This window comes from Pseudomonas sp. B707 (assembly GCF_022496685.1).
Taxonomy (GTDB): Bacteria; Pseudomonadota; Gammaproteobacteria; order Pseudomonadales; family Pseudomonadaceae; genus Aquipseudomonas; species Aquipseudomonas paraglycinae.
In genome coordinates, this window is the sequence record NZ_WTVE01000027.1 from 171,017 (window position 1) to 228,687 (window position 57,671).

The window sequence follows — 57,671 nt, forward strand, 5'->3', positions numbered from 1 at the left end:
GGTGGACCTTCATCTGCATCCGGAATGGCAGCTCAACTTTATCCAGCAATTGAGCAAAACATTTCCGAACTGCCAATTCGTGCTGACGACCCAGTCTCCCTTGATCGTTAGCGAAGCAAAAGATGCTCTGGTTTACGTGCTGAATGACGACGAGCTCTACGAGCGCAATAGCCTTTGAAAACTCGATGCCAGTCAGATGCGGATCAAAACCATAGGAACCTGCATCGCAGAACAGTGTTGGATTGTCCTCCATGACCGCCTGCGGTCATCTTCAGATCAAAACACCGAGGGCAAAAAAAATGGCGAACGCTTGATAACGTTCGCCATTTTTATTCAAAGCCTGCCTCAATCATCCGGCATTTCCGGCGGCTTGGCCGGTTTGGTCGGCTTCGCCGGTTTTGTCCCTTTCGCGCCCTTGGCCGGGGCCGGTTCTGCAGCGGCCGGGGCGGTGACCACGGTGGAAGTAGTTTCTTTCTCGGCAGCTGGCAGCGCATCAATGGTGTCGAAAATCTTCTTCAGGTCGACCGCCGCCGCTTCATCCCCCGAAGCCGTCAGTTTGGTCTCTCCATCCTTGCCCACCAGAAAGACCTTCGGATACGCCCCGGCGCCCAGCTTCAGCGAGCGCAGCAGCGCCATGGTTTGCTGCTGCTCCAGGTTTTTGCCATCGACCTGACCGCTCATGCTCAGGATGGTGTAAACCTTGATCTTGCGGTCGGCGATGCCTTGTTTGTTGGCCGGGTCGTCCAGCGCTTTTTTCAGGCTGACCCAATAAGAATCGACCGTACTGGAAGCGATCACGATCACCGGGCGGTTGATGCCCTTGTCGACGTCCAGAGGGGAATCGCCGTCGGCGGCGAACAGGGGGCCGGCAATCGCCAGCAAGAGTGTCAGGGTCAGTGACCTGATGAGCATGCGCATCTCCTTTTGATATCCACGCTCTAATGATTGCGCATCGCGGCGATTGTTCCGGGGGCTGCCCGGCAAAAGTGTTTCGCCTTGCCCAAAGCTTAGGTCAGCACCGATTTTGCGCAACCGGTCGGGCGCGATCATGTCGCGCATTTGATTACCTTTTATGACCGCATTAGGGTGGCTGTTCAACCTGTGAAATGGAGTTCAACGCGCATGCACATCGACTACCTCTGCCATCACCCGCAACTGATCGAGGAACTGGCTGAACTCAACTTCAAGGAATGGGGCCAATACAAACCCGAAGACACCCTCGCCAGCCGCACCGAACGTATGCGCGCCGCCTGCGGCAAAGGTGCGATTCCCAGCGTGGTGGTGGCGATCGAAGACGGAAAACTGCTCGGCGGTGCGCTGCTGATCGACCGCGACATGGACACCCGTCCGCAACTGACGCCGTGGCTGGCCGGGGTCTACGTGAAGGCCGAACAGCGTGGTCGCGGCATCGCCTCGCAACTGGTCAACCGCATCGTCGAGGAAGCTGCCGCACTGGGCGTGCCGCAGTTGTACCTGTACACCGATGCCGCGCAGTCGCTGTATGCGCGGCTGGGTTGGGAGGTGCTGGAAGAAACGGAGTACGACGGATTGCCGGTGACGGTGATGAAGCGCGCGCTCGATCAGAACGCCAGCTTGTAACCGATCAACACCAGCATCGTCGCGAGGCACGGGCGCAGCAGTTCATCGGAGACGCGGCCGGTCAGGTGGCTGCCGAGCCAGATGCCCGGCAGCGAGCCGACCAGCAGAAAGCCCAGCACGCCCCAGTCCATGTTGCCCATGCTCGCGTGGCCGAGGCCGGCGACCAGGGTCAGCGGTACGGCGTGGGCGATTTCGGTGCCGACCAGACGACGGGTCGGCAGCAGCGGATAGAGGATGAACAGCGCGACGGTGCCGAGAGCGCCGGCGCCGATGGACGTCAGGGCGACCATGGTGCCGAGGATCAGACCGGTGATCACGGTCATGACATTCAGGCGCGCGCCGCTCGGGTTGTAGTTGCCGCCGGCACGTTTGTGGGCGAATTCCAGCAGGCGCTTCTTGAACAGAATCGCCAGCGCCGTGGCGAACAGCACGAAGCCCAGGGCCTGCTTGATGATGGCGTTCATCGCGTCCGGTGCGGTGTGCAGGGTGCTGAGGAACCACAAGGTCATCGCCACCGCCGGGACACTGCCCAGGGTCAGCCAGCCGGTGATGGCCCAGTCGATGTTCTTGTTCTTCCTGTGGACCAGCACGCCGCTGGATTTGGTGATGGCTGCGTACAGCAGATCCGTGCCCACCGCCGTGGCCGGATTGATACCGAACCACAGCAGGATCGGCGTCATCAACGAACCGCCGCCGACACCGGTCATACCGACGATGAACCCCACGACCAGCCCGGCAATCACCAGGCCGAAATTTGCCAATTCCATTAAGACGTCCAGACAAACCACAGGAAAAATCCGGCCCGCAGGATAACCAGTTTTCTTATAACGCCCTATATCGATAGGATCTATCGTTATGCCATTTCTTCAGCATCAGTGCTGTCGTCGGCCCGGTTTGAAACTGTGAGTGCTGTTCAGCCAGACCGTGGCCAGTGCGATCAGCGACAGGATCAGCAACGCCCACGGAAACGACATCGCCCCTGCCCGGTCCAGCAGCAAACCACCGAACAATCCGCCGCCGGCAATCGCCACGTTCCACGAAGTGGTGAGCATCGCTTGCACCACATCCACATGTTCTCCGGCGGAGTCCGCTGCGGCAGTCAGCAGCAACGTCGCCGAGCCACCGAACGACAGGCCCCACACCGCCATGCACGCATAAATCAGCCAAGGCGACGGCGCGACCAGTGCCAGCACCAGTGCGGTCACGGCAAACACCGCGAGGCTGATCAGCGCCAGCCCGCGCAGCCAGCGATCCACCAGCAGGCCGATAATCCAGATCCCCAGCAGCGAGCACAGACCGAAGACCAGCAGTACCAGATCGACCCGCTCGCCGAGACCGGCTTGCGTCAGGAACGGCGCGATATAGGTGTAAAGAATGTTGTGCCCAAGCATCCAGGTCAGCACCACAAACAGCACCGGACGCACGCCGGGCAAGCGCAGCGACTGCATCAACGGCAAACGCTCGGCGCGGGCCTGACCCGGACGATCCGGAACGGCGATGACAATCCACGCTGCCAGTACCAGCGCCAGTGCCGACATGATCCCGAACGAGGCGCGCCAGCCGATCACATTGCCCAGCCAGGTGCCCGCCGGCGTCCCCAGCGACAAGGCCACTGGCGTGCCAAGCATGGCAATCGCCAGCGCCCGACCCTGCTGATGCACCGGCACGATCCCCCGCGCGTAACCGGCCATGATCCCCCACGAAAGCCCCGCCGCCATCCCGGCCAGAAACCGCGAGGCCAGGGTCAAACCGTAATGGCTGGAAAACGTGGTGATGGTGTTGAACAGCAGAAACCCGCCGACCGTCATCAGCAGCACCCGTTTGCGCCCCCAGCCACGGGTGGCGACCGTCAGCGGAATCGCCGCGACAATCGAGCCCAGCGCATACAGCGTCACCAGTTGCCCGGCCAGCACTTCACTGACGTTCAGGCCGGCACCGATCTGCGGCAACAAACCGGCCGGCAGGGTTTCGGTGAGGATGGCGATGAAGCCGGTCATGGCAAACGCCAGCAACGCGGCGTAAGGCATTTTGTCGGTGCGGGTGGCACGTTCCAGGCTCGTGTAATCGGCGCTTGCGGGGTCGGTCATGACAGGTGCAGCTCCCTTTGAGTCAAATCGGACGACGGATTGTATACAAACACGATCGTCCGCCACTCTAACCGACTTGGCTCACTGCACTGGCAAAAAATTCAAAAACAGCAGGCTCTGGGCGTAATTCAGGCCAATGCGCCGGTAGCGCTCGTCGAGCATCTGGGTCAGCAGATCCAGACGCGCCACGACTTTACCGAACTCCGTGGCGAAACTCAGGTTGCTGCCCTCCTCGGAAATTTCGTTGGAAAACAGCAGCGGCTGGCCTTCCTTGTTCTGCCGCTGGGCGAGGATCCACGTGGCTTTCTCGATGTTGCGCGCGGCGTTGTTGACGAAGGTCGGGTTGATCGCATCGGTCATGTAAAACTCGGTGCGATTGCCGTGAGCGGTGACCAGCATGCTGCCGATCGCATAGATGAATGCGCCGACCCGGTCGCCGAGGAACTCCGGGCTCATGGCATAGCTCAGCGCCGCCAGGTCTTTTTTGCCGCCGAGGGTCGGCAAAGGCTGTTGCTGCTCGATGGCCAGCCGCACTTGTTTGACCGCGGTCTTGACGTCGAGGAACCCGGATTTGCGCAGCTCGTCCGGGTTGCGCAGGTACAACTTGCCCATCAAGCGATAGAGGCTGTCGAGGTTGTCGCGCATCGCCAGTGTGGCCATGCGATCGACGCTGGTCTGGAGAAATTCCTGAGGCCTGCCCTCGCGCATCTGGGTGATGAAATTGTTGCCGTCCTGATGGCTGCAACCGCCGAGCAACAGCGTCGACAGGCAGGCCAGCAGCAGGCACGGGCGATAAATGAATGCAGCGATGGGGTGCAAAACTCTCGGCATGAATTCTTTGACGGACACGTTCCTGTGCGGCGGAAGTCACCGCACCCTGGCCATGGATAGAGCCGGGGATTTCGCAAAAGTGCAGTGCCGGCGTGGATTCCCGACCTTCGGCGCTAACTGCTTAGGGCATTAAGTCCGACTTTATTTTTGCATTAATCGTTTAATCCGCTATAAATTCCCATTCACCCATTAATTAGCATGACTATTTAAAGATTTTCAAAACAACAACAAAAAGGAAGGTCAACCCATGCTTCAATCCCGACACTCACTCTGCGGCCTCGGACTGTCCCTGATGATCGCCACCCTCACCGCCCAGGCCGCCGGTCTGTCCAGCGAACACAAAGCCTTCGGCAAAACCAATGACGGCACGCCGGTCGAACAATACATCCTGCGCAACAGCCACGGCATGCAAGCCACCGTCATCACCTACGGCGCGACCTTGCAGGCGCTGGAGGTGCCGGACAAACACGGCAAGCTCGACGACATCGTCCTCGGTTTCGACGATGTGCAGGGTTACCAGAAAGGCACCGCGTACTTCGGCGCGACCATCGGCCGCTTCGGCAATCGCCTGGCCGACGGCGCCTTCGAACTCGACGGCAAGCGCTATCAAGTGCCGCAGAACGACAAGACCAACGCCTTGCATGGCGGCACTCAGGGCTTCGACAAAAAGGTCTGGAAGGCGAAGGAAACCAAGGACAAGGATTCGGTCGGCGTGACCCTGACCTATCTGTCGGCGGATGGTGAAATGGGTTTCCCCGGCAACCTCACCACCGAAGTGACCTACCGCCTCACCGACTCTAACGAGCTGCGCATCGACTACAAGGCCAGCACCGACAAACCGACGGTGCTCAACCTGACCAACCACAGCTACTTCAACCTCGCCGGCGCCGGCAACGGCGACATCCTCAAGCAAGTCGCCACCCTGCACGCCAGCCATTACACACCGGTCACCGCCAAGCTGATCCCGACCGGCGAACTGGCCCCCGTGGCCGGCACGCCGATGGACTTCACCAAACCCACCGCCATCGGCCAGCACATCAAGGCCGACCATCCGCAGTTGAAATTCGCCGAAGAAAAACAGGGCGGTTTCGATTTCAACTGGGCGCTGGACACCAAGGGTGACGTCAATAAACTCGCCGCCGAAGTCAGCGACCCACAATCCGGTCGCCACTTGCAGCTGTTCACCAGCGAACCGGGCGTGCAGTTCTACACCAGCAACTTCCTCGACGGCACGGTCAAGGGCAAAGGTGGCAAGGTCTATCCGCACTGGGGCGCGTTCACCCTGGAGACTCAGCACTATCCGGATTCGCCGAACCAGCCGAACTTCCCGAGTACCCGCCTCGATCCCGGCCAGACCTACACCCAGAGCGTGGTGTTGAAGTTCTCCGCCAAGTAAGCACCTAGCCTCCTTTCTGGAACCGGACGGAACCCGTGGGCTATCCTGCTGCCCACCCAAGGTATCGACCGTTTCAGAAAGGAGGTTTGAATGCGTACCCTCGAATTGGCTGGCGTGCAGGTTCCGGTGATTGGCCAGGGCACCTGGCGCATGGGCGAAGACCGCTCGGCGCACAAGCGTGAAGTCGCGGCCCTGCGCAGCGGCATCGAGCTGGGCATGACCCTGATCGACACCGCCGAAATGTACGCCGAGGGCGGTGCCGAAAGCGTGGTCGGCGAAGCCATCGCCGGCCTGCGCGATCAAGTGTTTCTGGTGAGCAAGGTCTACCCGCACAACGCCAGCCGCAAAGGCATTCCCCAGGCTTGCGAGCGCAGTCTGCGCCGGCTCGACACCGATTACATCGACCTCTATTTGCTGCATTGGCGCGGCCAGTATCCGCTGGAAGAAACCGTCGAAGCCTTCGAGCGTCTGCGCGAGGACGGCAAGATCGGTCGCTGGGGCGTGTCGAACTTCGATGTCGATGATCTTGAGGAACTGTCGAGTTCGGTCTGCGCGACCAATCAGGTGCTGTACAACCTGGAAGAACGCGGCATCGAATTCGACCTGCTGCCGTGGTGCCAGCAACAGCGCATGCCGCTAATGGCGTACTGCCCGATCGGCCAGGGCGGCGCCATGCTTGCCGAGCCGGTGCTGAAACAGATTGCCGCTCGTCACGGCGTGACCCCGGCACAGGTTTCGCTGGCGTGGATTCTGCGTCAGGATGGGGTGATTGCGATTCCCAAGGCCGTGCGCCCGGAACACGTGCAGCTCAATGCACAAGCCGCGCAGCTGCAACTCGAGGCCGGGGATCTGGCGGCGTTGGACCAGGTGTTTCAGGCGCCAAAACGCAAGCAGCGGCTGGCCATGGTCTGAGCCACCGCCGACTGACAGAGGGCTTCGCCATGAGAAGCACTGATCAGGAAGACCCGTTCGATCTGCAACGCTTCGTGCTCGCCCAAGACCCGGTGTTCGAACGGGTCCAGCGCGAGCTCGGCGAGGGCCGCAAGCGCAGCCACTGGATGTGGTTTGTGTTCCCCCAGTTCGCCGGGCTCGGGGGCAGCGAGATGTCGCGGCGGTTCGCCATCGGCTCGGCCGGTGAGGCCAAGGCCTATCTGGCCCATGAGCTGCTCGGCGCCCGGCTGCGCACGTGTGCGCAGCTTGTACTGAATGTGCGGCAGCGTTCGATTGCCGAGATCTTCGGCCATCCGGACGACCTGAAATTCCACTCATCGATGACCCTGTTCGCCCAGTTCGCCGACGACGACAGCCTCTGGCATCAGGCGCTGGAGCGTTACTTCCACGGCATTCAGGACGAATGGACCCTGCAACTGCTGGACTCAAAACAGGCCCAGCTGCCCCCCGATCAGGGTTGAGAAATCGTCGTCGACAAACGGCAGGATCGCATCCGCCACCGGTTGCAGCTGGCGGGTGATGTAGTGGTCGTAGTCGATGGCCGCGCGGCGCACTTCCAGCGGTTCGGGCCCGGCCAGGGTGATGACGTAGCTGATCCAGCCGCCGTTCTGATACTGGCGCGGGCGACCGTGCTGCGCGTTGTAATCGTCTGCCAGCCGTGCGGCGCGCACGTGGGGCGGCACGTTGCGTTCGTAGTCGTCGAGGGTGCGGCGCAGGCGCTTGCGGTAAACCAGTCGTTCGTCGAACTCACCGGCCAACGTCTTGCGCACGTACTCGCGCACGTATTCCTGATACGGCTTGCGCTGGAAGATCCGCTCGTACAGTTCCTGCTGGAATTGCCGGGCCAGCAGCGACCAGTCAGTGCGCACGGTTTCCAGGCCTTTGTAGACCATTTCTTCGCTGCCGTCGGCGCGGGTCACCAGACCGGCGTAGCGCTTTTTGCTGCCCTCTTCCGCGCCACGGATGGTCGGCATCAGGAAGCGCTTGTAGTGGGTTTCGAACTGCAATTCGAGGGCGCTTTCCAGTCCGTATTGCTCACGCACATGCTCGCGCCACCAGTCGTTGACGTGCGCAACCAGCGCCCGGCCAATGGTCGCCGCTTCTTCCTGACCGTGGGGGCGACGCAGCCAGACAAATGTCGAGTCGGTGTCGCCATAAATCACCGCATGCCCCTGAGCCTCGATCAGTTGCCGAGTGCGCAACATGATTTCGTGGCCGCGCAGGGTGATCGATGAAGCCAGCCGCGTATCGAAAAACCGGCAACCGCTGGAACCGAGCACACCGTAGAAGGCGTTCATGATGATCTTCAGCGCCTGGGACAACGGCGCGTTGTGTTCGCGCTTGGCGGTCTCGCGACCCTCGGCGACCCGGGCGACGATGGACGGCAGGCAATGCCGGGTGCGAGAGAAACGAGCGCCGCGAAAACCTGCCACCGAGTCGCTGTCGTCAGGATGCTGCAAGCCTTCGATCAAGCCCACCGGGTCGATCAGAAAGGTACGGATGATCGACGGATAAAGGCTCTTGTAGTCGAGCACCAGCACCGATTCGTACAGCCCCGGTTGCGAGTCCATGACAAACCCGCCGGGACTGGCCTGCGGTGGATTGGTGCCGAGGTTCGGCGCCACAAAACCCTGGCGGTGCATCAGCGGCATGTACAAATGCGTGAACGCCGCCACCGAGCCGCCGCTGCGATCCGCCGGCAGGCCGGTGACGCTGGCGCGCTCGAGCAAAAATTTCAGCAGTTCGGTCTTGGCGAAGATCCGCGTGACCAGCTCGCAGTCCTTGAGGTTGTACTTGGCGAGCGCCGGTTTGTCCTCGGCGAACATGCGGTTGATCTCGTCCATGCGCTGGTACGGATTGTCGATGGATTTGCCTTCGCCAAGCAAAGTCTGGGCGACGTTTTCCAGGCTGAACGAGGGAAAGCTCCAGGTCGCCGAACGCAGGGATTCGATGCCGTCGATGATCAACCGTCCCGCCGCTGCAGCGAAGTAGTGATTGCGGCTGCCGTGTTCGCGCCACTGCATTTCCTCGCCGCCACGCCCGAGCTTGAGCGGCACGCCGAGACGCCGGGCGTGTTCGTGAAGGATGCGCAGGTCGAACTGCACGAGGTTCCAGCCGATGATCGCGTCGGGGTCGTGGCGGGCGAACCAGTCGTTGAGCTTCTTGAGGATCAGGGTGCGCGATTCGCAGTACTCGAGGTCGAAGTCGACGATGCTGTGATCGCCGTTCGGTGCGCCGAGCATGTACACCTGGCGCTCGCCGCAGCCCTCCAGCGCGATGGAATACAACTCGCCCTGCTCGGTGGTTTCGATATCCAGCGAGACCAGCCGCAGTTGCGGGCGATAGTCAGGTGAAGGTTTGAGGTGGGCGTCGAGCAACACGCCGTCGGCATCGGGCGTGCCGCTGAACCAGACGGGCGCGGTGATGAAACGCTCCATCAGGTAGCGCTCGGGGGGTCGCACGTCGGCTTCGAAGACATCGACACTGTGCCGGTTGAGCGCGGTTTCGAGACGCATCAACTGACCGTGCTGCTGGCAATACAGCCCGAGCACCGGGCGATGCTCGAAATCCTGCAAAGCCAGGGGACGCAGTTCGACGTTCTTTTCGTCCGCCAGCACCCGCTCGGCCTGCTCGTGCTGCGCCGCCGGGATGAACGCCACCGACGGCTGATGCGGCAGGCGCACACGGCGCGGCCCGGCGTCGGTCGCCAGCCAGAACTCGACTTCGGTGCCGGCCGGGGTGTCGCGCCAATGCCGGGTCAGGACGAAGCCCTGCTGTAAATCCACCACTGCAACCTCAGGAATTGATTCAGACGGGCATTCTACGCGGCATTGCCGCCACCCGTGACAAAGGCCTCGCCATGAAAAACCCGGTCAAATGACGTTTTTTGCGTGTTATCTGCCGTTTTGCGGCCTTGCCCTGCGCGCCTGCGTCTACGATGCTTGGAGAACAACGACAACACCTGAGTAACCGCCATGAAAACCGTCGCCCAGCTGCTCAAGCTCAAAGATCCGAAAAATCAGGAAGTGCACCAGATCAAACCCGATCACATGGTGCTCGAAGCGCTGATGAAAATGGCCGAGAAAAACGTCGGCGCCTTGCTCGTGGTGGAAGACGACAAAGTGGTGGGCATCATCAGCGAGCGCGATTACGCGCGCAAACTGGTGCTGCACGGGCGCTCCTCGGTGGGCACGCCGGTGCGCGACATCATGGTGGCGAACGTGATCACGGTGGACACCCACCAGACCGTCGACACTTGCCTGGGCATCATGTCCGACAAACGCCTGCGTCACTTGCCGGTGGTGGAGAACGGCAAACTGATCGGCCTGCTGTCGATCGGCGACCTGGTCAAGGAAGCGATTGCCGAACAGGCCGAGCTGATCAAACAGCTGGAGCAGTACATTCGCGGGGAGTGATCAGCCGGGCCAATGCCGCGCAAAGACCGGCGCCAGCACCGGGTGCCGGTCGATGCGTTGCAGCCACGCATGGAAACCGGGTCGGGCCTGGCGCAGGTGTTCGCGGGCACCGGCCCAGCGCGTGACCACCGCCGCCAGCACATCCAGTGCGCCCGGTGTTTCATCGTCCAGGTACAGCTCGGCCGAGAACTGATCGGCAAACACCTCCCAGCTCCAGTGCAGTCGTTCCCGCGCCCCCGCCATCAAATTCTGCCGCGAGGCCTCGTCCGGCATCACCAGCCAGCGTTCCGGGTAATCAATAATCCCGATGGCCGCATAGCAATTGCTGACGATGTACACCAGGCCCCGAATCGCCTGATCGCGGTCAGCGCCGTTGGCCGGCAGCAGGCCGGATTGCGCAAAGCTTTGCCCCAGATGAATCAGGATCGCCGCACTTTCGGTGATGACACTGCCGTTCGGCAGTTGCAGGGTCGGGATCTGTTTGAGCGGATTGAGCCGCGCCAGCTCCTGCGCCGCTTCCGCGCTGGCCTCGATATCGATGAAGCGGTAAGCCACCTGACACAGCTCGAGCGCCGCCTCGATGGCCGCCGCCCCTGAATTGCGATGTCCGTAGAGCTGATACATATCCCCTCCTCCACTGCGAAAGGCATCCTGCCTGGCCCTATTTATAGCTGTTGTATCGAATTTGGCACGGATTGCGCATTCATCGGCAGCTTGCGAATCCCTGATCTCGCAAAACAGCGCTGGCGGTGCCCATCCCGCACCAAGAGCAATCAGCGAACGCTATCCGCGTTCTTGTAAGGTGCGATACCGAACCAAAAGTTCGCGTATCCGAGCTGGCAACAAGGAGTTCACCGCGTGAATCTTCATCTGCTGCGCCACACTCTTCTCTCCGTGCCCCTGTACCTGCGCCGTGTTCGTCCTGCGAACTGTCCGTGCATTCCTTTTATTACCTGAACGCCTGCACTATTTATTTTTTAAATAGCACGCAGAAAGTCATTGCGTGCGCGCTGCATTAATGAATGCAACAACACATTGTTCGACAATAACTTCGAGACAGCACACTGCTACAACTTTCGCTGTTCGGCGTTAATCTCCGAAGCGCACCAAAACTGCACTATCAATCATTACTCCGAACGCGATTTTATTTAGACAAGAACAAGGAACAGCGCCTGTGACCCGCTAAAACACTGACCCGCACCAAATCAGTCCACCACGCACCATCACGCGTCCTGGCTGACACGAGAACAGCCGCTCTATCTCGCTGAACAGCGCGATACCGCGCCCGGTCTGTCTCGCCCTTGAAAAAGCCCTGCAAACAGGGCCGTCGGGAGGTTATGCGCTCATGAAAACCGGCGTGCCTGATGAAACTTATATAAATGCGACATACGTATCATCCGTGAAATAACCGCTACACATTTGCTTACTTTTTGGCACAGCGGTTGCTATTGCATCAACCATGAGGGCAAGAACGATGTTCGCCACTCAATTGCACACTCACTTATAAAAGAACAGCCACGGACCGGATCAATGAACCATCGAAGTCGACGTTACTGAAGCAATAAGCTGCACAAGCCCTATTCAATAGATAGTTCAACTATCGGCTTCTGCACACCTGTATGAAAGTTGCGACCACTCACTCGAACAACGCCCTGTTGTTCGAACGGCACCTTATTGCCCTTCATCCACCCGAGGGAGCTTTAATGAACGATGCGGTAAAGCACAGAAGTCCGCCGGGGCCCTTGCGGGAAGCGCCGCTCCCGTCGGTTGCGGGCCGGCCCGTGTTTAAGGCCAACACTTCTCAGCCCGGCGGCCTGAACAAACAGCAGATGCTGTTGCTGGTGGCGGTGTCGGCCTTGATACACGGCGGCGCCTGGTGGTTTTTCCAGCAGGCGCGGGCCGAGCCGCTGCCCACGCCACCGGAAATTCCGGAAATGACCGTCGAGCTCACCAGCCCGACACCTCCGGCCCCGCCGACACCGGAGCCGCCGCCTCCCCCGCCGCCCCCTCCCGAACCGGAACAACCGGTGGAAGACGAGGACGCGGTCAAGCCGCCGCCCAAACCGGTGGAGAAACCCAAGCCGATCGAAAAACCGAAACCGGTCGAGAAACCCAAACCGGTGAAAAAGGCCGAGCCGCCGAAAGCGCCGCCCGCCCCTGCGCAACCGGCAGCGCCTGCCGCTCCGGCCACCCCGAGTGCGCCTCCTGCACCTGCGGCGGCACCGGGCCCGGTGAAAGAGTCGGCGGCGATTTCCGGCCTCGCCAGCCTCGGCAACCCGCCGCCGGAATACCCGTCGCTGGCCCTGCGGCGCAACTGGGAAGGCAGCGTGGTGCTGCGGATTCAGGTGCTGGCCAACGGTCGCGCCGGTTCGGTGACGGTGACCAAATCCAGCGGCAAGCCGCAACTGGATGACGCGGCGGTCGCGGCGGTGAAGGCCTGGAAGTTCATACCGGCCAAGCGCGGCGACACACCGATCGACGGCTTCGCCACCCAGACCATCGATTTCAAATTGCCGCAATGACGGCGCGACAACCGAACTCACAACCGATTAACGCAAGCGAGGTGTAGCCATGAACGATTCTCTGTCTTCGATGATTGTCCCCGGCGTGCTCTGGGGGCTGGTGCTGTTTTCCGTGGTCAGCTGGGCGATCCTGCTGGTCAAGTCGGCGCAATACTTGCGCCAGAAAACCCAGAACAAGCAGTTCAGCAAAGCCTTCTGGGGCGCGCCGGATCTGCTCACCGCCGCCGAACACGCCAGCCAGTATCCGGGCTCGCTGGCGCGGATCGCCAGCAGCGGTTTTGAAGCCTTGCTGGTGGAAGAGTCCCCGCGCACCACCCAGCAACTGGCACACACCATCAACCGTGCCGACCGACTGGAGCGCAACCTGCGCCAGCAGATCCAGAAGGAACGTCGCTCGCTGGAAAACGGCCAGGCGATCCTCGCCAGTATCGGCAGCACCGCGCCGTTCATCGGTCTGTTCGGCACCGTGTGGGGAATCATGGAAGCCCTGCAAAGCATCGGCGCCAGCGGTTCGGCCAGCCTGGAAACCGTGGCCGGGCCGATCGGCCACGCGCTGATCGCCACCGGTGTGGGGATTGCCGTCGCGGTGCCGGCAGTGCTGATCTACAACTTCTTCCTGCGGCGCCTGAAACTGGCCTCGGCGGACATGGATGACTTCGCCCACGACTTCGACGCCCTCGCCTCGCGCAGCGCTTTCTCCATCAGCCGCCAGGCCATCGCCAAATCCACGGCCGCCGTGCGGGAGGCCAGCTGATGTCCTTTTCCACTCAAGACAGCGATGAAGTGCTCAGCGAAATGAACGTCACGCCGCTGGTGGACGTGATGCTCGTGCTGCTGGTGGTGTTCATCGTCACCGCACCGCTGATGACCAACGCGATCAAGGTCAACCTGCCAAAAACCGACGCCGTCGCTCCCGCCGAAAAGAAAGACCCGGTGGTGGTCAGCGTCGATCAGGACGGCAAGTTCTTCCTGGCCAAGACCGAGCTGGCGCCGGAATCACTGGAGGCCAGCCTCAAGGAGGTCAAGGCCAAAGATGCCGACGTACGCGTGCAGCTGCAGGCCGACTCCGCCGTGAATTACGGCCAGGTCGCCAAAGCCATGGCGTCCATCGAGCGCTCGGGCATCACCAAGATATCGGTAATGACCACCCGCTGACGGCGGTGCCGGGCGCGCAGTGAGGGACGCGCCCGACACCGTTCGTTGAATCCCGTCGCAATCGGCCGACCGAAAAAACGCAGCGCGTCTTCGGAGGGGATCGGCTTGCTTGAAGAAAGTGGTTTTCGCGGCGCGGCACCACCGTGCTCCGTGCAAAGAGGGCTCACAAGGCCATTTCGATAAACGTCTAACAAAGTCGGAAACAACCATGCTGATGAACACTCCACGCTTCACGCTCAAACCCTTGGTGGCGACGATTTCCCGCCACCGTTTCGTTCCGTTGTACCTGGTGGCCATGGGGATGGGCGCCGGGGTTCAGGCTGCCGAGGACGACAACAGCGTCCCGGCCGCCGCTGCGGTGGTCGCGCCGACCACGCAACTGCAACGAGTCGAAGTGACCGGTTCGGCGATCCGTCGGGTCGACGCGGAAACGGCGGTGCCGATCACCGTGCTCAAGGCCGATGAACTGCGCAAACAGGGCGTGACCACCACCGCCGAACTGGTGCAGCGCATCACCGGCAGCCAGTCGATCAACAACAGTGCAGGCTCGGTCGGCGCGGCCACCGGCGGTGCATCGTTCGCCGACATGCGCGGCATCGGCGCGAACAAAACGCTGGTGCTGCTCAACGGTCGCCGACTGGCCAACAACGCCCTGTCGGGCACCAACTCGGCCGGCGGCGCGGTGGATCTGAACATGATCCCGTTTGCCGCGATCGAGCGCGTGGAAGTGCTGCGCGACGGCGCCTCGGCCCTGTACGGTACCGACGCCATCGGCGGCGTGATCAACTTCATCACCAAGAAATCCATGACCGACGGCCAACTCACCCTCGGCGGCGAAACCCCGACCCACAGTGGCGGCGGTGCGACCAAGGACATGAGCGCCAGTTGGGGCTACGGCGATCTGGAGCAGGACCGCTTCAACGTGCTCGGCGTGTTCAACTACAACAAGCAGCAGAACCTCGACGCCAACGACCGCTCCTTCGCCCGCGACTATGTGCCCGGCCGTGGCCTGGACCAGACCTCCGGCACTGCGTTCCCCGGCAACTACAGCCAGAACGGCAACGCCACCAACCCGCTGGCCAACAGCAATTGCAACGGCCCCAACCTGGTGGCCCGCGACGGCCTCTGCCGCTTCAGCACCCGCGAATACATCGACCTGGTGCCGCAGACCGAGAAAACGTCGTTCTTCGGCAAGACCACCGGCAAACTGGCCGACGACCACAACGTCAACCTCGAATACTTCTGGTCGCGCAACAACAACGCCACCGCTATTGGCCCAGCGCCATTGACCGGCCTGAGCCTGGATTCGTCCTCGCCCTACTACCCCGGCAACGGCATCACCCCGGCGCCCACCGGTTTCGCCCTCGATCCGACGCAACCGGTGGACGTGAACTGGCGCGAAACCGCCGCCGGCCCGCGCGAATCGAAAGACCAGAACACCAGCCAGCGCTTTTTGCTGAGCTTCGACGGTCTGGTGGGCGGCTGGGACTACAACGTCGGCGCTTCGTACAACCAGAACAAGATCGTCTCCAGCGTCACCAGCGGCTACGTCAGCGATCAGGCGATGATCGACGGTCTGGCCAGCGGTCTGCTCAACCCGTTTGGCCCGCAGACCAGCGCCGGTCAGCAATACATCGATCAGGCCGCGTACCACGGCGCCTATTCCACGGCGGTCGGTCGGGTCGCCGGTTTCGACGGGCGGATCAGCCGCGAGATCGGTGACTGGTTCGGTGCCGGCCCGTCGGGTCTGGCGCTGGGCGGCGAGTACCGCAAAGAGAAATTCCACCAGGACTTCGAAGCCTTCGCCGGCGACATCCAGAGCCTGGGCATCGACCCGGCCGGCAGCGTCGAGGGCGACCGCAGCGTGAAAGCCGCCTACGCGGAAATCAACGTACCGGTGCTCGACAGCCTGGAACTGTCCGCCGCTGTGCGTCACGACAAATACAGCGACTTCGGCAGCACCACCAACCCGAAATATTCGTTCCGTTATCAGCCGCTCAAGGAGCTGGTGGTGCGCGGCGCCTACAGCGAAGGCTTCCGCGCACCGTCGCTGTATGAGTTGTATTCGCCGCGCAGCATCACCTTCACCCAGGGCTACTACAACGACCCGGTGCTGTGTACCGGCGGCGTGGTGCAACCGGGCGGCAACGGCGGGCGCGATTGCGGTCAGCAGTTCCTCAACCAGATCGGCGGCAACGAAGACCTGGCCCCGGAGAAGGCGCGCAACGTGACGCTGGGCTTCGTCTATCAGCCGGTCAGCAATCTGTCCGTGGGCCTGGATTTCTGGTGGATTCACATCTCCAACCAGATCCAGCCGTTCCCGGAATCCACCGTGTTCGATCAGGCCGGCAGCTACCCTGACCGCTTCGTGCGCAACGCCGACGGCACGCTCAACTACATCGTCACCGGCAACGCCAACCTCGGCATCGTCGAAACCAACGGCGTCGATGTGTCGCTGGACTATCGCTTCCCGAACACGCCGTACGGTCAATTCGGCCTGGGCCTGCAAGGCACCTATGTCGACGAGTACGACTTCCAGAGCACCATCAAGGGCCCGTTCACCGACAAGGTCGGCGACTTCAAGGGCGACGGTGTGATTGCCCGCTGGAAACACAACCTGACCGGTTCCTGGACCTTCGGTGCAGCCCGCGCGGCGCTGACCAACCGCTTCACCACCGGCTACAACGACTACGACCGCGAGACCAACGCGCGGGTCGCGTCGTATTCGGTGTGGGACCTGTCGGCCGGCTACACCTTCGACAAGGTGCTGGACGTCGATGCCGGGGTGAAGAACCTGTTCGACCGCGATCCGCCGTTCTCCAACCAGGCCTACAACTTCCAGAGCGGTTATGACCCGCGCTACACCGATCCGCTGGGCCGCACGCTGTTTGCGCGCATGACGTACCACTTCTGAGTCCCGGTCGGGGCCGCGCAAGACTCCGGCCGGCCCCTTCCCCTTGCGAATTCGCATCCCGCAGCGGCCTGCCGCCGCTTCGGGTTTTTCCGGCTCAGAGGAACGACTTCATGACATTCATGCGCAACATGGCCGGCCTGCTGCTCGGCAGCGCGCTGCTGTGCAACGCGGCATCTGCGCTGGCCGGCGGCAGCTACGCGATGACGGTGTACGGCGAGGCGCCTAAATACCCCGCCGGTTTCCAGCACTTCGATTTCGTCAATCCCGATGCCCCCAAGGGCGGCTCGCTCAGCCGCGCTTCGATGGAGATCGGTCAGTACAACTACATCACCCCGTATGCCGATCAGGGCATTTCCGTGGTGCAGGTCAACGACTGGGTGTATTCGCCGCTGGCGTTCCGCTCCCTGGACGAGCCTTACACCGTCTACGGTCTGGTGGCGCAATCCATGGAGCGCGATCCCGGCGGTCTGTGGGTGCGTTTCAACCTGAATCCCGAGGCGCGTTTCGCCGATGGCACGCCGATCACCGCCGAGGACGTGCGCTACACCTTCGAACTGTTGATGACCAAGGGCAGCCTGAGTTATCGCCAGCAATACGCCGACGTGCAGGACGTGCTGATCGAAGGCCCGCGGCAGATTCGCTTCACTTTCAAGAACAACCTCAACCGCACCCTGGCGCTGGATCTGGCGTCGCTGCGACCGGTGCCCGAGCACTGGTGGAAAACCCGCGACTTCGCCAACGGCGGCGGTTTCGAACCACCATTGGGCAGCGGCCCTTATCGGGTGAGCAAGGTCGATGCGGGACGCAGCATCAGTTTTCAGAGAGATCCGGACTGGTGGGGCAAAGATTTGCCGGTCAGTCGCGGGATGTACAACTTCGACAGCCTGACCGTGAATTTCTACGGCGACACAGACGTCGCCCGACAACTGCTGCAGGCGGGGGTGTTCGACTACAACCGCGAGTTTTCCTCGTCCGGCTACGTGGTCGGCTACGACAGCCCGGCCCTGCGCGACGGTCGCCTGCAACAGGCGATTCTCGCCCCGGACAAACCGACCTGCGCCCAGGGTTTCGTGTTCAACCTGCAGAATCCGCTGTTCAAGGATCGCCGCGTGCGTCAGGCGCTGAGCCTGCTGTGGGATTTCGAGTGGACCAACAAGCAGATGATGCGCGGCTTCTACGTGCGCCAGAACAGCTACTGGCCGAAGAGTGAAATGGCCGCCACCGCCCTGCCCGACGCCGGCGAACTGGCGATCCTCGAACCGCTGCGCGGACAGATTCCGGACGAGGTTTTCAGCCGGGTCTATCAGGCGCCGAAAACCGATGGCAGCGGCTACATCCGCGACAAGCAGTTGCAGGCCCTGAAGCTGCTGGCCGAAGCCGGATGGACGCCGAAAAACAACCGGCTGGTGAACGCCGCCGGCGAGCCCTTCGAATTCACCTTCCTCGACGGCCAAGGCGGTTTCGACCGCATGCTGCTGCCGTACAAACGCACCCTGGCGCAGATCGGCATCACCCTGAATCTGCGGCGTATCGATTCAGCGCAGTACATCAACCGGCTCAACGCCCGGGACTACGACATGATCGTCACCAGTTTCCCGCGCAGCGGCGATCCGATCGTCTCGCCGGGCCGCGAGTTGTACAGCCTGTATGCCTCGCAGAGCGCCACGCAGGTCGGCAGTTCCAATTCGATGGTGCTGGCGGACCCGGCGGTGGACCGGCTGATCGACGGCCTGGTCCAGGCCAATACCCGCGACGCCATGGTGCGTTACGCCCGCGCCCTCGACCGGGTGCTGCAATGGGGTGACTACATGATTCCCAACTACTACTCCAAAGGCACGCCGACGGTGTATCAGAACCGCTTCGGCATGCCGTCGGTGCAGCCGATTTACAGCGAAGGCCTCGACACCTGGTGGGAGGTCTCGGCCAAGCCGCTGACCAACCCGCAGATGAGCGCCCTGCGCCAGCTCGCGGGGGGCCAGTGACATGTGGCGTTATCTGAGTCGACGTCTGTTGCTGATCATCCCGACGCTGCTGTGCATTCTGGTGGTCAACTTCGTCATTGTGCAGGCCGCGCCCGGCGGCCCGGTGGAACAGGCCATCGCCCGCCTGCAAGGTTTCGGCGGGCACAGCATGGGCGGCGCCAGCGAGGTAACCGCCATCGGCGGTGCCGGGCGCAGCAGCCGAGGCCTGGACCCGGCGCTGATCGAAGAGATCAAGCACCACTACGGCTTCGACAAACCGATGCACGAACGCCTGTGGCTGATGCTGAAAAACTACGCGCAACTGGACCTGGGCAGCAGTTTCTTTCGCGGTGCGAAAGTGACGGATCTGATCGTGCAGAAGCTGCCGGTGTCGCTGTCCCTCGGCCTGTGGGCGACCTTGATCACCTACCTGATTTCGATCCCGCTGGGCATTCGCAAGGCGATCAAAAACGGCAGCGCATTCGATGTCTGGAGCAGCACGGCGATCATCGTCGGTTACGCGATGCCGGCGTTTCTGTTCGCGATCCTGTTGATCGTGGTGTTCGCCGGGGGCAGCTACGTCAACTGGTTTCCGGTGCAGGGGCTGGTTTCGGACAATTTCGACAGCCTGAGCCTGTGGGGCAAGGTCGGCGACTACCTCTGGCACCTGGTGTTGCCGGTGACGGCGCTGGTGATCGGCGGTTTTGCGACGCTGACGATCCTGACCAAGAACAGCTTCCTCAACGAGATCAGCCGCCAGTATGTGATCACCGCGCGCGCCAAGGGCCTGACCGAAAGACGCGTGCTCTACGGCCATGTGTTTCGCAACGCGATGCTGCTGGTGGTCGCCGGTGTGCCGTCGGCGTTGATCGAGGTGTTTTTCGCCGGCTCCCTGCTGATCGAAACCATCTTCAACCTCGACGGCCTCGGGCGCATGAGCTACGAAGCGGCGGTGTCGCGGGACTACCCGGTGGTGTTCGGCACGCTGTTCCTGTTCACCCTGTTCGGCCTGTTGATCAAGCTGATCGGCGACCTCTGCTACACCCTGCTCGACCCGCGCATCGACTTCTCGGCGAGGACTGCCTGATGTTCACACTCTCCCCTCTGGGCCGGCGGCGCATCGCCCAATTCAAGGCCAACCGTCGCGGGCGCTGGTCGCTGTGGCTGTTCATCGGGCTGTGCCTGATCTGCCTCGGCGGCGAACTGATCGCCAACGACAAGCCGCTGGTGATCCGCTACCACCATGCCTTCTACTTCCCGATCCTCAGCGATTATCTGGAAACCGATTTCGGCGGGGAACTGCCGTTCCAGCCGGATTACGCGAGCAATTACGTACACAAACTGATCGAGGATCAGGGCGGCTGGATGCTGTTCCCGCCGATCCCGTTCAGCTACGACACGGTCAATTACGACCTAACTGAACCGGCGCCGAGTCCGCCGTCCTCCAGCAACTGGCTGGGCACCGACGATCAGGCCCGGGACGTGTTGGCGCGGGTGATTTTCGGCACGCGGATTTCGATCCTGTTTGCGCTGATTCTCACCGCCGTCAGTGCGCTGATCGGCATCGTCGCCGGGGCGTTGCAGGGTTATTACGGCGGCTGGGTCGACTTGCTCGGGCAACGGGTGCTGGAGATCTGGTCGGGGCTGCCGGTGCTGTACCTGCTGATCATTTTGTCGGGGTTCGTATCGCCGAGTTTCTGGTGGCTGCTGGGGATCATGGCGCTGTTTTCCTGGCTGGCACTGGTGGACGTGGTGCGCGCCGAGTTCCTGCGCGGGCGCAGCCTGGAATACGTCAAGGCCGCGCGGGCCCTGGGCCTGACGGACAGCGAGCTGATGCGCCGGCACATTCTGCCCAACGCCATGACCTCCACCCTGACCTACCTGCCGTTCATTCTGACCGGCGCCATCGCCACCCTCACCGCGCTGGATTTTCTCGGCTTCGGCATGCCCGCCGGCACCGCATCGCTGGGCGAACTGATCGGCCAGGCCAAGCGCAATCTGCAAGCGCCGTGGTTGGGGCTGACGGCGTTTTTTGCCCTGGCGCTGATTCTGTCCCTGCTGGTGTTTATCGGCGAAGCCTGCCGTGACGCGTTCGATCCGCGATCCTGATCCCCGGAGCTGAAATGACCGACAACCTGATTGAAATCCGCGACCTGCGCGTCGCCTTCGCCGGGCACGAAGTGGTGCACGGCGTGAACCTCGACATCCGCCGTGGCGAGTGCCTGGCACTGGTCGGCGAGTCCGGCTCGGGCAAGTCGGTGACGGCCCACTCGATCCTGCGTTTGCTGCCAGGCAAAACCGTCAGTAGCACGGGCAGCATCCGCTACAACGGCGTGGACTTGCTGCATGCCAGCGAGCAGCAGATGCGCGGCTTGCGCGGCAACCGCATCGCGATGATTTTCCAGGAGCCGATGACCTCGCTGAACCCGCTGCACACGGTGGAAAAGCAGATCAGCGAAGTGCTGGAGATCCACAAGGGGCTCAAGGGCCGCGCCGCACGCCAGCGCACGCTGGAGCTGCTGGAACTGGTGGGCATTCGCCAACCGTTGCAGCGCTTGAAGGCCTATCCGCACCAGCTCTCCGGCGGCCAGCGGCAACGGGTGATGATCGCCATGGCGCTGGCCAACGAGCCGCAATTGCTGATCGCCGACGAACCGACCACGGCGCTGGACGTGACCGTGCAGCAGAAAATTCTCGAGCTGCTGATCGAGTTGCAGCAACGCCTGGGCATGTCGCTGCTGCTCATCAGTCATGACCTCAATCTGGTGCGGCGCATCGCCCAACGGGTGTGCGTGATGCGCCACGGGGAAATCGTCGAACAAGCCGACTGCGCAACGCTGTTCCGCACCCCGCAGCATCCTTACAGCCGCCTGCTGATCGAGGCGGAACCGTCCGGCGCACCGGTGCCGAGTCGCTACGATCACAATCTGCTGGAAGTGGATGATCTGAAAGTCTGGTTCCCGCTGCCCAAGGCGTTGTTCAGCCGCACCCAGGAATACATCAAGGCCGTGGACGGCGTGAGTTTCCGGCTGCAACGGGGCAAGACCCTGGGGATTGTCGGCGAGTCCGGATCGGGCAAGTCGACGCTGGGCCAGGCGATTCTGCGGCTGGTGGAATCCGAGGGCGATATTCGCTTCGGCAACAAGCATTTGAGCCTGCTCAATCAGCGCTTGATGCGCCCGTTGCGCCGGCAGATTCAGGTGGTGTTCCAGGACCCGTTCGGCAGCCTCAGCCCACGGATGTCGGTGCAGCAGATCATCGCCGAAGGCTTGCTGACCCACGGCATCGGCACGGCTGAGGAACGTGAGGCAGCGGTGATCCGCGTGCTGGAGGAAGTCGGCCTCGACCCGAAGAGCCGCCATCGCTATCCCCACGAATTCTCCGGCGGCCAGCGCCAGCGCATTTCCATCGCCCGGGCGCTGGTGCTGGAACCGGCGCTGATTCTGCTCGACGAACCGACCTCGGCGCTGGACCGCACGGTGCAGAAACAGGTGGTGGAGTTGTTGCGGCAATTGCAGATCCGCCATGGGCTGACATACCTGTTCATCAGCCATGACCTGGCGGTGGTGCATGCACTGGCGCACGACTTGATGGTGATCAAGGATGGCAAAGTGGTTGAACAGGGAGCCTCGCGCCAGATTTTTGCGGCGCCGCAGCATGCCTATACCCAGGAACTGCTGAAAGCCTCAGGCCTGGCATTGGCAAAAACCGGGGGTGAGCGGGTTCCAGCCATCTGACCTTCAGTGCTTTCAGTTTTATTTTCCGGCCACTGCATCCAAACGCCTCCGTCACGGGTAGTCCCTGTAACAGCCCTCTTTCGGCTGTCAGCGGTTTACCCTTTTTCGGAGAAACACTGATGAACATCACCCAACTGATCGGCTTCACCGGTTTGCTCGCCGTCGCCTCGACAAGCTTTGCCCAAAGCAGTTATCCCGACGCGATCAAAGTGCCGGACGGCCACAAGATCGCGATGGAAACCACCGGGGTCGGCGAGATCACCTACGAATGCCGGGACAAGGCCAATGCCGCCGGCCAGACCGAGTGGGTGTTCGTCGGCCCCAAAGCGGTGCTCAACGATCGCAGCGGCAAACAGGTCGGTACCTACTTCGGCCCGCCCGCCACCTGGCAGGCAAAGGACGGTTCGAAAGTCACCGGCACGCAATTGGCCGTCGCGCCGTCGAGCCCGGGCAACCTGCCCTATCAATTGGTCAAGGCCAACCCCGCCGAGGGCAAAGGCGCGATGAGCGGCGTGAGCTACATCCAGCGCGTCGCGCTCAAGGGCGGCGTGGCGCCGGGCAGCGAATGCACGGCGGCGAACAAGGGCAAACAGGAAGTGGTGAAGTACCAGGCCGACTACATTTTCTGGGCCGCGAACTGAGCCTGACTGGACGTTTGCTCGATGCTTGCTAGATTGCAGGACATGCCATTACCCGAAACCGCGTTCGATTACGAAGCCCGCCTCGCCGCCTGTGCCCGCGGCGAGCGCGGGGCCCTGCGCGAATTGTATGTGCAGGAAAGCCCGCGGCTGCTCGGTGTGGCCCGACGTCTGGTGCGCGACACGGCGCTGGCCGAAGACATCGTTCACGACGCATTCATCAAGATCTGGGCCGGCGCGGCGGGGTTCGATCCGGCGCGCGGTTCGGCCCGAGGCTGGATGTTCAGCGTGACCCGGCATCTGGCGTTGAATGTGTTGCGCAATCACGACCGGGAAACGCCGTTGAACGACAGCAACGAATCTCCGGCGATTGATGACGACTTCGATGCGCTGGCGCAATCGACCCGCATCCATCGCTGCCTGCATCAACTGGAACCGCAACGCCGCCGCTGCATCCTTCACGCCTACGTCGACGGTTACAGCCACGCACAGATCGCCCAACGCCTCGACACGCCGCTGGGCACCGTCAAAGCCTGGATCAAGCGCAGCCTCAATGCGTTGCGGGAGTGCATGGGATGACCACCGAATCGGCGCAGGAACGCGATGAACTGGCCAGCGAATACGTGCTTGGCACCCTCTCGGCCGAAGCGCGCGCCGAGGTGCAACGGCGCTTGCCCAACGAGCCCGAGCTGCAAACGGCGGTGGATGCCTGGGAGCGGCGTCTGCTGGAGCTGACCGACCTCGCCCCGGCGCATCAGCCCTCGCCGCAGCTGTGGCAACGCATCGAACGCAGTGTCGGGCAACTCACCCATAAGGTGGCGCCCGAGATTTCATGGTGGAACCGCCTGTCGCTGTGGCGCGGTTTGAGCGCTGCCGGGCTGGCCGCGACCTTGTTGCTAGGCTCGATCCTGTTGACCCAAACCACGCCGAAACCGAGCTTTCTGGTGGTGCTGGTCGCCCCGCAGGACAAGGCGCCGGGCTGGGTGATCCAGGCCAGCAATCCACGGGAGATTCAGTTGATTCCGCTTGGCGTGGTCGAGGTGCCGGCCGACAAGGCGCTGGAATTCTGGACCAAGGCCGACGGCTGGCAGGGTCCGGTGTCGCTGGGGCTGGTCAAACCGGGCCAGGCGCTGTCGATCCCGCTGGACAAGCTGCCGCCGCTGCAACCGAACCAGTTGTTCGAGCTGACGCTGGAAGGCGCCACCGGTTCGCCGATCGGCAAACCTACCGGGCCGATCCAGGCAATCGGCCGCGCAGTGAAGGTGCTGTGACAAACCATCATCGGCGTCGATGTTCACCATCACGTCAATGAAGTTCTCTTAAAAAATCCCGGGCGTAACATCGGCTCCATACCAAACAAACAACACCCCCGGAGCACAAAATCATGAAACGCCAAGTCATCCTCAGCATTGCCCTTTCGGTTCTGGCCTTCAACGCATTTGCCGCCAAACCGGCTCACACCATGATCGCCGAAGGCGGTTCGGATCGTCTGATCGAACGTCGCGTTGCCGAAGGTGGTTCGGATCGTCTGATCGAACGCCGCGTTGCCGAAGGTGGCTCGGATCGTCTGATTGAACGTCGCGTTGCCGAAGGTGGCTCGGATCGTCTGATCGAACGCCGCGTTGCCGAAGGTGGCTCGGATCGTCTGATCGAACGCCGCGTTGCCGAAGGTGGCTCGGATCGTCTGATCGAACGTCGCGTTGCTGAAGGTGGTTCGGACCGTCTGATCGAACGCCGCGTTGCCGAAGGTGGTTCGGACCGTCTGATCGAACGCCGTGTTGCCGAAGGTGGTTCGGATCGTCTGATCGAACGCCGCGTTGCCTGAATGAATGGCTTGATCGCAACAACCCAGAAAAAACCCGGCTCCCGTCAGCCGGGTTTTTTTATTCCCTTTTGATCGTCCTCAGCCCTTGGCCATGCAGCGCCGATAACGCTCGTCGACCCGTTTGGCAAACCACGCCGTGGTCAGCTTGCGGGTGATCTTCGGGCTCTGCAGCACGATGCCCGGCAGCACCGCACGGGGCAATGACTTGCCTTCCGCACGCTCCGCCAGCTCGAAGACCCGTTGATACAGTTTGGTCTCCTCGAAAGCCAGGCTATCGCCCTTCTCCAGTTGATCGCGGATCACCGGATTGCGCATGCCCAGGGATTTGCCGAGGGTGCGCACCGCCAGTTCCGTGCTGCCCGGCATGATCGCGCCCGGGCGGATCAGGTCGCCATCCAGCGCCAGCGGAATGCCCGACGCCCGGCTGACCGCGTTCTGAAACGCCGCGTTGCGACTGGCGTACCAGCCGGCGTTGAAATCGGCGAAGCGGTACAAAGGTTCGCGGTAACTCACCGGATAACCGAGCAAATGGGCGATGCCGAAATACATCCCGCCGCGACGGCTGAACACCTCGCGGCGAATCGTCCCGTCCACCGGGTACGGATAGTCTTTGGCATGCTTCTCGGCGAATTCGATGCTGACCTGCATCGGCCCGCCGGTGTGCACCGGGTTGAAACCGCTGAACAGCGTACGGCCCATCGGCACCGAACCGATGAAGTCGTCGAAAATCGCGCTCAATTCCTTTTCGCTGCGGGCGGCGCTCAGGCGTTCGCTGTAGGTCTTGCCGTTGGGCGAACGCACCTGCAAGGCGCCGCTGATCAACAGGCTCGGGATATGCACCTTGGCGGCGCGGCGGTCGATTTCATCACGGGCGATCTTGCCCAGTCCGGGCACCGGCGGATCGACCTGAAAGGTGGATTCCTGCTCGGCGACGGCCAGCACCGAACACAGATTCTGTGTGGTCGGGCTGATGCCCTGGGCGGCGAACGCCGCGTAGATGTCAGTGGCCCAGCCCTGACGGTCGACGGTTTTTGCCGGCAGCAGGCGCACGATCTGCGCCTTGACCTCGGCGGGCGGGCGCGGCGCCGGTTCTTCGCTGCGTTGACCGGCGCAACCGGCCAGTACCAGCAGCGCGGCGAGGCTGACGATTAATCGAGGGGTGTGCATAACGCTTCATCCAGTCCGTTGAGCCGGGTTAACCCTACGCTCAATCGCAGGGTGCAGGATAGGACTGCGGGCCGGCGGCGCTGTTCCATCGCCCCGTTTGGCAGGCCGACTGGCCGCCCTCGCCGTCTGATCCATACTTGCTGCTGCACACTCAGTGGCAAGTCTTGGATCAGGACACGCGAGGAGGACAGACCATGAACCGCAGTGATGTTCTGATCATCGGCGCAGGCCCCACCGGACTGGTGCTGGCCCTGTGGCTGAGCAAACTGGGCGTGCGCGTGCGCATCATCGACAAGGCTTCCGCTCCGGGCACCACGTCGCGGGCGCTGGCGGTGCAGGCGCGCACCCTTGAGCTGTACCGGCAACTGGATCTGGCCGACGCGGTGGTGCGCAACGGTCACCGGGTGGCCGCGGCGAATTTCTGGGTCAAGGGCAAACCCGTGGCGCAGCTGCCGCTGAACCGGATCGGTGAAGGCCTGACGCCCTATGCCTTTCTGGAGATGTACCCGCAGGACGAACACGAGCGGCTGCTGATCGACCGCCTCGAAGACTACGACGTGACCGTCGAGCGCAACACGACGCTGGAGAGTTTCACCGAAAACGGCGACGGCCTTACCGCGCATTTGCGCCTGCCGGATGGCGAGCAGGAAATCTGCCAGGCCTGCTATCTGGCCGGGTGTGACGGCGCCCGTTCGGTCGTGCGCAAAACCCTCGACACCGGTTTTCCCGGCGGCACTTATCAGCAGATTTTCTACGTCGCCGATGTGCGGGCCAGCGGCCCGGCGCTCAACGGCGAGTTGCATCTGGATCTGGATGAGGCGGACTTTCTGGCGGTGTTCCCGCTGGCCGGCGAAGGCCGTGCGCGGTTGATCGGCACCGTGCGCGACGAACGTGCGGATCGCGCCGAAACCCTGGAATTCTCGGATGTCAGCAATCGCGCCATCGAACATCTGAACGTGCACATCGAGGACGTCAACTGGTTCTCCACCTACCGAGTGCATCATCGGGTGGCGGATCACTTTCGCAAAGGCCGGGCGTTTCTGCTCGGCGATGCGGCGCACGTACACAGCCCGGCCGGCGGTCAGGGCATGAACACCGGCATCGGCGATGCGATCAATCTGGCGTGGAAACTCGCGGCAGTGCTCGGCGGCGCGGCCACGCCCAAACTGCTCGACAGCTACGAAACCGAACGCATCGCCTTCGCCCGGCGACTGGTGTCGACCACCGACAAGGTCTTCAGCTTCGTCACCGCCGAAGGCCGTATGGCCGACCTGCTGCGCACGCGGCTGGCGCCGTTCCTGATTCCGAAAATGGCCTCATTCGAGACCAGCCGCGAGTTCCTGTTTCGCACCGTCTCGCAAATCACCGTCAACTATCGAGGCATGGCGTTGAGCGAAGGCGTGGCCGGGCACGTCCACGGCGGCGACCGCTTGCCGTGGGCCCATGATGGCGAGGGGGATAATTACGAACCGTTGCGCCATCCGTGCTGGCAGGTGCATGTGTACGGCGACACCAGCGACGAGATGATCGCCTGGTGCAATGAACATCACTTGCCGCTGCACGTATTCGACTGGCGTCCGGCGTTTGAAACGGCAGGGCTGGGGCGCAACGGCTTTTACCTGCTGCGCCCGGATACCTACGTGGCGATTGCCGACAACAGCGCGGATCCGAAGGTGATCGAGCGGTACTTCCGTGATCACGGGATCCGGCCGTTCTTCAATTGCCCCTGACGGATCAGATCCCGGCCAGGGCCAGGTCCATCGCAAAGTAGGTGAAGATCAGATCCGCACCCGCGCGTTTGATCGCACCAAGGCTTTCGCGCACCACGCGATCTTCGTCGATAGCCCCGGCCTGGGCGCCGAACTTGATCATCGCGTACTCGCCGCTGACCTGATACGCCGCCAGCGGCAGGTTCGAGGCTTCGCGGATGTCGCGGATGATGTCCAGGTACGCGCCGGCCGGTTTGACCATCAGCGCGTCGGCGCCTTCCTGCTCGTCGAGCAACGATTCGCGCAGGGCTTCGCGGCGGTTCATCGGGTTCATCTGATAGCTTTTGCGATCGCCCTTCAGCGCGCTGCCGCCGGCCTCGCGGAACGGGCCGTAGAGCGCCGAGGCGAATTTGGTCGAGTAGGCCATGATCGGAATCTGCGTGAACCCGGCATCGTCCAGCGCCCGGCGAATCGCCCGCACCTGGCCGTCCATCGCTGCCGATGGCGCGATCACGTCGGCACCGGCACGGGCTGCCGCCACCGCTTGCTTGCCGAGGTTGATCAGGGTCTGGTCGTTGTCGACTTCATGGTTGTGCATCACGCCGCAATGGCCGTGATCGGTGTACTCGCAGAAGCAGGTGTCGGACATCACGATCATGTCCGGCACGGCGTCCTTGGCGATCCGCGACATGCGCGACACCAGACCGTTCTCACGCCAGGTGTCGCTGCCGTTGGCATCCAGATGGTGGGACACACCGAAGGTCATCACCGACTTGATCCCGGCCCGGGCGTAACGCTCGATTTCGCCGGCCAGTTTGCGCTCGGGAATACGCATCACGCCGGGCATGCTCTTGATCGGCACGAAATCGTCGATCTCTTCTTCGACGAAGATCGGCAGCACCAGATCGTTGAGGGAAAACTCGGTTTCCTGGAACAGGCTGCGCAGGCTCGCATTGCGGCGCAGACGGCGTGGACGTGCTTCGGGGAACTGACTGGACATGGGGCCTTTCCTGAAAACAGCGGATGAGACGAAAGTCGTAGGGGGCGAAGCTTATGCCTTGCGAGGGACGGGGTACAAACCTGGATCAATCAACAGTGCATTACCGGGCACGCAACAATCTGCGCACCCGGCTGCAACAGGGTCAGGAAGGAATGGCCAGGCCGCGCACAACGGCCGGCCGCGCCAGGAAGCGCTCCAGCACCCGGGTGACGTTCGGGAAGTTGTTGATGCCGACCAGATCGCCCGCCTCGTAGAAACCGATCAGGTTGCGCACCCACGGGAACGTGGCGATGTCGGCGATGGTGTAGCGCTCGCCCATGATCCAGTCGCGGCCTTCCAGGCGGGTGTTGAGGACGCTGAGCAGGCGGCGGCTTTCTTCGACGTAGCGGTCACGGGGACGCTTGTCTTCGTAGTCCTTGCCGGCAAATTTGTTGAAGAAACCGAGCTGGCCGAACATCGGGCCGATGCCGCCCATCTGGAACATCAGCCACTGAATGGTTTCGTAGCGCAGCGCGCCTTCCTGGGCCAGCAACTGGCCGCTCTTGTCGGCGAGGTAGATCAGGATCGCGCCGGATTCGAACAACGGCAGCGGTTTGTCCTCGGGACCGTGGGGGTCGAGGATCGCCGGGATCTTGTTGTTCGGGTTCAGAGAGAGGAATTCCGGAGACATCTGGTCATTGGTGTCGAAGCCCACGCGGTGCGGCTCGTACGGCAGGCCGATCTCTTCGAGCATGATCGAGACCTTGACGCCGTTGGGGGTCGGCAGGGAATAGAGCTGAATCCAGTCAGGGTACTGCGCCGGCCATTTCTGGGTGATCGGGAACGCGGACAGATCAGTCATGTGTAGCATCCAGTCTCAAATGAAAGGCCTGAGCATAATCCACGAACAGCGCTCTGGCTCGGGTTCTTTACGCCCTCGCCCGCCGGCTTACTTAAATCCGCAACATCCTGTGGTTAACCTTCCCTTCAATAGCGCAGGTTGAACGCTAAAGTGCCGCGCACGTAACCGAATCGAACCAAACGGGCCTCAGGGGGCTCCAAGCAAGCCAGTGATGACAGGGAAAACACCCGGCGCCCACGCACCGGTGCAGAGGTTTGTCAGCCTTAACCGAACAGACTGAAGACGCCTTATCCCATGACGAACTTGATGAAAGTCGCCAACCGCTTCAAACATCGCGCGTATGTGGCCCTGCCCACCCTGCTGGCAGTCAGCGCGCTGTTCCTGTCGCTGGAATCCAGCGAAAGCCGTGCGCAACCGGTGGACGGCACCCAGACCCTGGTGTTCCTGCGCCATGCCGAGAAACCCGCCGGTGGTCTCGGCCAGCTCAACTGCCAGGGCCTGAACCGGGCGATCGACCTGTCGACCCTGCTACCGGAAAAATTCGGCAAGGCCGACTATGTGTTCGCCGCCAACCCGACGCGCAATGTCGAGGAAGGCGAGCTGGACAACTCCTACAGCTACATCCGCCCGCTGATGACCATCAGCCCGGCGGCGATCAAGCTCGGCCTGCCGGTGAACATCGAGTTCTCGGCCAACGACACCAGCGACCTGGCCCGGGAACTGACCGACGACAAGTACCACAACTCGACCATTTACACCGCGTGGTCCCACGGCTACCTGCCGGAGCTGATCAACAAGGTCGCGGGCAAGGCCGTCGGCGAGAAGCAGAAGATCACCGAAGATTGGGAATCCAGCGATTACGACTCGCTGTACGTGCTGACCCTGACCTGGCACAACGGCAAGGCCAGCCTGCAGAGCCACAGCTACAAACAGGGGCTGGATAACGGCCAGGAAAGCTGTCCGACCTGAGTTTGCCCGGGGCCCGCTCGGGCCCCGTCAGGCCTGGGGTTTGATTCGCTGACGCAAATATTCGATAACGGCCTGCCGCTCCCCGGCAAATTCGATCCGCCCGCCCTTCTTCTCGCGCTGGAACACATACATCGGGTCGTAATACTCGCGCAGCAAACCCTCGATCCACGCGCGGTGCAAATCCACCGCCCCGCTGCGGCTCTGCTCCGCCAGCGCCTCTTCCATCAACACCCGCATCCGTCGATGCCGTTCGCCGCCCAGGCGCTTGTGCACGTTGTCGAGGCTGTCCAGCAACCGCTCGGAAAACCGCCCGAAACCCTCGTCCCCATGCACTGCCTGAAATTCGGCGGACAAATCCACCACGTAATCGCGCAGGATCCGCTCGACGCGCTGCTCGAAACGATCTTCCAGCCAGACCATCGGGTATTGCTGCATGCCCTGATACAGCGACAGCGGCAGCGCGCAGCTGCCCACCACCCGGCTCTCATCCTCCAGCACAAACTGATCGATGCCGGCCGCACGTTTTTTCAGGAAGTCGATGGCCAGCCGGTTCTCGAAATCGATGTTCGACGGCTGACCGGTGGCGCGCTTGCCGAAACTCGAGCCCCGGTGATTGGCATGGCCTTCCAGATCCACACTGTTGCGCAGTTGCACCAGCACTTCGGTCTTGCCGGTGCCGGTCATGCCGCCCAGCAACACGAAATCACAGTCGGCCTGGGCGGATTCGAGCGTGTCGATCAGAAAACCCCGCAGCGCCTTGTAGCCACCGCCGATACGCGGGTAATCGATGCCGGCTTCTGTCTTGAGCCACTGCTGGACGATCTGCGAGCGCAGGCCGCCACGAAAGCAATAAAGAAACCCGTCGGGATGCGCCTGGGCAAATTCCGCCCACGCTTGCAGACGCTCGGCCTTGACCGCGCCGGACACCAATTGATGGCCCAGCTCGATGGCGGCCTGCTGACCGTGATGCTTGTAGCAAGTGCCGACCCGCTGCCGCTCGATGTCGTTCATCAGCGGCAGATTGAGCGCCCCGGGAAACGCGCCCTTGTGAAACTCGACCGGCGCACGGGCGTCCATCAGCGGCCGGTCGTTGAGGAAGATGTCGCGGTAGTCGGTGACGTCGATGGACATCAATTCACCTCGACCGCGTGGCTCTGTCGCCCGATCAACTCACCGATTGGCTCAAGAGAGAGGCCGAGTTCGGCTGCGACGGCGAGGAATTCGGCATTGCCTTCAGGGGTGACGGCCACCAGCAGACCGCCGCTGGTCTGCGGGTCGCACAGCACCCGTTTGTGCAACTCCTGGACCCGCCCGACGCGGCCCGAATAACTGTCGAAATTACGCAAGGTGCCACCGGGCACGCAGCCCTGTTCGAGGTAATACTCGATGCTCGAAAGACGCGGCACCCGATCATAAAAAACCCGCGCCGTCAGGTGACTGCCGTCGGACATTTCCACCAGATGCCCGAGCAGCCCGAAGCCGGTGACGTCGGTCATGGCAGTGACCCCGGCCAGTTTGCCGAAACGGCTGCCGGGCTTGTTCAGCGTACACATCCAGTCCCGGGCCACGCCGATGTCGTCGGGACGCAGCTTGCCCTTCTTCTCGGCGGTGGTGAGGATGCCGATGCCCAACGGTTTGGTCAGGTACAGCAGGCAACCGGCGGTGGCGGTGTCGTTGCGTTTCATGAAGCGCTTTTCCACCAGCCCGGTGACGGCCAGACCGAAGATCGGCTCCGGTGCATCGATCGAATGCCCGCCGGCCAGCGGAATCCCCGCCGCATCGCACACCGCACGTCCGCCGCGAATCACGTCTCGCGCCACTTCCGGCGCCAGCACGTTGACCGGCCAGCCGAGGATCGCAATCGCCATCAACGGATCGCCGCCCATGGCGTAGATGTCACTGATGGCGTTGGTGGCGGCGATGCGGCCGAAGTCGAACGGGTCGTCGACGATCGGCATGAAGAAATCCGTGGTCGACACCACCCCGCGCTCGGCATCGATCTCATACACCGCCGCATCATCGCGCGACGCGTTGCCGACCCACAGTTTCGGATCAAGGTTCTGCGCCCCGCTGCCGGCCAGAATCACCTCCAGCACCTTGGGCGAAATCTTGCAGCCACAGCCGGCGCCGTGGCTGTATTGGGTCAGACGGATGGGCTCGGTCATGGGGCAGTCTCCGGGAGGCAGTGGGAGGGATTTTAGCAGAGGGGTCGGCGGGCAAAAAAAAGCCGCCCTTGCGGGCGGCTGAAGTGCTTCGCTCCTGAATCAGAACCCGAGGCTGAAGCTGATGGTCATCGCATGGTCGTTGCTCTCGTTCGACAGCTGCCCCGAATAGCCGATACCGAGCTTGCCGGTCGGGCTGATCTGGAAGTCCACGCCTGCTTCGACCACCGCGCTGTCCTTGGCAATCGGTACGCCCTGGGTGTTGAACGAGGCGCCGCCGTCGATGAAGGTCAGGTCAGCGTCAGGTTTGGTGTCGCCGAAGGCATGCCGCCAGCCGAGGGCCGCGCGCGGGGTAAACTGCCCACCGTTGGCCAGGGTGATGACCTTGCCGGCGCGCACGCCCAGGGTCGAGAAGGTGATGTCCTGATCGGACTCGGCGCGCAGGCGCCCCACTCCGCCTTTCTCCTTGGCCTTGTCGCTGTCATAGTTGACGTACGCCAGGCCGGCGAACGGCTCCAGGGCAATCCCGGCCGCTTCGATGGCATAGCCGACTTCACCGAACACTTGGGCGCTGCGGGCGTCGTAATTGGCCTTCAACCGATCGTTGTAGGCGCCGACGCTGACGTCGCGTTTGGTCTCGATGTCATGCCAGCTGTACGCCGCACCGAGGCGCACCGCCAAGGCATCGAATTGCGAGTTGAGGTACGCCGCCAGGTGGTAGCTCTCGACCGTGGCATTCGAACGACGATCATGGGCATCCAGATCGCTGCGGGTGTAGCCGGCGGCCATGCCGACGCGCCATTGGTCGTCGAGCTGCTTGTCGGTGCCGAGCATGAAACCGCTCAGGTTGCGATCCAGTTTCGCGCTGTTGCTGTCGCCGTCCGACTCGCCCCAGGCGCCGAGCGCGCGGGCCCAGCCGACCATTTCGCCGTGGCAGCCGTTGCTGCTCAGCTGGTTGTCGCTCGGGGCCAGGGCGCGGCGTGGATCATCCGGTGCACTGCACGATGGCTGGCGCATACGGTCGTTGACCGCGTCCCGTACGTAGCGCGAATCCTCGAGAACTGCGCTGGCGGTACTGGCATGGATTTCCCCCGACAGGCTGTCGAAGGCGTTACGTGCGCCCGCCACGCTGAGGTTGATGATTTCGTTCTGCAACGCAGCGCCCGCCGCACCGTTGCGCATCAACGCCGAAGCGGTATTGCGCTGGTTGCGGGTGGCGGCAACGTCGACGAACGAGTTGCCGTTGCGGCTGACCACCAGGTTCACCGCGTTAGCGTCGTACACCAGCGCAGTATTGAGGAACGCGTATTGCGGCAGGTCGGCGGCGCTGAAGGTGCCGGTCACCCCGCCACCGGCGGTGATCAGCGAGTACACGGTATTGCCGGTGAACGGTGCCAGGCTGTTGACCTGCAGACCACCGCTCAGAGTCGCGGTACCACCGACGGCCAGCGGAGTGGCGGTCGGCGAGCTGACAGTCAGGGCCAGCACACCGTCGGCGGCGTTGGTCAGGTTGCCGGCGACACTCAAGGTGCCGTCCTCGCCACCGGAAGCCACCACGCCATGGTTGACCACCGACCCGACGCTACCATTACCGCTCAGGCCCGCGCCATTGGCCACGGTGACCTGGCCGGCGAGGGACGCCCGCGCCGCACGGCTGCCGACTTGCAGCACGCCCTGATCCACCGCCACGGTGCCGCTGAAGGGTTGATCACCGGTCAGCAGCAAGCGCGCGGCACCGCGTTTGGCCAGGGCGCCGACACCGCTGAGGCGTCCGTTGAACTGGCCGTTGGCGTTCTGCTGGAACACCAGCGAGGCGTTGTTGAGGATGTTGCCCTGCAGGCTGGTGGTATTACCGATCAGCGTACCGCCGCTGACCGTGGTCCCGCCGCTGTAGGTGTTGGCGCCGCTGAGGACCAGAGTGCCGGAATCCAGTTTCTCGATACCGCCACTGCCCACCAGCGGTGCGGAAATTTCCGCGCTGCCACCGGCATTCACCCGCACCGGAGCGAGGCTGCCACCCGGGCCGTTGACCGGGGTCAGCGTACCGCCAGCACCTGGAACCAGGCTGTAACCGCTGGAGAGGAACTGCAACCCGGTAAAGTTCTGATTGCCTTGCACCGTGACCGTGCCGCTCTGCCCGCCGAACACGGCGAACTGACCGTTCGACGCCAGCGCCTGAGTACCGCTCGGATCGGTCCAGTTGGTGCCCGGCCCCCACACGCCGCTGCCGCCACCGATGCTGCCGTCCGGGTTGGTGGTGCCGCCGTTCCAGAACTGCACTTCACCCGGGGTGTTCTGCACCAGCAGGTTGACCTGATTGGCCAGCGCGGTCTGCAGGGTCAGGTTGGCCGCCGACACCGGCAGGCTGCCGTAGACCAGACCGTTGTCGGTCAGGCTGCCGCCGTAGCTGAACAGTTGATAGACCCCGGTGCCGAAGCCGCCGGCATTGCTGATATTCAGCGTGCCGTCGAGGGTCAGGTTGCCGGCGACGTTGACCACTGTGGTGGAACTGGCGGCCGAGCCGAGGGTGAAGTCCAGGTTGGTGCCCGACGACAACGCCAGCGAACCGACCGACAACGGCGTTGCAGCGCCGCCGCCATTCAGTGTCGCACCATTGGCCAGTTGCACGGCGCCGCCGAACTGGCCGCTGCCGCCGATCGCCGCCCCACTGGCAACGTTGACGCTGGCACTGTTGAACACACCGTTGACGTTCAGCGAACCGGCCTGCACCGCGGTGTTGCCGGTAAAGGTGTTGTTGCCGGTCAGCAGCAAGGCGCCGGTGCCGGTTTTGTTGAGTGTGCCGACGCCCGTCAGGTTGCCGGTGTAGCTGCCGTCGCTGTTCTGCTCGAAGGTCAGCGTCGCGTTGTTGGCGATGGCGCCTTGCAGGCTGCTGGTGTCGCCACGGGTGCTGCCGCCGTTCAGCGTCGTACCGCCGCTGTAGGTATTGGCACCGCTAAGGACGAGGTCGCCACTGCCGTTTTTCACCAGACTGCCGCTGCCGGTGATTGCACCGATCAGCGTGGTGTTCTGGTTGCCGGCCAGGGTCAATTCCGCACCCAGGTTGATGGCATTGGCCAGTTGCAGCGCAGAGGTGCTGTCGAGGGTGCCATTACCCAGCACGCTGAGGGCGCCGCTGCTGATCGCGCTGTTGTTGCCCAGGATCAGCGAGCCGCCGGACAGTTGAGTACCGCCGCTGTAAGTGTTGCTGCCGTTGAGGGTCAGGCTCGATGCGCCGGCCTTGATCAGACTGCCGCTGCCGCTGACCACACCGCCGAGGGTCAACGCATTGGAGCCGGCAACGGTGAGTCCGCCGTTGAGCACCACATCGTTGGCCAGGCTGACCGCTGCGTTGCTGTCCAGCGCCGTGCCGTTGGCGGCGGTCAACACGCCGGTGCCGAGGGCTGAGTTGTTGCCGACCACGATTTTGCCGCCATTGAGCGCGGTGCCGCCGGTGTAGCCGTTGGCGGCGTTGAGCACCAGGGTGCCGGTGTCGTATTTGCCCAGTGTGCCGGCGCCGTTGAGCGCCACGCCCACGGTGGCGGTGACGTTCGGATCGACCCGCACGGTGGCATTGCCCAGCGACCCGTTGACCAGATTCAGCGAACCGGCCGTGCCGTTCTGCAGGCTGTAGCCATCGGTGACGAACTGCATGCCGGTGATGGTTTGCGCGCCGTTCACCGTGACGGTGCCCGCCGTGCCCTGGAACACCGCGAAGTTGTTGGTCCAGGCCTGATTGGTGGTGCCGTTGACGTCGGTCCAGTTGGTGGTGCCGGTGCCCCAGGTGCCGCTGCCGCCATCCACCGAACCGTTGGCGACCAGTTGGTTGCCGTCCCAGAACTGCACGGTAACGCCCGGTGCGGTGACCAGCAGGTTGATCTGGTTGGCCAGCGCGGTTTGCAGGGTCAGGTCGCCCGGGGTGACGCTGCCCGGCACGGTGCCGATCAGCATGCCGTTGTCGGTCAGGCCGCCGGTGTAGTTGATCAACCGGTACACGCCGCTGCCGAAGCCGCCGATGTCGCTGACGTTGAGGGTACCGTCGAGCGTCAGGTTGCCGCCGACGTTGACCAGCGCGTTGCCGCCACCGGAAACCGGTGTGCCGAGGCCGACATCGAAGTTGGAGTTGGCGTTGAACACCAGCGAATTCACCGACAGGGTGCTGCCGGTGGCGCCGGCCAGATTACCGCCATCCGCCACGGTCACGGCTCCACCGAGCGAGCCGCCGCCGGTCAGGGTGCCGCCGCTGTTGACCAGCACACTGGTGCTGTCCAGCGAGCCGCTGACGTTCAAGGTGCCGGCGTTGACCGTGGTGCTGCCGGTCAGGCTGTTGAGGCCGGTCAGGGTCAGCGTGCCGGTGCCGAGTTTGCTCAACTCGCCGGTACCGGTGAGCACACCGTCAAAAATGCTGCTGGCGTTGTTGCCGCCGATGCTCAGCGTGTTGCCGCCGCCGATCAGCGCGGTGCCGCTGCCGGTCAGGCTGGCGAGGCTGCCGGAGCCGCCGAGATTGAGGGTCGCCGCAGCGCCAAGATTGACTCCGGCATTGCTGCCCAGTGCCGAGTTGCCCAGGGCGGTCAGGCTGCCGGATTGCACATCAAAGGTGCCGCTGAAGGTGTTGTTGCCGGACAGCGTCAGGTCGGCCAGACCGTTCTTGGTCAGGGTGCCGGCCCCGGCGATCACGCCTCCGAGGGTCAGGTTGTTGTTGCCGGCCACGCTCAGGTTGGCATTGACGTTGAGGTTGTTGGCCAGCACCAGCGGCGCCGTGGTGTCGAGGGTCGAAGCGCCCGCCACGGTCACCGCGCCGGAACCCAGGCCTGCCGAGGTGCCGAGGGTCACGGTGCCGGCGTTCAGCGTGGTGCCGCCGCTATAGGTGTTGATGCCGTTGAGGGTCAGATTGGAGGCGCCGTTCTTGATCAGACCGCCAGTGCCGCTGACCACACCGCTGAGCGCTACGTCGCTGTTGCCGGTATTGGTCAGGTTGGCGTTGAGCACCACGTTGTTGCCCAGCGACACCGAGGTGTTGCTGTCCAGCGCCGAGGCGCCCGCCACGGTCAGGTTGCCCAGACCGAGAGCGCCGTTGCTGCCGGCGGTCAGGGTGCCGGCGTTGAGGGTGACGCCGCCGAGGAAGTTGTTGGCCCCGCTCAGGATCAGGTTGGCCGCGCCGTTCTTGGTCAGGCTGCCGGCGCCGTTGATCGCAGCGCTGAGTGTCAGATCGTTGCTGCCGACGATACCGAGGTTGCCCGCCAGGTTGATCGCGTTACCCGCCGTGACAGCACTGCTGGCATCCAGGGTAGTGCCGTTCGCCGCGTTCAGGGTGGCCGAGCCCAGCGCGCTGTTCGACGCCAGAATCAGACCGCCCGCGTTCAATGCCACCGGGCCGAGGAAGGCGTTGTTGCCGCCGAGGGTCAGGTTGGCCGAGCCGTTCTTGATCAGCCCGCCGGTGCCGTTGATCACACCGTTGAGGGTCAGCGCGTTGCTGCCAAGGATCGTCAGGTTGCCGTTGAGCGTGGTCGCGTTGGTCAGGGTCACGGCAGTGTTGCTGTCCAGTTGCGTGCCAGCATTGGCGATCAACGCACCGCTGCCCAGCGCGGTGTTGTTGCCGACCACGATTTTGCCGCCATCGAGTTGCGTGCCGCCGGTGTAGCTGTTGGCGCCATTGAGTACCAGGGTGCCGCTGTCGAGTTTATTGAGAATGCCGCTGCCGTTGATGTTCACGCCGACCGTGGCAGTCACGCCCGGATCAACGCGCATCGCCGTGGTGCCGCCGGCACCGTTGACGGCGGTCAGCAGTCCCGAGGTGCCGTTGACCACGTTGTAGCCATCGGTGAGGAACTGCATGCCGGTGAACAGTTGCGTGCCATTGACCGATACCGTGCCGGCCGTGCCCTGGAACACCGCGAAGTCGCCGGCCCAGGTCTGATTGACCAGACCATTGGCGTCGGTCCAGTTGGTGCCGGCGCCGTTCCAGGTACCGCTGCCGCCATCGACAGTACCGTTGGCGATGGTCTGGCTGCCGTCCCAGTAACGAATGTCCGAATTCGGCGCCGAAACCTGAATGTTGATCTGATTGGCGACCCCGGTCTGCACCACCAGATCGCCCAGCCCATAACCGACCGGCACGCTGGCAACGTCCAGGCCCAGATTGGTCAGGGCACCGGTGTAGTTGAACAGACGATACACACCGACGCCGAAACCACCGGCATCGGTGACGTTGAGATTACCGTCGAGGGTGAGGTTGCCGCCGACGTTCATCAGTGACGTGGTCGATGGCGTCCCCAGCGCCGCATCGACATTGCTGCCGGCTGCGAGCGTCAATGATCCGGCCGAGAGTGTATTACCCGACGACAGGGCCAGGTGACCGCCACTGTTGATGGTCATCGCGCCGAGCGCCGAACCGTTACCAGTGAGGGTGGCGCCGGTATTGACGTTGACCTGGGCACTGGCCAGCGAACCGCTGAGGTTCAGGGTACCGCCGTTGACGGCGGTGTTGCCGATGATGCCGTTGATCCCGGTCAGGTTCAGGGTGCCGGTGCCGACCTTGGTCAGGCCGCCGTTGCCGCTGAGGTCGCCGTCGAAGATGCTGGTGCTGCTGACCCCGCCCACGGTCAATGTGTTGCCGCCGCCGATCTGCACGCTGCCGCTGCCGCTCAGGCCATTGAGGCTGGCGTTGCTGCCGAGGTTGAGACTGGCGCCGGCGCTGACGTTGGCGCCGGAGGTGTTGCCCAGCGCCCCGCTGCTGAGGGTGGTGACGCTGCCGGCAGCAATGTTCAGCGCGCCGGTGAAGGTGTTGTTGCCGCTGAGGGTCAGGTCGTCCAGGCCGGTTTTGGTCAGGCTGCCGGCGCCGTCGATCACGCCACTGAGGGTCAGGCCGTTGTTGCCGGCCAGGGTCAGCCCGGCATCGAGGGTGATGTTGTTGCCGAGGGTGAAAGCGCTGCTGTTGTCCAGCGTCGCGGCGCCACCGACGGTGAGCGTGCCGCTGCCCAATGCGCCGGGCGCGCCGAGGGTCAGGGTGCCGGCGTTGAGGGTGGTGCCGCCGCTGAAGGTGTTGGTGCCGTTGACGGTCAGGTTGGCCGCCCCGTCCTTCACCAGTTGGCCGGTACCGCTGAGCACGCCGCCGAGGGTCAGGTTCTGCGTGCCGCCGACGCTCAGCGCCGCATTCAGCACGACCGCATTGGCCAAGCTGACCAGCGGCGAACTGCTGTCGAGGGTTGCCGCCCCGCCGACCGTCAACGCACCGGTGCCGAGCGCCGAGCTGTTGCCAACGGTCAGGGTGCCAGCATTCAGTGTGGTGCCGCCGGCGTAGGTGTTGGTGCCATTGAGATTCAGATTGGCCGCGCCGTTTTTCACCAGACTGCCGGCGCCGGCGACGGTTCCGGTAAGGGTCAGGTCCGCGCTGCCGCCCACATTGAGCGCACCGGCGAGGTTGACCTGATTGCCCAGAGTGACGGCGGTGTTGGTGTCCAGCGTGGTGCCGGCCGCTGCGTTCAGTGCACCGCTGCCCAGCGCGGTGTTGCTGCCGACAATCAGTTTGCCGGCGTTCAGCGCGGTGTTGCCGAAGTAGGTGTTGGCGCCGTTGAGGATCAGATCGGCCGGGCCGCTTTTGGTCAGGCCGCCGACCCCGGAGACCACGCCCGCGAGGGTCAGTGCGTTGCTGCCACCGATGGTCACGTTGCCGCCGAGGTTGACGTTGTTGGCCAGGCTGGTCGCGGTGCTGGCATCCAGTGTGGTGCCGTTGGCGGCGTTGAGTACGCCAGTGCCGAGGGCGGTGTTGGAGCCGACGACCAACGTCCCGGCGTTCAGCGAAGTAGCGCCGGTGTAGGTGTTGTTGCCGGTCAGGGTCAGGGTCGAAGCACCGGTCTTGATCAGGTTGCTGCCGCCGCTGATCACGCCGCCCAGAGTCAGCGGGTTGGCGCCGCCGGTGGTGAGGTTGGCGTTCAGCGCAATGGCGTTGTTCAGCGTCACGTTGGCGCTGCTGTTGAGCGTGCCACCCGCCCCGCCCACGGTCAGCGTGCCGGTGCCGAGTGCCGCGCCGTTGCCGACGGTCAGGCTGCCGGCGTTGAGTGCGGTGCCGCCGGTGAAGGTGTTGGCGCCGTTGAGGGTCAGGTTGGCGGTGCCGTTCTTGATCAATTGACTGGCGCCGCTTATCACCCCGCCAAGGGTCAGTGCATTGCTGCCGCCGATCCCCAGATTGTTGTTGAGAATGACGTTGTTGTTCAGCGTCACCGCGGTATTGCTGTCGAGGGTTGCCGCGCCGCCGACGGTGATATTGCCACTGCCGAGCGCAGCGTTGGCGCCCGCCGTAATGGTGCCTGCGTTCAACGCAATAGCACCGAGAAACGTGTTGGTGCCGTTGAGAATCAGGTTCGCCGCGCCGTTCTTGGTCAGCCCGCCGCTGCCGCTGACCACGCCGCCGAGGGTCAGGTTGGCGCTGCCACCAATGTTCAGGTTACCGCCGAGGGCGACCGCGTTGCTCAGCGCCACGGCGGTGCTGGCATCGAGGGTGGTGCCCGCCGCCGTGGTCAGCGCGCCGGTGCCCAGCGCGGTGTTGGAGCCGACGATCAGCGTCCCGGCATTCAGTGCCGTGCCGCCGGAGAAGGTGTTGTTGCCGCTGAGGGTCAGGTTTGCGGTGCCGTTCTTGATCAGGTTGCCGGCGCCGCTGATGACCCCGCTCAAGCCCAGTGCCTGAGTACCACCGATGGTCAGATCCGCCGCCAGCGCCACCGCGTTGGCCAGGGTCACGGCGGTGGTCGCATCCAGCGTAGTGCCGGCCGCTGCGTTCAACGCGCCCGTGCCGAGGGCGGTGTTGCTGCCGACGAGCAAGCTGCCACCATTGAGCGCGGTGGTGCCGCTGTTGGTGTTGTTGCCGGTCAGGGTCAGGCTGGCGCTGCCGCTCTTGGTGATCGCCCCGGTGCCGGACACGACGCCGGCCAGGGTCAGGGCATTGCTGCCGAGCACGTTCAACGCACCGGTGATGCCGACGTTGTTGGCCAGGGTCACGTTGCCGGTGCTGTCGAGACTGGTGCCGTTGCTGGTGTTGAGTACACCGGTGCCCAGGGCGTTGTTATTGCCGACGCGCAAGGTGCCGGCGCTGAGGCTGGTGTTCCCGGTGTAGGTGTTGATGCCGTTGAGGGTCAGGCTGCCGCTGCCGGTCTTGGTCAGGTTGCTGGCACCGCTGATCACCCCGCCCAGGGTCAGCGCTCCGGTGCCGGTTGCGGTCAGGGTGCTGTTGAGCGTGATCGCGTTGGCCAGCGAAATCGGCGTCGTTGCCGAGATGCTCGAAGCGCCACCGACCGTAATGCCGCCAGTGCTGAATGCCGAGTTGTTACCCACAAGCACGGTGCCGCCGTTGAGCACGGTGTTGCCGGTGTAAGTGTTGATGCCGTTGAGGTTGAGCTGACCGCTGCCAATCTTGGTCAAACCGCCAGTACCGGAAATCACGCCGTTCAGGGTGGTGCCGTTAATGCCCTGCAAGGTCAGGCCGCTCGCGCCCAGATTGATCTGGTTGGCCAGCGACAGTCCCGCATTGCTGGCCTGAAGAATCCCGCCGTTGGACGTCAGCACACCGCTGCCGAACGCGGCGTTGTCGTTGAACTGCGCGACACCGCCATTGAGTGTGGTCGCCCCGCTGACCAACGGCCCCTGCAAGGTCCAGGTGCCGCTGTTGAGGGTCAGGTTGTTGAAGTTGACGTAGGTCGCGCTGGACGCAGTGCCGGTCCCGCTGACGCCACCACCGACGCCGATCGGGTTTTGCAGGATCAGCGTGTTGGTGCCCCCCGCGCCGCCATCGATGGTGCCGGTCGGGGCAAAGGTCAGGTTGATGCCGACCAGGCCACCGAGGCCGACGGACACTTGCACACCGTCACCGACGTTAACGCTGGAACCGGTGATCGCGTAGAAGGTGTTGGTGCTGCCCGCGCCCATCGACACACCGCCGGTGATGTTACCGGCGTTGGTGAAGGTGTTGCCTGCTGCCGACGTCTCGAACGCAATCCGGCCGTTGATCGTGCCGCTGGCACTGTTGGTCATGTTGACTTGCGAGCCGCCATACACCCCGACCACCGGGGTATCGGCCAGGGTGATGCCGCCGACCGACAGCCCTGTGGACGTAATGGTGCCGTTGTTGGTAATGGTCGTGGTACCCGCCGCCGCGTTGTTCACGCCGATAGCCAGGCCGTCAATGCTGGTCAGGTTGAGGCCGAGCAACATCCCCGTGCCACGCATGATCCCGCTGGCATTGTTGACCACGCTGACCGTGCTGGTCGCGCCGGTGCCGATGAATGCACCGCCACTGAGGATCGACACCAGGCCCAGCAAGGCCGGGTCGACGGTGCCGGAGTTGTTCAGGGTGATATTGGCCCCGGTCAGGTTGATGACCTTGCCGCCCAGCGTCGCATTCATCTGCGCGCCCGAGTTGACGTTGACCGTCAGGCCGCTGGTGGCACTGCTGTAGTCATTGAGAAACAGCGGCAGGGTCGGGACGCCCGAACAGGTAATCGTGGAGCCCGCCGCCGAGCAGGTGGCGAACGCCTGCTCGCTGACACCACCGAACAAGAGTCCGGCGACGCTCAGATGCACAGCAAGGGACAGTGGGGAAAAACGCGAAACGAGGGCGACACCAAACCTTGCTTCCACGGGTTACTCCTTTCGTGGCCGATTTCGTCCTTGAAGGCGTGCAACTGCGGCAAGATCCAACACGCGTATCAAGCGTATGACGGTCATCAGATAAACCGTCCCATTCCAGACACACGCTAGTTGATGCCCTGCGATGGGGCACCGGTTAAATAGTGTTAATACTTTTGTGCGATAAGGCCCTGCGCCGATACTTCCGGCCGTTCTGAGCAAGGGCTTGAGGACGATTTGAGGCGCTTTTGCGGGGAGTTGATCGAATCGCCAGGTAAACCCGTGAATCAATCGATTTTTCAGTGGTTTGGAAAACTGGTACGGCTTGTGCAAACGTTTGCTAGTCGCTAATGACCGCGTTTTCGTTACAAAACCGTACAGGGCCCATCATTTCGGGCCTTGATCTGCAAAAAGGACTTTGAATGTACGTTTCTTACTGCCACCGCCGTCGCGGTGCACGCACCTTTGCTGTTTCCCTGCTACTGGCCGGCGTTACCGGAGTTCTCAGTCACACCGCGCTGGCGCAACCTGCCCTGCCCGAGGAATCCGCCCAGGGAGAAGCCCTCAGCCCTGAAGCCAGCCCGCCGCAAAAAGGCGCGTACCTGTCGGACTGGTACAACCAGGACCTGATGCTGATCGGCAGCAAGGACATCAGCTTCGGCCCGCAACCGGCCGACGACATCTACCTGGAATACGAGTACTTCGGGCGCAAAGGTCCGTTCGAGCTGTACGGCTACATCGACATTCCGAAGATCTTCAACATCGGCAACAGCCACGACAAAGGCGTGTGGGATCACGGCTCGCCGGTGTTCATGGAGCACGAGCCGCGCATCTCCATCGACTACCTCGCCGGCCGCAGCCTGGCCATCGGGCCGTTCAAGGAATGGTACGTGGCGTTCGACTGGATCTACGACCACGGCAGCCGCAAAGAGAACCGCGCCAACACGCTGTACAGCGGCTTCGGCACCGACATCGACACCCATTCACGGGTCAATCTGTCGGCCAACCTGTACGGGCGCTACCAGTGGGAAAACTACGGGGCCAGCAACGAATATTCGTGGGACGGCTACCGCGCGCAGCTCAAGTACATCGTGCCGATCGACAAATTCAGCAACGGCGCTTCGCTGACCTACATCGGCTTCACCAACTTCGATTTCGGCTCGGACATCCACAAGGACAACCCGGCGCGCACCGCCAATGCCACGGTGGCGACCAACGTCTTGCTGTACTCGTTCACCCACTTGCGCTTCACTTTGGTCGGCCGTTACTTCCACAACGGCGGCAACTGGGAGGACGGCAGCGAGCTGAACTTCGGCGACGGCAACTTCCGGGCGCGTTCCAATGGCTGGGGGTATTACGCGGGGGTCGGGTATCAGTTCTGATCCCGCCCCTTTCAAGGCTGAACATACTGGCGAGACTGCTCGCGTTGACGCCTACAGAACAATACAGCGCATCAGGTATACAAACCCGCCGCCCCGTTTGATCGGGACGGCGGGTTTTGTCGTTTCGGGCACAAATCAACGCAGTGTTGAAGAGTGTTGAAGATTATGTCCGCAAAGCCACGCGACCTTGCGCCTTTGCCTACGCATCCGCCAGAATCCGCCGGCTTGTGCGCCTTGGGGGCGGGTTCTATTGTTTGGCGGTCGCTGAAAAACAGCGATCGGGTTTAGCGACTCGAATCATAAATAGGTGCATCAGCGCTCCATGCTTTGTCGCAGGCTCAACGTCTGCAACTCCGCTATGGTGGCTGTATGCGGGAGACCCTCGGGTCTGCCGGGTGCCTATAACCGGTTCGCTAACCTGCGTACAGCCGCCACCTTCCTGTTTAGCGACAGCTCCGGGCGGCTCCACTCTTATAGGAGCTTCACCATGATCAAACCCACACCCAATCCACCCGAAACCGACCCCACCTCGCCCTACGAAACCCTCGACTCCAAGAAATTCCACGAAGCCGCCGAACGCGCCCTCGATCACTATCTCAATCCACTGCTCCCCCGAAAACCCCTGCTCAAACACAACACCCGCTACCTCATCGCCCCCGGCATCGACAACGAAGAACTGCTGGCCGACGCCTGCGAAACTCTGACCTCGGCCAAGGTGATGGCCAATGACTTCGCCGGGCTGGTGGATGGCCCGCAGCGGCATGTGCTGTCGGGGATTGCGCAACTGATCATGCTGGGTGAGCTGGCGGTGAATCGGGTGCTGGATAATCTGGAAGTGAAGACTGAGGCGTCCGCTGCAGCCTGATCGATTGATCGACTGATCGTTCCCACGCTCTGCGTGGGAATGCAGCCCGGGACGCTCCGCGTCCCAAAGAGCGGACGCAGAGCGTCCATTGAGGCATTCCCACGCAGAGCGTGGGAACGATCTAATGCATTGGTGTCGCTCAGGGAATCAGGATGACCTTGTCGCCACTGCCCTGATTCACATCGGCATAGCGCGCCAGCCCTTCGGCCAGCGGCGCTTCCACCAGCCCTTGCGGCAGTGGCAGCAGGTCTTCGTCGAAGAACCGGCCAAACTGTTCCAGCATCGCCGCGCAGGCTTCAACGCCATACAGCAACGAGTTGATGCCGACCACCGAACCGCCCTTGCGATACAGCGCCAGCGCCGGCAACTGCACATGCCCATCGACTGGCGCAGCGATGATCGCGATCCGCCCGAACGGTGCCAACGCCGGCACCGACGCTGGCAGCCAGAACCCGGTGGTGTCGAAGATCACGTCGGCACCGCCGCGATACACCGCGTTGACCTGCGCACCGAGATCCTCGGGTTTATCCAGCTGAATCGTCTGATAACCCTGCGCCTGCAAATCCTTGACTTGCTCCGGCCGCCGCGCCGCCGCCAGCAACTGCGCGCCACGCACCCTGGCCAGCGCCAGTGCTGCCGTCGCCACCGCCCCGCCGCCAATCACCAGCAAACGGGTTTCGGCGCTGACCAGACTGCGCTCCAGCGCATCCCACGCTGTGGTGTAAGGCACGCCGAGGCTGGCGGCCTGGGTGAAACTCAGGTGCGAAGGTTTATGCGCCACGCCACTGGCCGGCAGTTTGACGAACTGCGCATGGGAGCCATCGGCGAAAAAGCCCAGCTCACGCCCGGTGCCCCAGACCTCCTGACCGATCAACGCCTGCGGCCCTTCGACCACCACCCCGGCAAAGTCCCGACCGGGAATACGCGGCAACGTGGTGTAGGGGAAACGCCCGAGCACGTTCTTCACGTCGCTGGGGTTGAGGCCCGCGGCCCTGATCTGCACCAGCACCTCGTCAGCGCCCGGCACCGGCGTCGGCACCTCGACGAAGCGCAGGGACGACAGGTCGCCGGTTTTATCGAATTGCAGTGCTTTCATGGAAATCTCCACCGAAGGAAAAAGACAGGATTCAGGACAGCCAGCCACTGACCAGTTGCCGGCCCATCGGCCACAACTGCTCGCCCGCCAGCATGCCCAGCAGGCCCACCAGCGCAATGGTCGGCGGCGCCGGAGAACGGACATCCAGCGCGCCATACAGCAGGCCGACACCCAGACCGACGCCCAGTGAAATCAGGTAATTCATGGGATCACTCCGCCACAAAAAAGGAATGGGTAGAGTCTAGGGAAAGGCGGCGACCGGCATCGGCCAAGGACTTCTGAATTTCTGCCAAATCAGCCGGCAAGCGGCCCGCCGTCGAACTGCGAAGGCGCGACACCCAGTTCCCGACGGAACATGTCGCTGAAACTGCTCGGCGAATAACCCAGCTCCCGGGCAATCGCGCTGACCGGCACGCCCTGAATCAACTCCGCCACCGCCGTTGCCAATTGCACCTGACGTCGCCACTCGGCAAAGCCCATGCCCAGCCCTTCCTTGAACAACCGCGCCAGGGTGCGCACGCTGGCCCCGGCGTTTTCGGCATGTTGTTCAAAAGGAATATCCAGCGACGGCGCGGCCATCACCGCCTGACACAGACTCATCAGCCGCCGGTCGGCGTCGTCCGGCAACGGGATTTTCAACTGCGAACGCCTTGCGCGTTTCAGCTCCAGCAGCGCCAGCCCGACCAGCGCCTCGTAATACTCGGCATCACCGCTGTCGCCCTGCGCCACCAGACCGACAATCAACTCGCGCAGCAGCCCGCCGACCTCGATCACCTGCACCGTCTGATCCAGCGTCGCCGCCAGCGCCGGGCGCAGGTAGATATTGCGCATCTGCAAATCCGACACCACCCGAATCCCGTGCGGCACCCCCGGCGGCAACCACACCGCCCGCTGAGGGGGCACCACCAGCGCCTCGTGGGGGGTCTCGACCCACATCACCCCGCTCATCGCATACAGCAACTGCCCCCAGACATGCTCATGCGGCTCGATGAACAGACCACGCGGATACGTACGCGCCAGCGGTTGCACCGGCACATCGGTATCACTCAGATCGGGGGGTGCAGCGAGGGCCATGGCGAGCGTTCATCGGGGTTGGCGGAAGCACTATGGTAACCAGTCCGACCGGAACCTCGCCATTGATAGATACCGTCGGACAATCCGAGTGAATTTTCCCGGAGCCCAGCGATCCTTCTATTACCACAGGGAGGAAGATGGGCTTTATGAACAACGCAAAACTGTACGTCATCGATTACACCCTTCACGGCGCGCCAAAGTCGTTCATTATCCGCTCGGACAAAATGGACAACACCGAGGCGTGGCACTGGGCAAGCTGCGACGCAGGGGTCGGCCGCATCCCGCGTTTCGGCCGGGAGAAAGTGCAAAAGACCAGCAAGCCGATGGCAGAAAAATTCGGCGTGGAAAACGTCACATGGCGACCGGCCAGCTAAGCTTGCGCGCAGGCGGGAACTATTTCGGGGGATTACACATGACAACCATCAACAGCCCCGCGCACCTGGACTACGGCCTGGACACCCTCTTTGGCCGCATCACCAAAAGCGTCGACTGCCCGGTTGGCCTGGAACCCGTCGAAAACGACCCCTACCGCTTCGCCCTGCGCGTCCCGGCCCCCTTGCCGGAAGACCTTGAACAGGCCAAAACCATCGTCGTCAACGTCGAAGGCCGCCGCCTGCACGGCAACGTCCGCCACACCGAACGCCTGGACGACGACAGCCTGAAACTGGAAGTGGAGCCCGACTAGGCTCCACTTATTCCATACCCGAGATTACTTGGGATGCGCACACTGACACCCCTTGCCCGAACACTCCTCACCACTCTTGTGATGATGCGCACAGGCCTCACAGCAATAATGCTTCCCGTGCGCCACATAAGAATGCTCACCCTCCTTGATCGTACAACGACATCCCGGACAATCGCATTTTCTATCTGACATGGAACAGACTCCTTCGGTGGTGGTTGTCTGAGGCCGAAAGAACAGCCGTGCTACCAGTGTAGAACGTGAAAACCACCTAACCTCCCAACCCACACCACTCACCACTAACCACTCACCCTTCAACCATCCCCCCACCACTCACCACGATGAGCGTTAGCTCGAGTACCGCTTTTGATCTCAAGGCCCGTCGGCAGGCTGAGTGGAGGGATTGATCCGGGGGTGGGAGCGCAGCGACCGTGCGGCGCAGCCGCATGCATCGAGAGGAGGTGCAGCGAAGCAAACCGTAGGCGATGCCCCCGGATCAATTCCGGAGCGAAGGGACACCGAGCCACAGCGAGGTGCCGAACGTCAGGGCCCAAGACCTTTGGTTACTTTGGGGCGTTTGCCAAAGTGACTCGCTGTAAGAGCGAAACCGCCAGCAGCCGCACCCGAAGAAACGGATATTCACTCACTCAATCAATCAATCAGAACCCCGAACACTACTGCGATACATGAAAACCAGCGCCAACCCGAGACAAACCATCGCCAAAACTCGACTAGAAGACAGCTCAATCGCCGGATTCCCCAACCACCCAAAATTATCAATCAACATCCCCATCCCCAACTGCCCGACAATCACCGCCACCGTCGCCACAGCCGTCCCCACCCGAGGCACCGCCCCCACCATCACCATCATATAAACCACCCCAAACAGCGCCCCGCTCAACTGCCACTTCGGCACCTCCAGCAAACTCACCGCCTGAGCAGGCTCAAAAAACAAAATCAACAACCCCGTAGAAACAGCGCCGACGACAAACGTCAACAAACTGCTGCGCAACACCCCAACGGTCTCCCCCAACCGCCCATTGATCGCCGCCTGCACACTCAACACCGCACCGGCCAACACCACCACCGCCAACAAAATAACCAGACTCATCACTCACCCCCGCGCAATCAAAACCAAAGCCGCGACAATCAACCCCAACGCCAGCCACCGCTCAGCATTGACCTTCTTGCGCGTAGCCCCAAACCAACCGAAATGGTCAATCAACACACTCTTGCCAACCTGCCCCGACAAAATCGCAATCATCGTCATCGCAATCCCGATATGCGGCGTCGCCAGCGTCAACACCACCACATACATCGGCCCCAGAAAACCGCCGATCAACTGCCAGCGCGGCAGATCGATCAGCGCCGGCCCCTTCTGCGGCCCCGCAAACAGCAACAACAAAAACAGAATCGCCGAGCCCACCCCGAAGATGCTCAAGGTCGCCCACAAATGCCCGACCTGCTCACCCAACGGCCCCAGCAACCCCGCCTCCACCGACAAACCCATGCCAGCCAGAATCACCAGCGGCAACAGCAACAAACGCAAACCAGGCCGCGCTACCGGCGCCGGCGCGGCACTCACTTCATCAAACGACTGCATCTGAAAAACCTCTGAAGGAAACGATGGCGCGGATTATCGGCTGGCGCAGCTGTGCGATAAATGGGAGCATCCGGACAACACTTTTGCGCAACTCGCACAGCAGGACAGACGATGCACGGGCTCAACGAACTGGGATTCAAGGCTTTAAGGCTGTTTGTGGCGGTGCTCGACCACGGCAGTTTTTCCGAAGTCGCCCGCCGCGAGGGCGTGGCGCCCTCCTCGATTTCCCGGCAGATCCAGTTGATGGAGCAGGCGCTGAACCAGCAACTGCTCTACCGCCACACCCGCGCGGTCACGCCGACCGAGGCCGGGCGCATGCTCGGCCACCACGCCCGGCTGGTGCTGGTACAACTGGAAGAGGCCGAACAGGCGTTGCAGGAACAGCAAAGCGAGCCGACCGGCCTGGTGCGGATAAACGCCCCGGTGGTGTTCGGCCAGCGCCACCTGACGCCATGGCTCGGCGGTTTGTGCGAGCGCTATCCGAAGCTGCAACTGGATATCCAGCAGACCGACCACTACATCGATCCGCTGCAGGAAGGCGCCGATCTGCTGTTTCGCATCGGCCCGCTGCACGACTCAAGCATGCAGGCGCGGATCCTCGCGCCGCACCGGTTTCAGGTCGCGGCCAGTCCCGCGTATCTCAAGCGTTTCGGCACGCCCCGGCATCCCGAAGACCTCGCCCGCCACCAGTGCCTGGCCTACAAGGGCGCGACCGGTCAGCAGCGCTGGTTCTTCCGTCAGGGTCAGGGCGAGTGGACACCCTATGCAGTCAAGGGCCCGATTACCGGCAACCATGCGGACACGTTGACCCAGGCCGCTGTGCAAGGGCTGGGGCTGGTGATGTTTCCGTCATGGCTGATCGGCGAGGCGGTGCGCGAGGGCACGCTGGTGCCGGTGTTGGGGGATTATCAGGTGTCGAACAGTGTCGAGCCGCAGCAGATTGCGGTGCTGTGGCCGGGGAGCCGGCGGTTGTCGGTGAAGGTGCGGACGGTCATCGACTTTTTTATCGAGTGCTTTGGCGAAGTCCCCTACTGGGACAGACCCTGAGCTCGCCAAAGTCAAAAGCCAGCCCTCACCCTAGCCCTCTCCCGGAGGGAGAGGGAACCGAACGGGGGATATTCGAGAGATACGCCGACATGAGCGATCGGCTGTGAATCCATAATCGACACGATTTTTCAGGTCGATGTATGACGCAAGACACTGCGGTCAGTCCCCTCTCCCTCCGGGAGAGGGTTAGGGTGAGGGGGCCTTTGGGGGTCAGATCCGGAACTGCCCCACCAACTTCCCAAGCCGCTGCCCCAACTCCGCGAGACTGCGCGAGGTCTGCGCCCCCAACTGTGTCTCATCCGCCACGTTATCCACCGCCACCGCAATCTGGTGCACGCTGCGGTTGATCTCTTCGGCCACCGCCGTCTGCTCTTCAGCGGCACTGGCAATCTGCGCGTTCATCGAGTTGATGGTCGCAATCAGATCCGCCATCGCATCCAGCGAAGCCCCCGCCTGATTGGCCTGGGCCGACGTGCCGTCACCCGCCTCGCTGGAACGGCGCATCGCTTCAACCGCCGACTGCGTACCCGCCTGCAAGCGGTCGATCATGCCCTGAATTTCCTGCGTACTGATCTGCGTGCGCGAAGCCAGTGCCCGCACCTCGTCCGCCACCACCGCAAACCCGCGCCCGGCCTCGCCGGCCCGGGCGGCTTCGATGGCGGCGTTGAGTGCCAGCAGGTTGGTCTGTTCGGCAATCGAGCGAATCACCCCGAGCACGCCGACAATCGACGACACGTCCTGCTGCAGGCTGTCGAGGGACACGCCGCTGCTGCGGATGTCGTCCACCAGCGCATGAATCTGCTTGATGCTGCCGGCCACCACACGCTTGGCGGTCTGGCCCTCTTCGTCGGTCTGCTGCGCGGCGACGGCGGCGTTCTGTGCGCTCTTGGCGACTTCCTGCGCGGCGGCGGACATTTCATTGATCGCCGTGGCGACCTGATCGGTTTCGTGACGCTGACGTTCCATGGCCTGATCGGAGCGCTGGGCCTGATCCGACACTTGCGTCACCAAGCCAGTCAGTTGCGACGTCATCTCGGTGATCTGCCGCACCAGGCCGTGGATCTTGTCGACGAAACGGTTGAACGAGCCGGCCAGTTCGCCGAGTTCGTCCTGGCTGGTGATGGTCAAGCGCCGGGTCAGGTCGCCCTCGCCCGCCGCGATGTCATCGAGGTTGGCTTTCATCAGGGTCAGCGGTCGCAGGATGGTGTTGGCCAGCAGCATCCCCGCCGCCGCGATCACCAGCAGCACCACCACCGCCACGCCGACGATGCTCAGCACCACGCCCTGCATGCGCTCCTGCACCTTGGCCTCGACCACCGCCACTTGCGCTTCGATGCCATCGAGGTTGACCGACGTACCGACCGCCATGTCCCACTTCGCCAGGTATTCGGTGTAACCGAGTTTCGGCACCAGCACTTGCGCGTTGCCCGGCAGCGGCGAGCTGTATTGCAGGTAGTGAGTGCCGTCCTTCGCGACTTTCACCAGGTCGCGGTTGACGTAGACGCCGTTCGGGTCGCGGTTGTCCTTGAAGCTTTTGCCCACGCCTTCGGGGTCGTTGGCCTTGAACAGGCGCACGGTCTCGGAGTCGTAGCCGAAGAAGTAGCCGTCCTTGCCGTACTTGATGCTCGAAAGCAGCTTGATCACCTGCGCCCGCACCTCGGCGTCACCGGGGACGGCGGCGTCGTAAAGCGGTTTGATGGTGGTCATGGCCACGGCGACGTAACTGGCCAGCGTGGCTTTGGCGTCACCGAGCAGGCGTTCGCGGGTCTGCTGGACTTCATTGCGCGCCTGTTCCTGGAGGATGAACAGCGTGGTCACGCTGATCACCAGCGCAAAGAGCAGCACCGGAAGGACGGCAAGGGACAGGACTTTAGCCTTGAGACTCAGGCGCATGGGGGCTCACTCTTTTGGTTTTATTGGCGTGGTTAAAGGCTTTAACGGCACGCGAAACCAAAAGTTGAGGTTTACCTCAGATCGTTCCCACGCTCTGCGGCTGATCGTTCCCATGCTCTGCGTGGGAATGCAGCCCGGGACGCTCCGCGTCCCAAAGCGTGACGCAGCGCGTCACAAGAGGCGTTCCCACGCAGAGCATGGGAACGATCACGTCAGAGGACCATCGCAGCCACCCAGCCAAACGCCAGCAGCGGCAGGTTGTAATGCAGGAAAGTCGGGACCACGGTGTCCCAGATGTGATGGTGCTGGCCGTCGATGTTCAGCCCGGAGGTCGGGCCGAGGGTCGAGTCTGACGCGGGCGAACCGGCATCGCCCAAGGCACCGGCCGTGCCGACGATGCAGACAATCGCCATCGGGCTGAAGCCCAGTTGCACGCACAGCGGCACAAAAATCGCCGCCAGAATCGGCACCGTGGAAAACGACGAGCCGATGCCCATGGTCACCAGAAGACCGACCAGCAGCATCAGCAACGCACCGATGCCCTTGCTGTGATTGATCCACGACGCCGACGACTCGACCAGCGTCTGCACCTCGCCGGTGGCCTTCATCACTTCGGCGAATCCGGACGCGGCGATCATGATGAAGCCGATCATCGCCATCATTTTCATGCCTTCGGTGAACAAGTCATCCGTCTCGCGCCATTTGACGATGCCCGACGCCGAAAAGATCAGGAAACCGGCCAGCGCCCCGATAATCATCGAATCCAGCAGCAACTGAATAATGAAGGCTGCGGCAATGGCGACACCGGCGATCAACAGGCTGCGCGGGTTGTACTGCACCGCCACCTGCTCGACCTGCTCGATTTTTCCCAGGTCGTATACGCGCTTCTTGCGGTAACTGATAAAGGCGATGCCCAGCCCCACCAGCATGCCCAGCGCCGGAATCCCCATGGCATGGGTGACGTTGATCCCGCTGATGTCCACGCCACTGCGGGCAACGTTGGCCAGCAGGATCTCGTTTAGGAAAATGTTGCCGAAGCCAACCGGCAGGAACATGTACGGCGTGATCAGGCCGAAGGTCATGACGCAGGCGATCAACCGGCGGTCCAGTTGCAGCTTGGTCAGTACATAGAGAAGCGGCGGCACCAGCAGCGGAATGAACGCGATGTGGATCGGCAGGATGTTCTGCGAAGCGATCGCCACCACCCACAGCAGGCCGATCAGCATCCATTTGACGCTGCCGCCACCGGTCGCATGCTGGCGGTCGACCATCGCCAGAGCCTTGTCGGCCAGCGCATGGGCCAGGCCGGACTTGGCAATCGCCACGGCGAAAGCGCCGAGCAACGCGTAGGACAACGCCACTGTCGCCCCGCCACCCAGGCCGCTGTTGAAGGCCTTGAGCGTGGCGTCGATGCCCAGACCACCGGTCAGGCCACCAACCAGCGCACCGACGATCAATGCGATCACCACATGCACACGGGACAGGCTGAGGATCAGCATGACGCCGACCGCAGCAATCACTGCATTCATTTCACTACCTCGAAAACACGACGGTAAAGCCATTCACCGCCAGACAGGATGAGTCCGGCCGACAAGCCACGAGGGTCGCCAGCGGATTTGCATAGAGGGTCTTATTAGAAGGGCGCGCACTGTGCCGCAGCGCGGGCGCAGTGTCAAAGCGACTGGTCGCAACACTGTGTAACTTTCCATGATCAATCCGCTGAACAGGGCATATCAGCCACAACATGCGTCAATTCGCCCTATTGCATTTACGCCATAAAGAAAGCTGAAACGCGGCCGTTACAGTGCAAAGTCTCAGATATTTATCGAATAAGGACGTTTCCATGTCACTCAGACAACTTTCCATCCAATGGAAAATCACCCTGCTCGCCGGGCTCTGCCTGGCCGGTATCGTGACCCTGTTGGTGGGTCTTTCGCTGTATCGCATGGAGCACAGTTCCGAACTGGTGAAAGCTTCGAGCATGGAAATGCTCACCGAGTCGGCCCAGGCCCGCATTGAATCCCAGGGCGAAGTCCAGGCAGCGGGCATTCGCCAGCAGTTCATGGACGCCTATCAATATGGCCACGGTTTCTCGCGTCAGGTGCTGTTCCTGCGCGAACAGGCCGAGAAGCGCTTCCTCGATGCCTTCGACCTGCGCGAAGACATGACTCGTCAGGTGAAATCGGCGCTGCAGGCCAATCCGGATCTGCTCGGCCTGTCGCTGGTGTTCGAAGCCAACGCGCTGGACGGCAAGGACGAACTGTTTGCCGGTCAGGCTGAACTGGGCAGCAACGACAAGGGCCGCTTCGCCCTGTACTGGTCGCAACCGACCCCAGGCAAGGTGACCTCAATGGCGCTGCCGGAAAGCGACATGACCGACACCAGCACCGGCCCCAGCGGCCAGGCCGCCAACGCCTGGTTCACCTGCCCGCGCACCACGCTCAAGCCGTGCGTGATCGAACCCTACTTCTATGTGATCGACGGGCAAAAGGTGCTGATGACCAGCATCGTGTTCCCGTTGATGGTCAACGGCAAAGTCATCGCCTCGCTGTCGGTCGACATCAACCTCAACAGCCTGCAAGCGATCAGCCAGAGCGCCAGCAAAAAGCTCTATGACGGCCAGACCGCCGTGAGCATCATCAGCCCCGCCGGCCTGCTCGCCGGTTACAGCCCGGACGCCAATAAACTCAGCCAGCGCCTGGATGCCGTGGACACCACCAGCGGCGCCGAGCTGCTGCGCCTGCTCGCTTCGAGCAACGCCGTCAGCAGCCTGCACAGCAACGCGCAACTGAAAGTGCTGTCGCCGTTCCAGCCGATTCCCGGCGGCCCGTCCTGGGGCGTGCTGCTCGATGTGCCGGAAAAGGTGCTGGTAAGCCGCGCCGAAGCGCTCAAGCAACAACTGGATGCCAGCAACACTTCGGGCACCCTCATCGAACTGAGCCTGGGCGTGCTCGCCGCGCTGATCGGCCTGCTGCTGGTGTGGCTGATGGCCCGCAGCGTGACCAAACCGATCCTCGGCGTGGCCCATATGCTGGAAGACATCGCCAGCGGCGAAGGCGACCTGACCCGCCGTCTGGCCTACGACAAGAAGGATGAACTCGGTCAACTGGCCGGCTGGTTCAACCGCTTCCTCGACAAGCTGCAACCGATCATCGCCGAGGTGAAACGCTCGGTGCAGGATGCGCGCAACACCGCCGATCAGTCTTCGGCCATCGCCACTCAGACCAGCGCCGGCATGGAGCAGCAATACCGTCAGGTCGATCAGGTGGCCACCGCGTCCCACGAAATGAGCGCCACCGCTCAGGACGTGGCCCGCAGCGCGGCACAAGCCGCCGAAGCGGCCAAGGATGCCGACCGCGCCACCCGTCAGGGCCTGACCGTGATCGACCGCACCACCGCCAGCATCGACACCCTCGCCGCCGACATGAGCGCGGCGATGGTGCAGGTCGAAGGCCTGGCCGCCAACAGCGAGAAGATCGGCACCGTGCTGGAAACCATCCGCGCCATCGCCGAACAGACCAACCTGCTGGCCCTCAACGCCGCCATTGAAGCGGCCCGTGCCGGTGAAGCCGGACGTGGTTTTGCGGTGGTCGCCGACGAAGTGCGCAACCTCGCCCGCCGCACTCAAGAGTCGGTGGAAGAAACCCGCCAGGTCATCGAGCAATTGCAGACCGGAACCCAGGACGTGGTCGGCTCGATGGGCAACAGCCATCGCCAGGCCCAGGGCAGTGTCGAACAGGTCGGCCAGGCCGTGACCGCGCTGCGCCAGATCGGCGATGCGGTGACGGTGATCAGCGACATGAACCTGCAGATCGCCAGCGCTGCCGAAGAGCAGAGCGCGGTGGCCGAGGAGATCAACAACAACGTGGCGACGATTCGTGATGTGACGGAGTCGCTCTCGGGACAGGCGAATGAATCGGCGCGGGTGAGTCAGTCGCTCAATAGCCTGGCGAATCAGCAGCAGAGTTTGATGGATCAGTTTCGGGTTTGACTCGGGATTGCTGAAGATCAAGAGCTTACCCCCTCATCGGAACGCCGCCCGCCCATCCCTCTCCCCCAAGGGGGCGAGGGGGAAAGGGAGCAGATCTCCGTTGCTATCGGAGCCTGAGTACACCTCGATATATCAAGTCGGTGAGACTCGAACATCCACCTCGGTCAGTCCCCTCTCCCTCCGGGAGAGGGTTAGGGTGAGGGGGGCTCTTGAAGGCTACCGCCGAGGCAACTGAATCTCCACCTTCAACCCACTCCACTCACTCTCCCCCAACACCAAAACCCCACCCCACGTCTCGACAATATCCCGCACAATCCCCAGCCCCAACCCATGCCCATGGGTCTGCTCATCCAGCCGCGTCCCACGGCTGAACACCTGAGCCCGCTGCGCTTCGGGAATCCCCGGCCCGTCATCCTCCACGCTCAGCACAAAACCTTCGGCCGTTTCGACCACGCTCAACCGCACCTCGGCATCCGCCCATTTGCAAGCGTTGTCCAGCAGGTTGCCAAGCAGTTCCAGCAGATCCTCACGATCCCACGGCAAT

The 57,671-nt window shown here is 62.8% G+C and carries 47 protein-coding genes (2 of these 47 running past the window's edge); 26 read left to right on the top strand and 21 right to left on the bottom strand.

Features of this window, described 5'->3' with window-relative positions; genetic code table 11:
* Window positions 1-178, top strand: partial view of an AAA family ATPase gene (locus GQX66_RS17480; RefSeq protein WP_085745895.1) — the 3' end only. 971 nt of this gene lie to the left of the window's left edge; only the last 178 of its 1,149 coding nucleotides appear in the window; its start codon lies off the left edge, out of view; it ends in the stop codon at window positions 176-178.
* Window positions 179-345: 167 nt separating this feature from the next.
* On the opposite strand, the gene GQX66_RS17485 is transcribed toward GQX66_RS17480, so the two are convergent.
* A complete protein-coding gene (locus GQX66_RS17485) occupies window positions 346-912 on the bottom strand; it encodes a DUF4174 domain-containing protein (RefSeq protein WP_240870181.1) in 567 nt (188 codons plus the stop codon).
* 210 nt (window positions 913-1,122) lie between these two features.
* On the opposite strand from GQX66_RS17485, the gene GQX66_RS17490 reads away from it, so the two are divergent.
* A complete protein-coding gene (locus GQX66_RS17490; protein WP_085745894.1) occupies window positions 1,123-1,599 on the top strand; it encodes a GNAT family N-acetyltransferase in 477 nt (158 codons plus the stop codon).
* On the opposite strand, the gene GQX66_RS17495 is transcribed toward GQX66_RS17490, so the two are convergent.
* The 3 genes from GQX66_RS17495 to GQX66_RS17505 all read right to left on the bottom strand — a co-directional run bounded on the left by GQX66_RS17495 (window position 1,581) and on the right by GQX66_RS17505 (window position 4,517).
* Window positions 1,581-2,366, bottom strand: coding sequence for a sulfite exporter TauE/SafE family protein (locus GQX66_RS17495; RefSeq protein ID WP_011335062.1), 786 nt, complete (start codon window positions 2,364-2,366; stop codon window positions 1,581-1,583). The two genes, GQX66_RS17490 and GQX66_RS17495, sit on opposite strands and share 19 nt — an antisense overlap.
* Before the next feature lie 105 nt (window positions 2,367-2,471).
* Window positions 2,472-3,686, bottom strand: coding sequence for an MFS transporter (locus tag GQX66_RS17500; RefSeq protein ID WP_102687120.1), 1,215 nt, complete (start codon window positions 3,684-3,686; stop codon window positions 2,472-2,474).
* A gap of 81 nt (window positions 3,687-3,767) precedes the next feature.
* On the bottom strand, window positions 3,768-4,517 hold the full coding sequence (locus tag GQX66_RS17505; RefSeq protein ID WP_085746262.1) for a hypothetical protein: 750 nt from the start codon (window positions 4,515-4,517) through the stop codon (window positions 3,768-3,770).
* Window positions 4,518-4,764: 247 nt separating this feature from the next.
* Here GQX66_RS17505 and GQX66_RS17510 point away from each other — a divergent pair, with 247 nt between their 5' ends.
* From GQX66_RS17510 to GQX66_RS17520, 3 genes are all read left to right on the top strand, one after another.
* Window positions 4,765-5,913, top strand: a complete 1,149-nt coding sequence (locus GQX66_RS17510; protein ID WP_240870185.1) for an aldose epimerase family protein — start codon at window positions 4,765-4,767, stop codon at window positions 5,911-5,913.
* Window positions 5,914-6,003: 90 nt separating this feature from the next.
* Window positions 6,004-6,825, top strand: coding sequence for an aldo/keto reductase (locus GQX66_RS17515; RefSeq protein ID WP_240870186.1), 822 nt, complete (start codon window positions 6,004-6,006; stop codon window positions 6,823-6,825).
* A gap of 29 nt (window positions 6,826-6,854) precedes the next feature.
* Window positions 6,855-7,325, top strand: a complete 471-nt coding sequence (locus tag GQX66_RS17520; protein ID WP_240870188.1) for a DUF1810 domain-containing protein — start codon at window positions 6,855-6,857, stop codon at window positions 7,323-7,325.
* Here GQX66_RS17520 and GQX66_RS17525 read toward each other — a convergent pair.
* Window positions 7,290-9,650, bottom strand: coding sequence for a DNA polymerase II (locus GQX66_RS17525; RefSeq protein ID WP_240870190.1), 2,361 nt, complete (start codon window positions 9,648-9,650; stop codon window positions 7,290-7,292). The genes GQX66_RS17520 and GQX66_RS17525 overlap by 36 nt on opposite strands.
* 189 nt (window positions 9,651-9,839) lie before the next feature.
* Between GQX66_RS17525 and GQX66_RS17530 the strand changes: the two genes are divergently transcribed.
* Window positions 9,840-10,280: a CBS domain-containing protein gene (locus GQX66_RS17530; RefSeq protein WP_064380861.1), complete on the top strand. Its 441-nt coding sequence runs from the start codon at window positions 9,840-9,842 to the stop codon at window positions 10,278-10,280.
* Here GQX66_RS17530 and GQX66_RS17535 read toward each other — a convergent pair whose 3' ends face one another.
* Window positions 10,281-10,904 carry a glutathione S-transferase N-terminal domain-containing protein gene (locus GQX66_RS17535; RefSeq protein ID WP_102717061.1) on the bottom strand — a complete coding sequence of 208 codons (624 nt, stop codon included), beginning with the start codon at window positions 10,902-10,904 and terminating at the stop codon, window positions 10,281-10,283.
* Between the two features lie 1,079 nt (window positions 10,905-11,983).
* Here GQX66_RS17535 and GQX66_RS17540 point away from each other — a divergent pair.
* The 12 genes from GQX66_RS17540 (at window position 11,984) to GQX66_RS17595 (ending at window position 25,032) form a co-directional block, all read left to right on the top strand.
* Window positions 11,984-12,802: a TonB family protein gene (locus GQX66_RS17540; RefSeq protein ID WP_064597914.1), complete on the top strand. Its 819-nt coding sequence runs from the start codon at window positions 11,984-11,986 to the stop codon at window positions 12,800-12,802.
* Between the two features lie 49 nt (window positions 12,803-12,851).
* Window positions 12,852-13,556, top strand: coding sequence for a MotA/TolQ/ExbB proton channel family protein (locus tag GQX66_RS17545; RefSeq protein ID WP_085667488.1), 705 nt, complete (start codon window positions 12,852-12,854; stop codon window positions 13,554-13,556).
* Window positions 13,556-13,957, top strand: a complete 402-nt coding sequence (locus GQX66_RS17550; protein ID WP_011335072.1) for a biopolymer transporter ExbD — start codon at window positions 13,556-13,558, stop codon at window positions 13,955-13,957. The genes GQX66_RS17545 and GQX66_RS17550 overlap by 1 nt, the downstream gene beginning before the upstream one ends.
* Before the next feature lie 208 nt (window positions 13,958-14,165).
* Complete coding sequence (locus GQX66_RS17555; protein ID WP_173892847.1) at window positions 14,166-16,871, top strand: TonB-dependent receptor; 2,706 nt, start codon at window positions 14,166-14,168, stop codon at window positions 16,869-16,871.
* A gap of 110 nt (window positions 16,872-16,981) precedes the next feature.
* Window positions 16,982-18,853, top strand: coding sequence for an extracellular solute-binding protein (locus tag GQX66_RS17560; RefSeq protein ID WP_240870192.1), 1,872 nt, complete (start codon window positions 16,982-16,984; stop codon window positions 18,851-18,853).
* Window position 18,854: 1 nt separating this feature from the next.
* Window positions 18,855-19,919: a microcin C ABC transporter permease YejB gene (yejB, locus tag GQX66_RS17565; RefSeq protein WP_011335075.1), complete on the top strand. Its 1,065-nt coding sequence runs from the start codon at window positions 18,855-18,857 to the stop codon at window positions 19,917-19,919.
* Window positions 19,919-20,941: an ABC transporter permease gene (locus GQX66_RS17570; RefSeq protein ID WP_085648212.1), complete on the top strand. Its 1,023-nt coding sequence runs from the start codon at window positions 19,919-19,921 to the stop codon at window positions 20,939-20,941. Before yejB ends, GQX66_RS17570 begins: the two co-directional genes overlap by 1 nt.
* Before the next feature lie 14 nt (window positions 20,942-20,955).
* Window positions 20,956-22,569 carry an ABC transporter ATP-binding protein gene (locus GQX66_RS17575; RefSeq protein WP_102718857.1) on the top strand — a complete coding sequence of 538 codons (1,614 nt, stop codon included), beginning with the start codon at window positions 20,956-20,958 and terminating at the stop codon, window positions 22,567-22,569.
* Window positions 22,570-22,688: 119 nt separating this feature from the next.
* Entirely contained in the window at window positions 22,689-23,210 is a 522-nt protein-coding gene (locus tag GQX66_RS17580; protein ID WP_064597927.1) for a DUF3455 domain-containing protein, read from the top strand.
* Between the two features lie 42 nt (window positions 23,211-23,252).
* On the top strand, window positions 23,253-23,786 hold the full coding sequence (locus GQX66_RS17585) for a sigma-70 family RNA polymerase sigma factor (RefSeq protein ID WP_170928941.1): 534 nt from the start codon (window positions 23,253-23,255) through the stop codon (window positions 23,784-23,786).
* Window positions 23,783-24,478 carry an anti-sigma factor gene (locus tag GQX66_RS17590; protein WP_134022295.1) on the top strand — a complete coding sequence of 232 codons (696 nt, stop codon included), beginning with the start codon at window positions 23,783-23,785 and terminating at the stop codon, window positions 24,476-24,478. Before GQX66_RS17585 ends, GQX66_RS17590 begins: the two co-directional genes overlap by 4 nt.
* 113 nt (window positions 24,479-24,591) lie before the next feature.
* On the top strand, window positions 24,592-25,032 hold the full coding sequence (locus tag GQX66_RS17595; RefSeq protein WP_011335081.1) for a hypothetical protein: 441 nt from the start codon (window positions 24,592-24,594) through the stop codon (window positions 25,030-25,032).
* A gap of 78 nt (window positions 25,033-25,110) precedes the next feature.
* Here GQX66_RS17595 and GQX66_RS17600 read toward each other — a convergent pair whose 3' ends face one another.
* Complete coding sequence (locus tag GQX66_RS17600) at window positions 25,111-26,199, bottom strand: DUF1615 domain-containing protein (protein ID WP_129974241.1); 1,089 nt, start codon at window positions 26,197-26,199, stop codon at window positions 25,111-25,113.
* 194 nt (window positions 26,200-26,393) lie between these two features.
* Between GQX66_RS17600 and GQX66_RS17605 the strand changes: the two genes are divergently transcribed.
* Window positions 26,394-27,929 (top strand): FAD-dependent oxidoreductase, encoded by a 1,536-nt coding sequence (locus GQX66_RS17605; RefSeq protein ID WP_240870194.1) that lies wholly within the window; start codon window positions 26,394-26,396, stop codon window positions 27,927-27,929.
* Between the two features lie 4 nt (window positions 27,930-27,933).
* Here GQX66_RS17605 and hemB read toward each other — a convergent pair whose 3' ends face one another.
* A complete protein-coding gene (gene hemB, locus GQX66_RS17610) occupies window positions 27,934-28,908 on the bottom strand; it encodes a porphobilinogen synthase (protein WP_064380881.1) in 975 nt (324 codons plus the stop codon).
* 142 nt (window positions 28,909-29,050) lie between these two features.
* Entirely contained in the window at window positions 29,051-29,749 is a 699-nt protein-coding gene (locus tag GQX66_RS17615) for a glutathione binding-like protein (protein ID WP_102718853.1), read from the bottom strand.
* 294 nt (window positions 29,750-30,043) lie between these two features.
* On the opposite strand from GQX66_RS17615, the gene GQX66_RS17620 reads away from it, so the two are divergent.
* The gene (locus GQX66_RS17620; protein ID WP_085745881.1) at window positions 30,044-30,718 is read left to right on the top strand and encodes a histidine phosphatase family protein; all 675 of its coding nucleotides are present in this window, start codon (window positions 30,044-30,046) and stop codon (window positions 30,716-30,718) included.
* A 27-nt stretch (window positions 30,719-30,745) separates the two neighbouring features.
* On the opposite strand, the gene mnmH is transcribed toward GQX66_RS17620, so the two are convergent.
* The 3 genes from mnmH to GQX66_RS17635 all read right to left on the bottom strand — a co-directional run bounded on the left by mnmH (window position 30,746) and on the right by GQX66_RS17635 (window position 43,506).
* Window positions 30,746-31,849 (bottom strand): tRNA 2-selenouridine(34) synthase MnmH, encoded by a 1,104-nt coding sequence (gene mnmH, locus GQX66_RS17625; protein WP_240870197.1) that lies wholly within the window; start codon window positions 31,847-31,849, stop codon window positions 30,746-30,748.
* The gene (selD, locus tag GQX66_RS17630; RefSeq protein ID WP_240870201.1) at window positions 31,849-32,883 is read right to left on the bottom strand and encodes a selenide, water dikinase SelD; all 1,035 of its coding nucleotides are present in this window, start codon (window positions 32,881-32,883) and stop codon (window positions 31,849-31,851) included. The genes mnmH and selD overlap by 1 nt, the downstream gene beginning before the upstream one ends.
* 99 nt (window positions 32,884-32,982) lie before the next feature.
* Window positions 32,983-43,506 carry an autotransporter-associated beta strand repeat-containing protein gene (locus GQX66_RS17635; protein WP_240870206.1) on the bottom strand — a complete coding sequence of 3,508 codons (10,524 nt, stop codon included), beginning with the start codon at window positions 43,504-43,506 and terminating at the stop codon, window positions 32,983-32,985.
* A 410-nt stretch (window positions 43,507-43,916) separates the two neighbouring features.
* Between GQX66_RS17635 and GQX66_RS17640 the strand changes: the two genes are divergently transcribed.
* Both GQX66_RS17640 and GQX66_RS17645 read left to right on the top strand, forming a co-directional pair.
* The gene (locus tag GQX66_RS17640; RefSeq protein WP_102718753.1) at window positions 43,917-44,876 is read left to right on the top strand and encodes a nucleoside-specific channel-forming protein Tsx; all 960 of its coding nucleotides are present in this window, start codon (window positions 43,917-43,919) and stop codon (window positions 44,874-44,876) included.
* 487 nt (window positions 44,877-45,363) lie between these two features.
* Entirely contained in the window at window positions 45,364-45,741 is a 378-nt protein-coding gene (locus GQX66_RS17645; RefSeq protein WP_134023972.1) for a DUF6124 family protein, read from the top strand.
* A gap of 139 nt (window positions 45,742-45,880) precedes the next feature.
* On the opposite strand, the gene GQX66_RS17650 is transcribed toward GQX66_RS17645, so the two are convergent.
* The 3 genes from GQX66_RS17650 to GQX66_RS17660 form a co-directional block, all read right to left on the bottom strand.
* On the bottom strand, window positions 45,881-46,837 hold the full coding sequence (locus GQX66_RS17650) for a zinc-binding alcohol dehydrogenase family protein (protein WP_240870208.1): 957 nt from the start codon (window positions 46,835-46,837) through the stop codon (window positions 45,881-45,883).
* Between the two features lie 31 nt (window positions 46,838-46,868).
* Window positions 46,869-47,042, bottom strand: a complete 174-nt coding sequence (locus GQX66_RS17655; protein ID WP_007958996.1) for a DUF1427 family protein — start codon at window positions 47,040-47,042, stop codon at window positions 46,869-46,871.
* An 89-nt stretch (window positions 47,043-47,131) separates the two neighbouring features.
* Window positions 47,132-47,911, bottom strand: coding sequence for a helix-turn-helix transcriptional regulator (locus GQX66_RS17660; protein WP_240870210.1), 780 nt, complete (start codon window positions 47,909-47,911; stop codon window positions 47,132-47,134).
* A 146-nt stretch (window positions 47,912-48,057) separates the two neighbouring features.
* On the opposite strand from GQX66_RS17660, the gene GQX66_RS17665 reads away from it, so the two are divergent.
* Both GQX66_RS17665 and GQX66_RS17670 read left to right on the top strand, forming a co-directional pair.
* Window positions 48,058-48,285 carry a DUF6555 family protein gene (locus GQX66_RS17665; protein WP_011335095.1) on the top strand — a complete coding sequence of 76 codons (228 nt, stop codon included), beginning with the start codon at window positions 48,058-48,060 and terminating at the stop codon, window positions 48,283-48,285.
* A gap of 38 nt (window positions 48,286-48,323) precedes the next feature.
* Window positions 48,324-48,596 (top strand): hypothetical protein, encoded by a 273-nt coding sequence (locus tag GQX66_RS17670; RefSeq protein ID WP_064597964.1) that lies wholly within the window; start codon window positions 48,324-48,326, stop codon window positions 48,594-48,596.
* A gap of 24 nt (window positions 48,597-48,620) precedes the next feature.
* Here GQX66_RS17670 and GQX66_RS17675 read toward each other — a convergent pair whose 3' ends face one another.
* The 3 genes from GQX66_RS17675 to GQX66_RS17685 form a co-directional block, all read right to left on the bottom strand.
* On the bottom strand, window positions 48,621-48,788 hold the full coding sequence (locus tag GQX66_RS17675; protein WP_240870212.1) for a metallothionein: 168 nt from the start codon (window positions 48,786-48,788) through the stop codon (window positions 48,621-48,623).
* 460 nt (window positions 48,789-49,248) lie between these two features.
* Complete coding sequence (locus GQX66_RS17680; RefSeq protein ID WP_240870214.1) at window positions 49,249-49,704, bottom strand: DMT family transporter; 456 nt, start codon at window positions 49,702-49,704, stop codon at window positions 49,249-49,251.
* Window positions 49,705-49,707: 3 nt separating this feature from the next.
* On the bottom strand, window positions 49,708-50,196 hold the full coding sequence (locus GQX66_RS17685) for a DMT family transporter (RefSeq protein ID WP_240870216.1): 489 nt from the start codon (window positions 50,194-50,196) through the stop codon (window positions 49,708-49,710).
* Window positions 50,197-50,307: 111 nt separating this feature from the next.
* Here GQX66_RS17685 and GQX66_RS17690 point away from each other — a divergent pair, with 111 nt between their 5' ends.
* The gene (locus GQX66_RS17690) at window positions 50,308-51,243 is read left to right on the top strand and encodes a LysR family transcriptional regulator (protein ID WP_240870218.1); all 936 of its coding nucleotides are present in this window, start codon (window positions 50,308-50,310) and stop codon (window positions 51,241-51,243) included.
* Between the two features lie 210 nt (window positions 51,244-51,453).
* Here GQX66_RS17690 and GQX66_RS17695 read toward each other — a convergent pair whose 3' ends face one another.
* Both GQX66_RS17695 and GQX66_RS17700 read right to left on the bottom strand, forming a co-directional pair.
* Window positions 51,454-53,136 carry a methyl-accepting chemotaxis protein gene (locus GQX66_RS17695; protein WP_240870219.1) on the bottom strand — a complete coding sequence of 561 codons (1,683 nt, stop codon included), beginning with the start codon at window positions 53,134-53,136 and terminating at the stop codon, window positions 51,454-51,456.
* Window positions 53,137-53,348: 212 nt separating this feature from the next.
* Window positions 53,349-54,665 carry a Na+/H+ antiporter NhaC family protein gene (locus tag GQX66_RS17700; RefSeq protein WP_240870221.1) on the bottom strand — a complete coding sequence of 439 codons (1,317 nt, stop codon included), beginning with the start codon at window positions 54,663-54,665 and terminating at the stop codon, window positions 53,349-53,351.
* Between the two features lie 314 nt (window positions 54,666-54,979).
* Here GQX66_RS17700 and GQX66_RS17705 point away from each other — a divergent pair, with 314 nt between their 5' ends.
* On the top strand, window positions 54,980-57,127 hold the full coding sequence (locus GQX66_RS17705) for a methyl-accepting chemotaxis protein (RefSeq protein ID WP_240870224.1): 2,148 nt from the start codon (window positions 54,980-54,982) through the stop codon (window positions 57,125-57,127).
* A gap of 216 nt (window positions 57,128-57,343) precedes the next feature.
* On the opposite strand, the gene GQX66_RS17710 is transcribed toward GQX66_RS17705, so the two are convergent.
* A protein-coding gene (locus tag GQX66_RS17710; RefSeq protein WP_240870225.1) for a sensor histidine kinase crosses the window boundary here: on the bottom strand, window positions 57,344-57,671 show its 3' end. 986 nt of this gene lie beyond the right edge of the window; 328 of the gene's 1,314 nt are visible here — the last part of the coding sequence; its start codon lies beyond the right edge, outside the window; its stop codon occupies window positions 57,344-57,346.

What these genes read in the sequence shown, in the direction of transcription:
- GQX66_RS17490 (WP_085745894.1), top strand. Translation starts at nt 1,123, where the DNA reads ATGCACATCGACTACCTCTGCCATCACCCGCAACTGATCGAGGAACTG.
- GQX66_RS17705 (WP_240870224.1), top strand. Translation starts at nt 54,980, where the DNA reads ATGTCACTCAGACAACTTTCCATCCAATGGAAAATCACCCTGCTCGCC.
- GQX66_RS17545 (WP_085667488.1), top strand. Translation starts at nt 12,852, where the DNA reads ATGAACGATTCTCTGTCTTCGATGATTGTCCCCGGCGTGCTCTGGGGG.
- GQX66_RS17575 (WP_102718857.1), top strand. Translation starts at nt 20,956, where the DNA reads ATGACCGACAACCTGATTGAAATCCGCGACCTGCGCGTCGCCTTCGCC.
- GQX66_RS17690 (WP_240870218.1), top strand. Translation starts at nt 50,308, where the DNA reads ATGCACGGGCTCAACGAACTGGGATTCAAGGCTTTAAGGCTGTTTGTG.
- GQX66_RS17700 (WP_240870221.1), bottom strand. Translation starts at nt 54,665, where the DNA reads ATGAATGCAGTGATTGCTGCGGTCGGCGTCATGCTGATCCTCAGCCTG.
- GQX66_RS17515 (WP_240870186.1), top strand. Translation starts at nt 6,004, where the DNA reads ATGCGTACCCTCGAATTGGCTGGCGTGCAGGTTCCGGTGATTGGCCAG.
- GQX66_RS17600 (WP_129974241.1), bottom strand. Translation starts at nt 26,199, where the DNA reads ATGCACACCCCTCGATTAATCGTCAGCCTCGCCGCGCTGCTGGTACTG.
- GQX66_RS17680 (WP_240870214.1), bottom strand. Translation starts at nt 49,704, where the DNA reads ATGAGTCTGGTTATTTTGTTGGCGGTGGTGGTGTTGGCCGGTGCGGTG.
- GQX66_RS17540 (WP_064597914.1), top strand. Translation starts at nt 11,984, where the DNA reads ATGAACGATGCGGTAAAGCACAGAAGTCCGCCGGGGCCCTTGCGGGAA.
- GQX66_RS17640 (WP_102718753.1), top strand. Translation starts at nt 43,917, where the DNA reads ATGTACGTTTCTTACTGCCACCGCCGTCGCGGTGCACGCACCTTTGCT.
- GQX66_RS17570 (WP_085648212.1), top strand. Translation starts at nt 19,919, where the DNA reads ATGTTCACACTCTCCCCTCTGGGCCGGCGGCGCATCGCCCAATTCAAG.
- yejB (WP_011335075.1), top strand. Translation starts at nt 18,855, where the DNA reads ATGTGGCGTTATCTGAGTCGACGTCTGTTGCTGATCATCCCGACGCTG.
- GQX66_RS17670 (WP_064597964.1), top strand. Translation starts at nt 48,324, where the DNA reads ATGACAACCATCAACAGCCCCGCGCACCTGGACTACGGCCTGGACACC.
- GQX66_RS17650 (WP_240870208.1), bottom strand. Translation starts at nt 46,837, where the DNA reads ATGAAAGCACTGCAATTCGATAAAACCGGCGACCTGTCGTCCCTGCGC.
- GQX66_RS17685 (WP_240870216.1), bottom strand. Translation starts at nt 50,196, where the DNA reads ATGCAGTCGTTTGATGAAGTGAGTGCCGCGCCGGCGCCGGTAGCGCGG.
- GQX66_RS17655 (WP_007958996.1), bottom strand. Translation starts at nt 47,042, where the DNA reads ATGAATTACCTGATTTCACTGGGCGTCGGTCTGGGTGTCGGCCTGCTG.
- GQX66_RS17605 (WP_240870194.1), top strand. Translation starts at nt 26,394, where the DNA reads ATGAACCGCAGTGATGTTCTGATCATCGGCGCAGGCCCCACCGGACTG.
- GQX66_RS17550 (WP_011335072.1), top strand. Translation starts at nt 13,556, where the DNA reads ATGTCCTTTTCCACTCAAGACAGCGATGAAGTGCTCAGCGAAATGAAC.
- GQX66_RS17595 (WP_011335081.1), top strand. Translation starts at nt 24,592, where the DNA reads ATGAAACGCCAAGTCATCCTCAGCATTGCCCTTTCGGTTCTGGCCTTC.
- GQX66_RS17695 (WP_240870219.1), bottom strand. Translation starts at nt 53,136, where the DNA reads ATGCGCCTGAGTCTCAAGGCTAAAGTCCTGTCCCTTGCCGTCCTTCCG.
- GQX66_RS17485 (WP_240870181.1), bottom strand. Translation starts at nt 912, where the DNA reads ATGCTCATCAGGTCACTGACCCTGACACTCTTGCTGGCGATTGCCGGC.
- mnmH (WP_240870197.1), bottom strand. Translation starts at nt 31,849, where the DNA reads ATGTCCATCGACGTCACCGACTACCGCGACATCTTCCTCAACGACCGG.
- GQX66_RS17580 (WP_064597927.1), top strand. Translation starts at nt 22,689, where the DNA reads ATGAACATCACCCAACTGATCGGCTTCACCGGTTTGCTCGCCGTCGCC.
- GQX66_RS17520 (WP_240870188.1), top strand. Translation starts at nt 6,855, where the DNA reads ATGAGAAGCACTGATCAGGAAGACCCGTTCGATCTGCAACGCTTCGTG.
- GQX66_RS17500 (WP_102687120.1), bottom strand. Translation starts at nt 3,686, where the DNA reads ATGACCGACCCCGCAAGCGCCGATTACACGAGCCTGGAACGTGCCACC.
- GQX66_RS17615 (WP_102718853.1), bottom strand. Translation starts at nt 29,749, where the DNA reads ATGACTGATCTGTCCGCGTTCCCGATCACCCAGAAATGGCCGGCGCAG.
- GQX66_RS17620 (WP_085745881.1), top strand. Translation starts at nt 30,044, where the DNA reads ATGACGAACTTGATGAAAGTCGCCAACCGCTTCAAACATCGCGCGTAT.
- GQX66_RS17645 (WP_134023972.1), top strand. Translation starts at nt 45,364, where the DNA reads ATGATCAAACCCACACCCAATCCACCCGAAACCGACCCCACCTCGCCC.
- GQX66_RS17535 (WP_102717061.1), bottom strand. Translation starts at nt 10,904, where the DNA reads ATGTATCAGCTCTACGGACATCGCAATTCAGGGGCGGCGGCCATCGAG.
- GQX66_RS17560 (WP_240870192.1), top strand. Translation starts at nt 16,982, where the DNA reads ATGACATTCATGCGCAACATGGCCGGCCTGCTGCTCGGCAGCGCGCTG.
- GQX66_RS17505 (WP_085746262.1), bottom strand. Translation starts at nt 4,517, where the DNA reads ATGCCGAGAGTTTTGCACCCCATCGCTGCATTCATTTATCGCCCGTGC.
- GQX66_RS17675 (WP_240870212.1), bottom strand. Translation starts at nt 48,788, where the DNA reads ATGTCAGATAGAAAATGCGATTGTCCGGGATGTCGTTGTACGATCAAG.
- GQX66_RS17590 (WP_134022295.1), top strand. Translation starts at nt 23,783, where the DNA reads ATGACCACCGAATCGGCGCAGGAACGCGATGAACTGGCCAGCGAATAC.
- GQX66_RS17555 (WP_173892847.1), top strand. Translation starts at nt 14,166, where the DNA reads ATGCTGATGAACACTCCACGCTTCACGCTCAAACCCTTGGTGGCGACG.
- hemB (WP_064380881.1), bottom strand. Translation starts at nt 28,908, where the DNA reads ATGTCCAGTCAGTTCCCCGAAGCACGTCCACGCCGTCTGCGCCGCAAT.
- GQX66_RS17510 (WP_240870185.1), top strand. Translation starts at nt 4,765, where the DNA reads ATGCTTCAATCCCGACACTCACTCTGCGGCCTCGGACTGTCCCTGATG.
- GQX66_RS17530 (WP_064380861.1), top strand. Translation starts at nt 9,840, where the DNA reads ATGAAAACCGTCGCCCAGCTGCTCAAGCTCAAAGATCCGAAAAATCAG.
- GQX66_RS17660 (WP_240870210.1), bottom strand. Translation starts at nt 47,911, where the DNA reads ATGGCCCTCGCTGCACCCCCCGATCTGAGTGATACCGATGTGCCGGTG.
- GQX66_RS17665 (WP_011335095.1), top strand. Translation starts at nt 48,058, where the DNA reads ATGAACAACGCAAAACTGTACGTCATCGATTACACCCTTCACGGCGCG.
- selD (WP_240870201.1), bottom strand. Translation starts at nt 32,883, where the DNA reads ATGACCGAGCCCATCCGTCTGACCCAATACAGCCACGGCGCCGGCTGT.
- GQX66_RS17585 (WP_170928941.1), top strand. Translation starts at nt 23,253, where the DNA reads ATGCCATTACCCGAAACCGCGTTCGATTACGAAGCCCGCCTCGCCGCC.
- GQX66_RS17495 (WP_011335062.1), bottom strand. Translation starts at nt 2,366, where the DNA reads ATGGAATTGGCAAATTTCGGCCTGGTGATTGCCGGGCTGGTCGTGGGG.